This is a genomic window from uncultured Porphyromonas sp. (genome assembly GCF_902489635.1).
GTDB lineage: Bacteria > Bacteroidota > Bacteroidia > Bacteroidales > Porphyromonadaceae > Porphyromonas.
The window spans coordinates 1-46,123 of the sequence record NZ_CABUAN010000014.1; the positions used below are offsets into that span (position 1 = coordinate 1).

Consider the following 46,123-nt stretch of genomic DNA (forward strand, 5'->3'; position numbering starts at 1 on the left):
TTCATCCTTTCTGCAAAGTCTGGACAATCTTGCAGGCAAGATTGTGAGACTGTTGACTTTTGCAACAGTCTCATGTCAGGAGATGCCCTCCCTAGGAGCCGCATTTCCCCCAAAAGTGCTGTTCCAAACTGATGGGAAGTTTTCGTTCCACCCCGCTTGGGAGATTTTCGTCCCTCCCTTGGGATTTGTTCGTCCCGACAGTTTGCACACCCTATTCATGGCGCATAGCTTGCGACTTTTGTCTACCTTTGTAAGCGATGAGATCACTTTACCACATCGTCTTACTGCTCTGCCTCCTACTACAGGGTAGCGTGCTGGCTCTACACAGTCAGACGACCGACACGACGGCTGTCGCGACGCCCCGCCGCGTGGCGCTCACAGGTTACGTCTTAGATCGTGACCGTGAGCCGATCGAGTTTGCCTCGGTACGTGTCGAGGGGACGGCTATCGGCACCTGGAGTGACTTGACGGGTGCTTACCGCTTGGAACTGACCCCGACGACCGACAGCGTGGTGGTCACCTACAGTTCTATCGGTTATCAGACGGTGCGCCAAGTGTACCCGCAGGGTATCTCACGAGACATGCACTTTAACCCGATGCTGGGTGAGAGTGCTACCGCTTTGGCTACCGTGACAGTGCGGGGCGAGGCGCGTCCGCCCAGTATGGAGCGGATCACGACACAGACGCTCGCCATGGAGGCTTCGCCGACACGTAGCATCGAGTCGATGGTGGCGACCTATGCGGGGGTCACGCAGCACAACGAGCTGAGCACGCAGTACAATGTACGTGGGGGTAGCTTCGATGAGAACCTCGTCTACGTCAACGGTATCGAGGTGTACCGTCCGCTATTGGTGCGCTCAGCCGAACAAGAGGGCTTGAGCTTTGTCAATACCGATCTGGTGGAGCGGGTTTATTTTTCGGCGGGAGCCTTCGATGCGCACTATGGCGACCGGCTTTCTTCGGTCCTAGACATACAATATAAACGTCCCACGAAGCTGGAGGGAGCTGTCACCCTTGGCTTGATGAATAATAGTCTCTACGTGGGGGGCAAGCATGGGCGTTTTACCCATGTCACAGGCATCCGCACGCGTACCACGCAGCAGCTGCTCTCTAAGATGGAGACCCGCGGGGAGTACAACCCTTTCTATGCGGATGCGCAGACCTATCTGACCTACACCTTTAATGATCGCTGGCGCATCGAGGGCATCGGCTACTACTCCTGGACACAGTACCGCTTTCGTCCGCAGCAGCGTGAGACGACTGTTGGCTCCCTGCAAAATGCGAAGCACTTTACCGTCTACTTCGACGGACAGGAGCGGGATCGCTTCTCCACCCTCTTTGGAGCCTTGACGCTACACTGGCGTCCCAGCAGTCGAGGCGCGCACAGGCTAGATCTGAGCCTCTACAACAGCCACGAGCGGGAGAGCTACGACATTACGGGCGCTTACTATCTGCAGAAGGAGGCTGACCCGACGACTGGAGGCGAGGAGCAGGAACTCCTCGCCACGGGTGTCAACCATGAGCATGCCCGCAACCTACTCCGCTACTCGGTCGCGGCACTCGCTTATAGTGGCAATCAGCGTCTGAACGATACGCATCGCCTTATGTGGGGTGCGGAGCTACGAGGCGAGCAGATAGCGGACTACATCTCTGAGTGGGTCAAGCTCGACTCGGCTGGCTATAACCTGCCGCGCGACCCCGATCTGATCAAGATGCAGAGCAATCTCTACTCCAACGTCTCGCTACGCTCGGCACGTGCCTCGCTCTACCTGCAAGATGAGATGCAGTGGCAAACGCCCTCGGGAAGCTATCACCTGACGGCTGGCGTGCGGGGAAGCTTCTGGTCGTTCAATAAGAAGGCGGACTTCTCGCCTCGTCTAGTTGCTTCGTGGCGACCGAAGGAGCTGTCCGACCTCTTGGTGAGAGCAGCTGGAGGACTTTACTACCAGAGCCCCTTTTACAAGGAGATACGTATCATCGAGGCTGACGCTATGGGCAATCAGTCGGTACTGCTCAATGATCAGGTGCGTTCGCAAGGATCCGCACAAGCCTTGGTCGGTGTGGACTACAACTTCCTCGTGGGGGGACGCAAGTTTCGCCTCACCGCCGAGGGCTACTACAAGCATCTCTTTCGCATCAATCCCTACTATGTGGACAATGTCAAGCAGCGTTACCTAGGTCAGAACCTGGGCACCGGCTACATCGTGGGGCTAGATGTCAAGCTCTTTGGAGAGTTTGTTCCCGACGTCGACTCGTGGCTTACCGCCTCGCTGATGCGTGGCCGGCAGACCATCGAGGGGTATGGTGAGATGCCACTACCACACGTGCCAGACTACAACTTGTCACTCTTCTTCCAGGACTACTTCCCCGGCTACAAGCGAATCACGCTCAGCTTGCGCGGCGTGCTAACGGGAGGACTTCCACAGCTCAATGCTGCCGAAGGCTTTGGACGCCCCCTTTTCCGTGGCACGGCTTACAAGCGAGTCGACATCGGTATGCAGTACACGCTGTGGGATCGTGCTGAGGCAAAGCCTGGTGCGTGGCGCTGGCTACAAGCACTTAGCAAGGTCTCGATCGGGGTGAATGTCTTCAACCTCTTTGACATGACCAACATCGGCTCTTACTACTGGCTCTCGGACGCTTACCGCAACCAGTACGCCGTGCCCAACTACCTGACGGGACGCCAGTACGACGCCTCGCTCATCGTCCGCTTCTGATTCGCTGAGGAATAACGTAACGAGTAGCCCGTTGTAGGGACGCACGGTCGTGCGTCCGTTGTATCAAAGCAAAACAAGTATTGACACCGTAACCTTTAACGAGGACGGACGCACGACCGTGCGTCCCTACAACGGGTTACTCGTCTCGTATATTTCCCGCTTGGACTTGGTGGCACTTTGACATAATGTCGCAAGGAATAGTTTTGTGGCACAGTGTTTGATACCTATGTGATGTAAGCGTCTGACCTACGGACGAACCGGGTCAGCCGACTAGAGACATTAACAAATAAGAAATCAACAAACAACACAATACTATGGGTAAGATAATTGGTATAGACTTAGGAACTACAAATTCATGTGTAGCAGTCATGGAGGGTGGCGAGAGTAAGGTCATCCCCAACAGCGAGGGACGTATGACAACTCCCTCAGTAGTAGCATTCGTAGAGGGCGGTGAGCGCAAGGTGGGTGACCCCGCTAAGCGTCAGGCTATCACGAACCCGACGAATACGATCTACTCGATCAAGCGCTTCATGGGTGAGACCTATGAGCAGATAGAGAAGGAGGCTGAGCGCGTCCCCTTTAAGGTGGTCAAGGGTGATAACGACACCCCACGTGTAGACATCGACGGACGTCTCTACACGCCACAGGAGATCTCGGCGATGATCCTTCAGAAGATGAAGAAGACGGCTGAGGACTACCTCGGCACAGAGGTCACCGATGCGGTGATCACGGTGCCCGCATACTTCAACGACTCACAGCGTCAGGCTACTAAGGAGGCTGGCGAGATCGCTGGACTCAAGGTGCGTCGTATCGTCAACGAGCCTACGGCTGCTTCGCTAGCTTACGGCCTTGACAAGAAGGGCTCCGATATGAAGATCGCAGTCTTCGACCTCGGTGGTGGTACGTTTGATATCTCTATCCTAGAGCTAGGTGATGGGGTCTTTGAGGTGAAGTCCACAAATGGTGATACGCACCTAGGTGGTGATGACTTTGACCATGTGATCATCGACTGGCTCGCTGAGGAGTTTATGAAGGACGAGGGTATCGATCCCCGCAAGGACAATATGGCACTCCAGCGTCTCAAGGATGCTGCTGAGCGTGCTAAGATAGAGCTCTCAAGCTCGACCTCGACGGAGATCAACCTACCTTACCTGATCCCTGTAGATGGTATCGCTAAGCACCTCGTTCGTACGCTGACACGTGCTAAGTTTGAGCAGCTAGCAGACAAGCTGATCCACGCTTGTGTAGCTCCTTGTGAGCAGGCACTCAAGGATGCAGGTCTCACGGCGAGCGACATCAATGAGGTGATCCTCGTAGGTGGCTCGACACGTATCCCCGCTATCCAGGAGATCGTCAAGAAGACCTTTAACCAGGAACCCTCTAAGGGTGTGAACCCCGACGAGGTCGTCGCTTGCGGTGCAGCTATCCAGGGTGCTGTCCTAACGGGCGAGGTAAAGGATGTCCTACTCCTCGATGTGACTCCTCTGTCACTCGGTCTGGAGACGATGGGCGGTGTAATGACTCGTCTGATCGACGCGAATACGACGATCCCAACGAAGAAGAGTCAGATCTTTACCACAGCTGTGGACAACCAACCTTCAGTAGAGATCCACGTCCTACAAGGTGAGCGTTCGCTTGCTAAGGATAATAAGAGTATCGGTCGCTTTAACCTAGATGGTATCGCACCGGCACCTCGCCAGACACCGCAGATTGAGGTCACCTTTGACATTGATGCGAATGGTATCCTCAACGTCACGGCGGTCGACAAGGCTACGGGCAAGCAGCAGAACATCCGCATCGAGGCTTCGAGCGGTCTGAGCGATGACGAGATCAAGCGTATGAAGCAGGAGGCTGAGGCAAATGCTAAGGCTGACGAGGAGGCTAAGGCTCGTATCGACAAGCTCAACCAGGCAGACAGCATGATCTTCTCTACGGAGAAGCAGCTCAAGGAACTGGGCGACAAGATCCCTGCTGACAAGAAGGCTCCGATCGAGGCAGCTCTGGAAGATCTGCGCAAGGCGCACAAGGCGGAGGATATCCCCGCTATCGACAAGGCTATGGAGGAGCTGAACACGGCCTTCCACGCAGCTACCGAGCAGATGTACAATCAGGCTAACGCTCAGCAGCAGGCTGGTCCTCAGCCAGGTGCTAACGCACAGCCTAATGACAACTCCTCTGCAAAGGGCAACGACTCTGGCGATGTAGCTGACGCAGACTTTGAGGAGATCAAGTAATCTCCGATCCCTTACTAAACAAGCGGGTGGGTCAACGATGGTTGGCTCACCCGCTTGTTTTGTTAGAGATTAGAAGTTAGAGGTGGGTAGCTAGTGGCACTAGTGCTTCTAGTAGGCCTAGTACTCCTAGAGTCTAATCTCTAATTACATATCTTTACAGGGAAATTCGTCCGATTCCCTCCTTTCTCGAATATCCACGTGGAAATACTCAAATCTCCACGTGGATATTTTTCTTTTTCCACGTGGGCGTGATTCATTTCCTCCGAAGTTTCATTTCATTCCTCCGAAGTTTCATTTCATTCCTCCGAAGAATTTTTTCTTTCCCACGTGGAGATTTCGAAATATCCACGTGGAAATCAGTTTTCCCTGGCACAGCACCGTGTCGATATGTAGTCGGCTCTAAATTATTGTAACAAGCCAGCGTCTAATTTGCCCATACAGGGCTGACGCATCATAATCGCTCTGTCAGGAGCTACTCATTAGCGACAAAAGGTCCGTGCGCTCATTCTATATAATGCGTCAACCATGGATTGGCTGTTGGCTGTTAGCTATTGGCTGTTAGCTATCGGAACCATCGGAGCTATCAGAGTGATCGGATCTCTAATCTCTAACTTCTAATCCCTAATTTCTAATCTCTAATTTCGTACCTTTGGGGCGACAGATCTTCACAGCAAAAGAGCTTCTAAGCGATGACAAGACATGATGACTTAGCAGAGTACTTCAAGCAAAAGGGAGTACGGACCACGGCAAACCGCATCTTGGTGCTGCGCGCCTTGATGGCAGCGACGCAGCCGATGAGTCTCAACGAACTGGAGACGACGCTCTACCCGATGGATAAGTCGAGCATATCACGGGTGCTGACGCTCTTTCTGGCTCATGACATCGTCCACGCCTTTGAGGACGGGCGAGGGGTGTGCAACTATGAGCTCTGCGCCAGCGACGGCGTCTGCCTCGGCGAGGATGAGCACATACACTTCTACTGCGAGCGGTGCCAGCACTCCTACTGCATGGAGACGCTAGAGGTGCCTCCACTGCGCCTGCCCAAGGGGTACAGTGCCCATGCCATCTCCTTCGTCATCAAGGGCATCTGCCCTCACTGTCAGAACAAGAGGTCGTAAGACAAGCACCGACGTGTGACAATGCTCAAATGAGCCTGTTGCATAAAGGCGAATCGCTGTGTTGCTTTCGGAATTCAGCTTCGGTCACATACGGATGTATGCTCCCTTCAGACCTCACCCTCAGCGCCTTGCGCTTCATCCTTTCTGCAAAGTCAGGACAATCTTGCGAGCAAGATTGTGAGACTGTTGACTTTGCAACAGTCTCCAAATAGTAATTAGTAGCTCCCTACCCAGGGCTACACGTAAGATTTGCGGGATGTAGAGATTTTCGAGAAGAGGAGGAGATGTGCTGGAGTTTTTGTATTTTTGGAGAGTCATCATTTACTACAAACGAAATACAGCTATGAGTACACAGAACCGCATCATACCTCCCAGCGAACTGATCGTCAATGACGATGGCTCGATTTTTCACCTTCATCTGAAGCCTGAGCAACTGGCTGACAAGATAGTCCTCTGTGGCGATCCAGCGCGTGTGGATATGATCGCCTCGCACTTTGACTCGCAGGAGTGCTCGGTGAGCAATCGTGAGTTTCACTCCATCACGGGTACCTATCGTGGCAAGCGGATCACCGTGCAGAGCCACGGCATCGGCTGTGACAACATTGAGATCGTCATCAACGAGCTAGACGCACTCGCCAATATCGACTTAGCGACTCGTCAAGTACGTCCTAACCACCGCAAGCTGACGATGGTACGTGTGGGAACCAGTGGCGGTCTACAACCCGAGACGCCAATAGGCACTTATGTCGCAGCACACAAGGCGATCGGCTTCGAGGGGTCGCTCTTTTTCTACGCTAATACGGAGTCGATACGTGACCTACCCTTTGAGGCTGCACTCAAGGAGCAGCTGCAGTGGCCTATCAAGGGGCTCGACCCCTACGTGGTCAACTGTAGCGAGTCGCTCTACCAGCAGATCGTCGGCAACTATGGGGACATCGTGCCTGGCTGTACGATCGCTGCCAACGGATTTTACGCGCCTCAGGGACGACAGCTACGTCTGCCACTTGCTGACCCAACGCTAAATCAGAAGATCGAGGCCTTTGAGTATGAGGGGCAGCGCATCACCAACTTTGAGATGGAGTCGGCAGCTCTCAGCGGTATCGGTAGCCTCCTCGGGCACGACACGCTGACCGTCTGCTACATCATCGCAGGGCGTCAGAACCTGAATATGAACACCAACTACAAGCAAGGCATCGACGGACTCATCGAGCTAGTCTTAGAGCGTATCTAACAACAAGTAGAAGTAGCGTTTAACTGAAGGTTAATCTGCCCATTCGCTTGTCGTATGACTATTTTTTCGTACCTTTAGAGTGTCAAGGTTATTTCTCCTGCTTTTGCCCTTAATAGTCGTAGGAGTAAGGGAATACATCGAGACACGCTCTAGATCGTCAATGCGATTTAGAAACTGCATAAGCAAGAACAAATTATATTCACAAAATAAATAACAGAACAGATATGAACAACACAGGACGTATAGCATTAGGCATTGCTCTCGGTGCTGCTATCGGTGCAGCCATCACTTACCTCTCAGATCGCGACAAGCGTGATCGTCTCTATGACGACCTCAGCACGACGGCCGATCGCACACGCGACTCGCTCGTAGAGGGGTACTATGAGGCAAAGGACAAGTTCGAGACCTATCGCGATAAGCTACAAAAGCGTGGCGCAAAGTTTGCCGAGGAGGTCGAGGAGCAGTTCGACGAGACTGTAGACAAGGCTAAGGAGACAGCCAGCAAAGCTAAAGAGACTGTCGAGGAGGCTAAGAAGGCTGTCAAGTAAGCTCTCAAGCTGAGACAATCTCCATTGAGTAATACAGACTCAATATAACTAAAAGGGTAGCACGCTCATCTGCACAAAGAGACCGCTCTGGTCACTTACGACAGATGAGTACGCTACCCTTTTGTTTTCTATCCTCTGACCTCTAACATCTAACTTCTATCCCCCTATGGAAGACTTCAAGATATCTCGTTTTATCTATCACACCAAGGAGTACCTCAAGGCGTATGCTCGCCGAGCAGTCTACTCGAGTACCGATGCGGGTATGAAGCTCGCCGGTAATCTCCTCACGATACTTCTAGTATTATTGCTAATGCCTTTCTTGATGATCCTCCTACTCTTCGCAGGAGTAGCGGGCATCAACACATGGCTAGAGCTGGGCTGGGGGTGGAGCTTCCTCATAGGTGCTGGAGTCTTACTACTGCTAGTAGTCATCACGCTGTTACTGCGCAAAGTCATCGTGCGTGCCATCAGTATCAGCATCTATCGCAAGGTACACGACTCGCTGAATAAGCTCGATGATAAGCTACGCCCACAGCCGATGACATCCGATGGAGAAGACGCTAGCTACACCACTAAGGAGGCCGAAGAAACGATCACCCCTATCGATGAAGCACCCAACACAAGAACCCGCTAACCTGACCATCTAATATGAAGAAAAGAGTATCCTATAAAGACTTCCAGAGACGTCAGAAACTTGCCGAGGCCGATCTAGTGATCGCTGAGCGCACCTGGCAGAGAGAGCTGGGGTATATCAAAGGGCTGGGTATCAAAAAAACACTTATCAATGAGGTAAAAGAGCAGATCGCGCCTCCAGGCTCTCTACTCGGTCGCCTGCTCACACCATCCACACGTAAGCAGCGGCGCAAGGGAAACTCCCTACTCTCTAAGCTGACGGGAGGCTCTAAGCAATCGACCTACAGCTCTCTGACACAGAGCGATCAAGAAGGAGCAGCGACTCACGGAGTGACACGGCGCATCTTCGGCACCGCGATGTCTCTAGCCAAGCCCATCCTATGGACCGTAGGGCTTGGCATGGCCAAGGGATTTCTCCGCAGGAAGTTTAAGCCTCTTCGCTTCATCCTCCGCTAAGAAGCTCTCTAAACATCGTTATCCCCTTCATCTGACTTCCAGCTTCGCTCCTGTCAGCCTTAGACGTTTCTTTCTTAGAGACGCTAGTGCCACAAGAGGTCTCGATCGCTTATTTCATTATCTTTGCGGGGCGTAGCGAGAGGCGCGACATCCCAATGGGTGTGTGTTGCCGTCCCGCCGTAGGTTAAGTTTTTCTTCGCGTGGCACTATTTCTGAAGCTTTATGCACCTCAAAAGTAGATATCTTCTTATTCTATTGCTGGCACTCGCTTGTCGTCCGCTCGTAGCGCAGGAGCGAGCCGAGCTAGAGCAGCTTTACCAGCCTATCCTCGAGCGCCCGCTAGGCGTAGCTCCCGCCATCAGCGACAGCGCATGGGAGCAACTCATACAGAAAGCACTAGACGCCCCCGAGACCACCGTCACCCTACAAACCAAAGCACAGGAGTCTCTGGAGATGCGGATCGACAAGGCACATCTCCGTTGCACGATCTCTGTAGCGGGTCTACTCACCTACGAGCTACTACGCGCTCCCTGGCGCACGCAGGGCGAGCGACCCATACTACAGATCACGACCCTCGAGCAGCCTTATCGTGTGAGTCAGCTCACGGCCTTTCTGCCCAAGCAAGAGAAGCAGTGGGAGCTAGACGCTACCATCCCATACACAGACTGGCTCATACATTCCGAGGAAAAAGAACCCGTGCCCTCTAAAGCTCTTTCGTCATCACTAACCGAGATGCCCGTCGTGCTAACCTTTACCACGGAACAAGGCAGACGAAAGGTCCGGATCAGTGCCACTCCCTCTCTAGAGGGCTGGACCACAAAGGAGGAGACCAAGCGCATCGAGCAACTTATCAGCACATCGCCCCAATCCTATCAATTGACACGACGGGGCATCTTGAAAAGAATCAAGTAAGACCACCCCATGGCTAAACTAGATAATAAGCATATCAAGTATATCATCGCTGGAGCTGCCCTCGTGGTGCTCCTCGTCATCGTTGGTGCATGGATATATATAAGGAGTGAGCGACAGCAGATGCAGAGCGAGCAGAGCGAGCTGGTCGACATGGAGAAGCAGCGCATGCAGCAAGAGCTGGATGAGCTAGCAGCGCAGTATCAGCTTCAGTACGAGAAGCTCGCCTCAGCGTCGGGCGAGACAAGTCTCTCCTTTGACAATGACGAGCTACTCGCTCAGCTGGAGAGCGAGCAGGAGCGTGTCAAGCAGCTAAGCCAAGAGCTAGCCACCGTCAAGGCATCCAACGCCAAGCGCATCAGTGAGCTAACGGGCGAGATCAATACGCTCCGTGCCTTACTTCGCAGCTACATCGTACAGATCGACTCACTCAATGCGACCAATGAGCGACTCGTAGCCGAGAATCAACAAGTCAAGGAAGACTACTCACGCATCAGCAGCGAAGCCTCACGACTCTCGCAAGAGAAGGCCGCACTATCCGACCAAGTCGCCATAGCAGCCCGCCTAGACATTTCTGGGCTCACAGTCTCTCCGCTCAACAGCCGAGGCAAACGCACCTCACGCATTGACAAAGTGGAGACGCTGGCGGTATCTTTTACGATCAAAAAGAATGTCACCGCTCCCGTCGGCAACAAAGCGATCTACGTACGCATCCTCAACCCCAACGATATGCCGATGAGCGGCTCTGGCGAAGCCTTTAGCTTCGAGGGGCAGACCCTCCAGGCGACAGCCTCCAAGAGCATCGAGTACACAGGCGAGGATACCCCCGTCACCATCTACTATCAGATTACGCAGGCACTCCTCTCAGGGAGCTACCGTGCAGACGTTTTTGCCGATGGACATCGCATCGGACACACTACCTTTACCCTATGATGAAAGCTCTATCGACACCCCTACGAGGATTACTCGCACTCGTCCTCAGTTGCATACTCACTGGCTCGCTTCTTGCTCAGACGGAGCCACTCACGCTGTCACTACACGACTGCTTCCGCTACCACCGAGAGAGCCCCGTACCATCGGCACAGCTAGAAGCACAGCGACAAGCAGCCCACGCCACACGGCTCAAAGCTCAGAGCAACTTCTTCCCGCAAGTCTCTCTCTCAGGCGGATGGCTCTACACACCAGCCAAGCTTAAGCCCTTCTCCGTCGACCTCTCCTCCTGGCTTCCACCCATGCAGATGCCCAACCTACCAGGAGTGCCTTCTCTAAGCGAAGCTCAGTCTTGGCTCGATGACAAGATGAGCCTCGAGCTAGGACACATCTTCTACGGCTCTCTCTCGCTACGTCAGCCCATCTTCGCCGGTGGACGCATCTACAACGGGGTACGCCTAGCCCAAATCGGCGAGCAAGCAGCCGAGTACCAGTGGACTATCCAGCAGCGTGGCGAGGAGGAGCAGATCGCCAAAACCTATTGGCAGGCAGTACAGCTACAGGAGCAGCTCAAGGCGATTACGCAGTTCAACGACATGCTAGACAAAACGCTCGCGGACGTCTCAGCCATGAAGGAGCAAGGAGTCGTAGCTGATCGTGAGGTGGTCTCCGTACGAGTCAACCGCAACAACGCCAAGCTCCAGGAGGGCAAGCTACGAGAAGGCTTGCAGGCACTGCTCATCCTACTCAAGCATCAGTGCCGTATTCCAGCGGAGCAAGCCATAGAGCTTACTCCCGACTTCACGCTCACCAGCCAGCAACCGATCGATCCATGCCAACCCAAGCTATATAGCACGGTCAATCCGATGGAGCGTGTCGAGCTCAAAGCAGCCAACCTCGCTGTCGAGGCGGAGCAGCGACGCGCTAAGATGGCTCTCGGCGAGATGCTCCCCGAGGTAGGCTTCACGGCACAGCTACTCACCATGTCGCCCAATCCTATGGATGGCTTTAAGAAGCAGTTTGGCTCCACTTGGATGGTTGGCGTAGCCGTTCAGATCCCCATCACCGGCATCTACCAAGGTTGGCAGAGTCGCTCGGCAGCACTTGCTAGCCAGCAGGTACGTCAGCTAGAGCTACAAGACGCTGAGCGTGCCATCCAGATGCAAAACGAGCAAGCCTCACGGCAGCTCACCGAGGCACTCGCACGCTACGCCGAGACGGAGCAGATCCGCACCGACGCACAGCTCAACCTCGACCTCTCGACCGAGGGACACAAGGAGGGCGTCGTCACACTCGAGACGCTCTCGCTAGCACAGCGCAACTGGCTCGAGTCGGAGATGCAGTACATCGAGACTTTCGTCGCCGTGCGCCTAGCGCAGGTCGCTGTCAATGTCGCCACCGGACAGTCCCTCGACCTTTAGCCCTCCACATAGTAACCGAGCAACCGCAGAGTCCTATGATATTGACGACAGAGCAAGCGCGAGCATTGGAAGAGATGAAGAGCTTTGTCGCCACTCCTCAAGAAAACATCTTCATCTTAAAGGGCTATGCAGGTACTGGTAAGACCACCCTACTGAGCGTCTTGCTAGACTACTTAGATAGTCAGCGTATCTCATACGACTTGATGGCTCCTACAGGAAGAGCTGCCAAGGTGATGCGAGATAAGCTCAAGCGGGGTGCATCCACCATTCACTCTCGGATCTATGACTTTGAGGCAGTAGAGGTCAAGGATAAAGAAAAGGATACATCTCGACGGCTCTACTACGCTGTCGGTGAGGCTAGGTATGGCAGTGTCATCATTGTCGACGAGGGATCGATGGTCCCCATAAAGAAGCAGCTGGATGAGATCTACGTCATGGGGAGTGGCTCCCTACTAGAGGACATATTGACCTATGCGGGTGTACGAAGTCATCGGGCTAAGATTATCTTTGTCGGTGATCCAGCACAGTTGCCCCCAGTAGGCGAAAACGAGCCGATAGCACTGCAGCGAGAGACCTTCGGGAGTAGAGGGCTACGCGTCAAGGAGTCGTGGCTCCGTGGGGTGGTGCGGCAAGCCAGTGGCTCTCTCATCTTAGCAAACGCTACTCAGATGCGACGCTTCATCGAGGAGGGGCATGGAGTAGTCATGCCCGAGTATGATGACCACTCATTCCAGCGCGTAGAGGCTTTAGACCTGTTGTCATGCTACTTTCGGCTCTTTCCTAAGAACAATCTGAACAATGGTCCGATCATCGTCTACAGCAATCGAAGCTGTCTCGAGCTCAATCAAGCCATCCGAAAGAGGTACTTCCCCAACCACCCTAACGTCACAGCGGGCGATAAGCTACTCGTCGTAAAGAACAACCAGCTCCACAATCTAGTCAACGGAGACTTTGTCAAGGTCGTTTGTGCCTCTCCTACGACAGAGTCCTATACCATTTCCCTTAAAGAAGGGAATGTCACCCTAACCTTTAGAGATTTACAGATTAAGACCGATGAAGGGGTCTATCAGGTCAAGATCCTCGACGACCTGCTCTCCTCGCCCCAAGCAAGTATCACCTCATCAGAGGGCAAAGCTCTCTTTGAAAAAGCTCGACGAGATGCTTACTTTCACCTGAGAAAGGCTAAAGAGGCTAAAGATTCTAAAGAGCCTAAAGCTCCTATTTTCGAAGAAGAGTATCAGCGATTCATGCGTACAGACAAGTACTTCAACGCGCTGCACTGCAAGTATGGATACGCCGTGACCTGCCACAAGTCTCAGGGTGGAGAGTGGGACACCGTCTTGGTCGACTACGAGGGTCGCAACCAAATCTCTGTCGATGCCATGCGCTGGGCCTATACAGCCACCACTAGAGCAAGTCAGCATTGCATTGTGACCAATCCGCCCCAGATTAGTGAATCGGCATGCTACAAAGGTGTGCAGGCAACCAATGCCCTCTCCAAGCCACCTACATTGCCCCTCGTCTCCACCAGCCAGAAGAGCGGAGGTGATGACGATGTAGATCTCGACATCCTGCTGCAGGGACGCACGACTGCACCAATGCCAGAAGTTCAGCGGATGTTTGCTACCCTCTCACGTGCCCTAGCTCACATAGGTTATGAGATCATCTCGACAAAAGCCATGCAATACCAAGAGCGATACACGATTCGCTCGAAGGAGGGAGGCGGTCCCGTTGAGATATCGGGCTTTTACAACAAGCATGGCGCCTTCAGGCAAGGCTTTAAGATCACAGCTGGTGTAGTATCACCCGAGCAGCGTGCGATCCTCGACCCACTACTAGCCTCTCCAGAGTACTCTGCTGCACCTACCCCGCAGCAAGAGCAAGTAGTCTACACCCCCTCCAGCACTGCTTACGAGTTAGCTTATGGTGTCGTCTCGCGGGCATCGGAGCGGAGTGGCGTCTCTATCAGAGCTATCCAGGAGTACCCAGCACAGTACTACGTCCGGTACTACCTAGCCACGGCAGAGTCGCCAGACGCCTATTTGGATTGCTTTTGCAATGCTAAGGGCTATCTCACGAAGATCATACCTTATCTATATGAGTCCGATGGCTCTGGCCGATTTGATCTATTTCTTAGCGAGATAAAGGAAACCTTATGAATGCTCAAACAATCACCGCCCTACGCAAAGAGGGTAAAGTTGACGAGGCGTATCAGCTAAGCAAGGAAATGCTTTCGGCGGGAACTACCGACTCGGCTGTCATCTCCGCCTTCTCGTGGGTTTTGTGGCAAAAGATGAAGCAGCTCTCACAGGATAGCTCGGCTCTCCCCGACTTCATAGGCTACCTCACAGAGCTCGCCATGCTCAATCTAGAGAATACGGAGTTCAACTTCACGCTCTTCGACACCCTGCGTACGAACATCGCTAAGCTCGCCACCGAACTTTGCAGGGACAAGGAGAAGTCGCCAGCCATCTTAAGCCACGAGCTAGACAGTCTCTTCCAGGTCTTCAGTCTTATGCCCATGAGGCACTTCAATGAGTACCGGAGCTTCTTCATCAAGAGCTTTGCAGACAAGCGTTGGTCCTCTATACTTGACTTTGCCACATGGATCGGCTGGGACAACCTTGATGACACAGAGTACCAGTCCACAAGGTACAATGGGTATCTCATCCCCTCAGCAGCCGAGAGCCTGACGAATGCCATCTGCCTACAGCTACTGAACAAAGAGTCGCCCGCCCACAGCCATCTACCTGAGTACCTACCACTGCTCGAGACACTGGCCGAGGAGCGAGGGCGGGACTTTCAGTTCATCCGCTACTACGTCGTACAGATGATGCTAGGCGTAGGCGGTTATAGCGTCGACCAGATGATCCACTTCTACACCCCCTTTATCAAGGCAAAGGGGAGCAATGCGTGGGTCTGGGAGCTACTAGCCGACATTTATGCCTCTGCAAACGATGTGCCCCTGACGCTTGCGAGTCTCTGCAAAGGAGCCTTGCAGCGAGGAGACGAAAAGTTCAAAGTCTCCATCCACACCAAGATGGCAAGCATCTTTGCACACGACCGATACAAGCGATACCGAGAGGCTAGCCAAGAGGTCCATCTCATCTTATCCGTCTATCGTGCGAATGGCTGGAATAAGCCTCCCCGCGAGATCGTACAGATGTCGCAACAACCATGGTACCAAGAGCCACAAGGCTCCCAGGGCAATCGTGCACTCTACAAGCAGTATGCAGACTACCTAGATGAGCAGTTCAGAGGCCCCAAAAAGGTCTTCGTCATCACCGACTACAATCCCACTAAGAAGATCTGCGTCTTCACCGCTACCGATCGAGAGCGCGGGCACTTTATCTCCTCGCAGCAGCTCAAGGTCGGAGGTGTGTACCAGGGCTTCTATGAGTCCCCTAAGAAGCCAGGAGGATTCGTCCGTATGGAGGCCCTGGAAGCCCTAGAGGGCACAGCGTATCCCCAGCTCGTGCGGCGCATCTCAGGGACACTCCACTTACATCCCAAGGGCTTTGGCTTTATCAACAATGACTTCGTCTCCCCAGCCCTAGTCCGTCAGGAGCAGCTGGTAGATGGTCAGACTTATGACGCCCTCAGCGTACTCTCTTATGAGCGCAAGAAGGATACCTTCAAGTTTGCCATAGTGCGCATACTGAGAGACTGACCTAGACGAGCCACATACACCATAGAGAGCCCGAAGGAGCGCGACCATAGCGATTGATACGGTCGCGCTCCTTCTCTTTTACCCTCCCCTACGGATCTCTTGAATGCAACCGAGCACTACAACGAACTATTGCTATCTGGTAAAAGCTTTTTGAGGGGAGACGAGTAGATCGCCCTATAGAAATGAGCTAACTATCAGTGCCACTTGGGTGAAACTAGAGTTTCATAGGTGAGAAACTAAAGTTTCATAGGTGGGAAACTGGAGTTTCATACCTGTGGCACTAGAGTTTCATGGGTGAGAAACTAGAGTTTCATACGGAGGAAACTTTATTGGACTTTAAGAGGGGGCGATTTTCCCACGTGGCTTTTTGTAGACAGGGCGTTTTTGCTTCGAAGGACTTCACAAGTTTGTGAGATTTGCGATGTGCAGTCTTCTGAAGCTATTGCATTAGAGGAAATTATTGTCTATATTTGCGTTGTTGTTCTACACCTATAAAGTAGTGCCCTTAGACAGAGCTTTATAGCCTTGAAAAAGAACGATAAAGATGAATCTATGAACACTAAACAATAATAACGCTATGGGTTTGAAAACTACTACTTGGCAATCATTAATCAAGGCTCGACGAATGCTCATCGGGAGCTTACTGACAGCACTTGCGCTCATCCCATCTATGGGGGCTCTCAAGGCTCAGGAGCAGATCATGCTCGTCGCAGCCGCTGAGCAAAACCAGTGGAAGATCACGGTAGAGGCCGACACCGAAGTGTGGGCCGACTGGAATGGCAACGGACAGAAGGACGACAACGAACTCCTCACCTCCGGACAGCTAGCTGAGCAGACGACCGCTACGGCCACGCTCACTATTTATGGGGCGGTCAAGAAGCTCACTGCTCCGAACAACAACATTCAGAGGATAGACCTCGCACAGGCCACTTCGCTCACCGAAATTGACTTGTCGCACAACAACCTCGAGGAGATTGATGCGTCTGAGTGTGAGAGCCTCTCCGTGGTCAACATGAGCTACAATAAGTGCGAGTCGCCCGACTTCTCATACAATGAAGCACTCACAAAGCTAGACTGTAGCTACAATGAGGGCATGAGTGGGCTAGATCTACCGGATGGACTCAAGGAGCTCAGATGCAACAACGGAGCCCTCACCTCCCTATCTCTCTCCTCTCTCTCTCAGCTCACACTCCTAGACTGCTCGGCAAACCCGTTTCAGTCTATAGACCTGTCTCAAAACACAGCTCTTCAGTACCTCTACCTACGAGGCCTCGACCAGATACCTCAATTCGCTGGTGGGCTACAGATATCTAACCTGACTAACCTGGTAGAGCTTGACTTCTCGGGATCTACGTTTACCTATGTAGAGCTTCCACCATTGTCTGAGAACTTGAAGATCTTCAACTGTAGCAATACCAAGCTAGACATCTTCAATGTGGCTGGCTGCCCCAATCTTGAGGAGCTCTACGCTAGTGGCTCTCTGATCCTGACGCTAGACATATCTGAAAATAACAACCTCAAGAAGCTCGTCTGCAACAAGACTCAGCTTAAGACGCTAAAAATGCCTAAAGCTCCGCAGCTGGAGTACATCGACATATACAATAACCACTTGCTCCTCGAAGGCATCAAGAAGTTTGCCCAGGAGCTCAATGATCGCACGGGCCTCTCTGAGGGTACCCTCATACTAATCGATAGCTACGAAAAGAGCGAGCTCAACCCCTACGACGACGAGACGCTACACGCTATCATGGACAAGAACTGGGCTCCCTACGACTACAAAGCTGGTGAGAAGGGTGGTCTCAATCCTCTCAGACCATCTGACATGCCGCTCTCTCCATACGTCACAGACCAGCCCAAGATCGTCCTAACGAGTGACGCCACCTCAGGCCAGTGGGATCTGCAGATCGAGATGAGAAACGACGAAGACAAGAAGTCCGTCTGGATCGATCGAAATGAGAATGGGGAGTACGACGAGGGCGAGGAGGTTACAGACTTCAACAAGAGCCTACACTTCCCGCACGAGGCTAAGGTCATCACGGTATATGGTAATGTACAGAACTTCTTCTGCTATGTCAACAGCCTCACAGCTCTCGACATATCCCAGTGCCCAGACCTAGAGATACTAGACGCCTCTGACAATAAGCTCACAACGATAGACCTAAGCAAAAACGGTCAGCTCAGAGCACTCACACTACATGGTAACATGCTTACGGAGGTGGATCTGTCGCACACGCCACACCTCTTCCGATTCTACTGCAACAAGAACAAGCTCACCCAGCTAGACCTCTCCAAGACTCCTGATCTGGTACAGCTCAGATGCGGTAGAAACGAGCTGACCCAGCTAGACGTCTCGATGCTTACGCAGCTCAAATACTTCGACTGCACGGGCAATAAGCTCACAACGCTCGACCTAACGCACTCAGAGGACTTGACGAACCTCCTTTGCGCAGACAACCAGCTCACATCTCTAGACCTAAAGGCATGCGCCGACCTTGAGGAGCTCACCTGCTACAACAACAAGATCGCCTCTGCTATCGACTTCACCAACTGCAAAGTCATTAGAGAGGTAAGCCTCTTTGGTAATCAGATCCAGAGCAAGGAGATGCTACAGACCGTCAGCTCACTGCCGCAGAATGAGCAGGCTGAGAAGAAGGCGTTTTATGGTATCGACACGACCCTAGAGCCTAAGGACGGCAACGTAGTCACCAAGAAGGCTGTAGCAACGCTTGCCGAGAAGGGCTGGATCTGCTACGACTTCCAGAATGGTGCCAATGGTGGTAAGAACGAGTACATAGGCTCTGACGATGTAGCTATTGACTCGCCAGTAGCTCACGCTGAGCAGATCATTTACCTCAGCAACTCTCAGGAGCTACTGATCCCGACATGCTACACAAGCGTAGCTATATATGATGCCACGGGTACACTCATCCGCTCTCTAGAGGGTGCTAGCCGCGTAGACCTCTCTGAGCTACCTGCTGGACTATATGTCGTGACGGGCGTTGCTGCCGACAGCACGAGCGCAAGCACCGCTATGACGCTTGTCAAGGAATAACACAACGCTGCCTACGACTAATACAATGAATATAGTACGCAACTTCTGGGCATTAGCCCTACTACTCTCTGTGGCTCTCCTGCCACAGAGAGCCTTCTCGCAAGACGTGCAGGGACTCCCTAAGATGGAGCTACAGGTCATACCTCAGAACGCTCTATCGATGATCATCACCGTAGGCGACAAGGAGGCAACTATATATGTCGACGAGCATCAAGGATCTCTCGTCCCGCACAAGGTGCCCGCTGGCGAGGACTATACGCTCATCATCTCCTCTGGGACTAATGAGGCGACGATCTATGGCGAGCTCGTCTCGGCCAAGATAATGGACCAAAAGATTTTCCAGATAGCAGTCGACGGCATGAAGTCTCTAGAGGAGCTATCGGCTTTTTCATGTGGACTTAACGACCTATCTCTCAAGGGGTGCGACCGCCTCAGGGCTCTCTACCTGATGCAAAACAATCTCTCCGAGCTCTCTCTGGCCGAGACGCCAGCGCTCCAAGAGCTCAACGTCGGGTACAACGTACTCCGTGAGCTAGACTGCTCGCATTGCCCCAACCTGCTCAAGCTCATCTGTAGCAAGAATGATCTCACCAAGGTCAATATCTCTGGATGCACTAAGCTCAACGAGATAAACGTACAGATGAATAAGAAGCTCACCACACTCGACCTCTCCTCTTGCAAAGCACTGATGGGGCTAACCTGCGCTAGCACAGGGATCACAGATATTGACGTCTCTGGATGTGAGAATCTCACCTTCATAGATACCGCCTTCTCTCCCGTCCAGAGACTTAAGGCGCGTGGTTGTAAGAACCTCCAGACGCTCAGCTGCTATCAAAACGATCTCTACAACATAGATCTCAAGGGATGCGAGCGTCTGGACAAGCTGACGCTACAGCACAACCCTAACCTGGGTCTCCTAGACATCAGCACACTCTCAAGTCTCGTCACGCTACTCTGCTCTGACTGCGGACTAAAAGAGATCAAGATCGGTGACCTGCCTAGCCTCGAGGAGTTCTACGGCTTTGACAATAAGCTCGTCGCGCTCGACTTCTCTGGAGCTCCCAACCTCCGTGAGCTACAGTGCGACAACAATCAGCTTCAGTCTCTACAGCTAGCCTCCTCTATGCCCATGCTAGAGCTGATCTCGGCTGTCAAGAACAAGCTATCGGCCTGCGCTATCGACAGCATCTGCGTAGCTCTCCCCGAGAAGGAGCAGGGCGGACAGCTCCGCATTGCAGCCAATCCAGGTGCTGAGACGAGTAAGACTTACTTCGCTGCTGACAAGGGCTGGACGATAGACATCCTCGGCGATGGCACTGGATGTAGCATCAATGTCGGCGTAGAGCCTGTAGGTAGCACCGAGAGCCTCTGCCTTGTTGACGAGACAGGCATCACCCTGCTCTCTGAGAGCACACAGGCTGACGTAGCTCTGTACACCATGGAGGGCGAGACACTCTATCGCTTCGCAGCTCAGGAGTCACGTCCCACACACCTCACACTACCCTCTGGGCGTTATCTGCTTAGAGTCGGCGAGATGACTCGTCTCGTCATCATACCCTAATCACCCAGTAAGTATATCAACAATGAAGACAATTACATACAAGGCACTACTCCTATGCCTGATCCTACCCCTCATAGCCACAACCAGCTATGGGCAAGAGGAGTTTGACCCCAACCGCTACCTAGAGCTCACCACGACGCTCAACGCAGGGGAGAAGGTAGAGATCGCAATCAGTAAAGATGCTTGGATCGATCTCAACGCCAATGGTCAGCAAGACGAAGGCGAAGTGGTCAGATTAAAGTCCGTAGACGGTCAGCCTGATCAAGGCATACAGAAGTTTACCGTAACCCTATCGGCACAGACCTTTAGGATCTATGGCAACTTTAACGAGATCATACTACGTAAGTGGAAACTCTCCAAGATCGACGTTAGTCGTATGACACAGCTCACCTACCTAGGCGTACCCTATAGTAAGCTGGAGGAGATCGATCTGTCGGCACTGACCAAGCTCAAGAGCTTCGAGGGGCGCAATAACCGGTTTACTGAGTTAGACCTATCGCATCAGCCCGATCTAGAGCTGATAGAGGTCATCTCCAACGATCTGACTCGTCTAGACATCACCAAGAAGCCGCGTCTCTACTTCGTCGGTGTCGCACACAATGCAATACGAGACGAGGCGATGGACCTCCTTGTCAATGCGCTGCCTATGCGCAGCGAGGGCGAGTTCAACGAAGGCGAGCTATATGTCTACACGCTCAACGAGCCTACCGAAAAGAACTATATGACCGACCGACAGGCTGCCATAGCTGACGGTAAGTATTGGAACGTGCAGGCTTGGGACAAGTCTCGTGGTGACTGGGTCAAGTACCTAGGCGAGCCCACAGCAATCACAGAGGTAGCTACCGCTCAGACGGAGCTTAGAGCTCTCTACTCTGGCTCGGCTCTCGTCCTCGTAGGTACTACCCTCGATCAGCCTATACAGATCTACGACTTTTCGGGAGCCCTCCTAGCCTCCTTCGCAGGGAGTCAGGAGACCACCACATACCCCATTGCACTACCTACAGGCAGCTACATCATCACCCACTGCGGAGCGACAGCCACACTGCAAGTACTATAAGTTTATCTCTAACAACAATCAAGCATATACTAAGCTATGAACAAACTAGCTACACGATTCATCCCCCTCATCCTGCTCTTGCTACTACCACTCAGCACCCATCTGCGTGCTCAAGTGACGCCAGCTCCTACCGACGGACCTCGTCTTACCATGACGACCAAATACCCCGCTGGCTCCCAGATAGGTATAGCCTTTGTGCCTCACGATGAGACCGTCTGGGTAGATGTCAATGGCAACGGCATCTGCGACAGAGGCGAGGGCAGAGCCAAAGGCAACGTTGGTAAGACAAACGTCATGATTGTCACGCTTGTCAAGCCGAGCATCACTATCTATGGGCCCGTAGATGCGATCCGCTTTGGAAGCCTAGCCCTCATAGAGGTCGAAGTCACCAAGATGCCTAAGCTAAAAGAGATCCAGTGCTTCGACAATCAGATAGACCATCTAGACCTCTCTGGTAGCACAGGACTACAAACGCTCTTCTGCTTTCAAAATCAGATCTCCTCGCTAGATCTCTCTGCATGTAAGGAGATAAACGACATACGTTGCTTCTACAATCAAATCGGAGAGGAACAGATGAATGCGCTGATGAAGAGCCTCCCCGATCGTACTGAAAAGAAGAAAGGACTCATCATAGCACTCGACACGACCAATCCGGAGGATAAAAACGTCTGCTCTGTAGATGCCGTCAAGGTCGCTCTAGATAAAAACTGGGAGGTCAACGACTTCCACGGGGACAGGCAGACCTGGACAGGAGTGCCTTACAAAGGCTCTCCCTCAGCAATCCAAGAGTTGCTCCCAGACACCCCCATCGTCTACTACGACGGGGCTACTCATGCGCTAGTCTTGGCCGGCAACGCTGGTGCGCCTTACGCTCTATACTCAGAGACCGGCTTGCTGCTGACCTCAGGGGTACTAGACGCTAGCGGTCAGTACCAGATAGCGATGAGTACCTATCCCGATGGGGCTTATATACTCAGTCTCGGAGGCGAGAGCTTTAAGATCTACCACATCTAGGTCAGAGTGTAATCTACGTGGGGCGTGTCACCTAGAGGAGACACGCTCCACCATACACTAACACACAGTAATACACCAACTATGTCTCGACATCACATCACATATCTCATCAGCCTCCTCTCGCTACTGGCACTACCCGCTCTCGGGCAGAATCCTTTCAAGCCAGTTGCTACCGATGGCGACCGCATCGTCCTAACCACCGCCATAGAGCGTGCTGACGACATCTCATTCGTCATACGTCCTATAGAGCATGGTGTCTGGGTCGATCAGAATGGCGATGGTCAGTTCCAAAGAGAAGAGATGGCCAGCAATCCTGAAGATGACCTTGATGAGCCAGGACAATTCCTAGTATCCTTTCAGGTCACATCACCTCAGATCACAATCTATGGCAAGATAGACCAACTCATCATCCAAGACCGCAAAATAACCAACGTAGACCTAACACACGCCACAGCACTCAAGACTCTAGAGGCGTACCGCAATGAGATATCCTCGATCATGATACCGGCAGGTCTACCACTAGAAGATCTCTGGCTGGCTGATAACAATCTGCAGGAGATAGACTTCTCCAATTGTAGCAAGTTGTGGTTCATCGAGCTCTACAACAATCAGATCTCAGAGCAGGCTATGACCAAGGCCTTTAACACCTTGCACCACGCAGCACCCGTTGCTGATCCCGAGCTAGACATCCCCGAGCCGACCATTCAGGTGATCGACACGCATAGCGACCATGAGGGCAACGTATGCAACGTCGACGCCGTAGCTCATGCCAGAGAACTCGGCTGGGCTGTCTACGATCTAGCAGGAGACACACAAAATTGGATCGGAAAGCCTTACGATGGTTCGCCCGTGGGCATCACGCCTATCTCGTCGCACATGCCGACCTGCAGCCGTATGCCTGGAGCGATCAGACTAGACTCGCTAGAGCCTCACAGCACCATCACACTCTACGATATGGAGGGACGCACGCTACAAGAGTTCTCTACGTCCACCAGCACAGTTACGATCCTTCTGGTAGCCGAGCAGTCTGCTACGCCCTACCTCCTCACGATCCAGTCGCCTGAAGGGCAGCGCGTGAGCGTCAAGCTCTAACCCGCATAGCGAGCCTCGAGTCGCAAAGGCTGCACCATTAAGTAGCACTTATAGATGATAGCCACGTAGGGAACTCAATTCCTACGTGGCTATTTTTCATTCTCCACGTGGACGAGAAACAATTCTTCGGACTTATCATTTCATTCCTCCGAAGTTTCATTTCATTCTTCCGAAGTTTTATTTCACCCCCACGTGGGGATCATTTCGTCCCTCCCTTGGGATCTTTTCGTCCCTCCGTGGGGATCTTTTCGTCCCTCCCTTGGGATTTTTTCGTCCCAACGCGGGTGGGAGATTTTCGTCCCATCAGTATGGGACGGGCCTTCCGGACTATTTATCATATTATGCACGTATCCCAATCGACTCGTGCAACCCGCTGTATGGACGCTGAGCAAGACGACTCCTATTGGGACGAACGTCTCGCTTTGACACAACGGATGCAGGGGCTTCGTAGCGTGATGAATCTTTGCGACAGTCTTCTTTTTCCTTACCTTTGTGACACTTAACTATGACGACAGTAGAGAGATATCACGATATAAGTATGGGACACCGTGTCGTGGGACACGAGTCGAAGTGTCGCCACCTACACGGACACAACTACCGAATACACTTCACTTGCTCCGCAGCACAGCTCGATGAGCTGGGGCGGGTGATAGACTTTGGCGTAATCAAGGAGCTACTCTGCATGTGGCTGGAGGAGCATTGGGATCACAAGATGATGATCTACGATGAGGACCCGCTACTTCCCTCACTACGGGAGCTGGTGCCAGAGGATCTGGTCGTGGTGCCCTTTAATCCGACGGCCGAAGCCATGGCGCAATACCTCGTCGAGACGGTTGCTCCCGCACAATTGGCCAGCACGGGCGTGACGCTCGTCAGTTGCCGTGTCGAGGAGACGGCACGATGCAGCGCTACCTACTCACTACCTATATAGTATGCAGCCGCTACCGGTCAACGAGATCTTCTACAGCCTCCAGGGCGAGGGAGGACAGATGGGACGCGCGATGCTCTTCGTGCGACTCTCGGGGTGCAATCTCTCCTGCGACTACTGCGATACAGACTTTGCGGGGCATCAGCTCATGACCCCTCAGGAGATCTTAGCGCAGCTGGAGAGCTACCCCTGCCGTGACATCCTCTGGACTGGTGGCGAACCGACCTTAGCACTGCGGGAGGAGCATATAGCTTTCTTTCACGAGCATGGCTATCGTCAGTCTATCGAGACAAATGGCACACGCCCCGTGCCTCGGGGACTGGACTACGTCACCTGTTCGCCCAAGCCAGAAGCAATAAGTGGCCTGCAGGAGCGTTTTGTAGATAACTACCCTGACGGCATCGATGAGGTGCGCTGGCCCCTACAACTAAGTGCTCCCCTACCGCCACCCATTGAGCAGCTGGCCGAGGCACGTCGTTACTATGTCAGCCCCGTAGAGGAGACGGGCGTAGAGATGTCGGCCGTTGTGGCGCGCTGTATGGACTTTGTCTTAGCCCACCCCGAGTGGCGGCTCAACGTACAGCTACACAAGTTGCTAGGGTTTCGCTAAGTAAACGGTTTAACCATGAAAGTCTCGTCGTCACATATTCGCTGGTTGCTCGTGCTACTCCCGTGCGCTATGGCGCTCTGTAGCTTGATGAGCTGCAAGAGTGTGACGCTGAGCAAGGCGGAGCTGTACGACCATACGGGACGCTATGCCCTCGCAGCCGATAGCTACTACACGCTCTACCGCAAGACCTCTCGCAAGAAGCCGGAGCGACGGGCTTACCTAGCTTTCAAAGCTGCGGAAAATTACCGACGACTGGGCAACACACCCCGCGCGCTCAACTGCTACAACCTAGCGCTCTCGGGCGACTACCCCGACTCGATCCTTCACCTACGCATTGCTCAGGAACTACAACAGCTAGCGCGCTGGCGGGAGGCGGGCAAAGCTTACGAACAGTTTCTAGAGTACTACCCACACGATTACTTCGGACGCATAGGCCTGGAGAGCGTGCGTCAAGCCGATTCGCTCCTCGCCCACCCCACGGGACACACGGTTGAGACGGATCGACTCTTGATTTCTCCCTATGCCGAGTTTGCCCCTTGCTATGCACCAGATGGCACGATACTCTACTTCACCAGTAGCCGTGTGCCTCTCCGTGATATGCTGCAGGAGAGCGAGGTGACGGGGCTGGGGACGAACAATCTCTATATGATCAAGCAAGACGCCTCGGGCAAGTGGTCTCGCCCCGACAGCGTGCCGGGCAGTGTCAATACGCCCGAAGATGAAGGTACCCCCTCCATCACGGCAGACGGCAACACGCTCTACTACTCCTATGCTGAGCAAAGCTCCACCTACGACCGCACCGTGCAGATCTACAAAGCGTCTAAGTCTAGCCAAGGGGGCTGGGGCAAAGGCGAGCGCGTACCCATCTGGGAGGACTCGCTACGTATGGCGGCGCACCCCGCCATTGACGCTTCGGGACGATACCTTTACTTCGTGAGCGAGGGAGCTGGCCTGGGTGGCAAAGACCTTTACCGCATATCCCTCAGCGAGCATGGCTGGGGTAAGCCAGAGAACCTCGGCAACGAGATCAATACGCCTGGCGACGAACTCTTTCCCACGATGGTGGGCGACAGTACCCTGTACTTCTCCTCCAATGGACGTGTGGGGCTGGGCGGACTAGACCTATACAAAGCGCAGATGGACTCGCTCGGCGGGTGGCAGGTGACGCATCTGGGCGCTCCGATGAACTCCACCGCCGATGACTACGCTCTCACCTTCGCTCCGAAGCCGCAGTCGGGCTTGGCAGAGGAGGGTTACCTCTCCTCGACTCGTGGCGACCAGCGTGGACGACCACATCTCTACCGTTTCTCATTGCCCGCCACCATCATCCGCATCGACGGCTTCGTGATGGACCGTGAGGGGTACGGCATCCCGCAGGCGACGGTACGCATTGCCGATGAGCAAGGTTTGCTCGCCACGCCCATTGTCTCGACACGTGACGACGGCTCTTTCGTCCTTGAGATCGCGGGGTCCAACCGCTACGTGCTACACGCCTCGCACCCGGACTACCTCAACCAATACATGCCGCTCGTGACCGACAGTGCCACCGAGAGCACCGACTACTTGGTTGACTTTTACCTAGCTTCGCGCCTGCACTCGGAGCAGATCCACGACATCTACTACGACTTTGACCGAGCTTCGCTACGCCCCGAGGGAAAGAAGAGCCTCGACTACCTAGTCACGCTCCTAGAGCAAAACCCCGACGTGCGCCTAGAGCTGAGCAGTAACACCGATCGCAAGGGTTCGCAGGCATACAATCAGAAGCTCTCGCAGCGTCGTGCGCAGAGTGTCGTCGACTATCTTATCGCCAAGGGCATTGCGGCTGACCGCCTAGAGGCTCGTGGCTACGGCAAGGAGCGCCCTTACGTAGTGACCAAAGGGATGGCGGCGCGCTTCGATTGGCTGCCCGAGGGGCAGGAGCTAACGGCCGAATGGGTCGGCGCGCTGACTGAAGAGCAGCAAGTCGTCTGCGACCAGCTCAACCGTCGCACTGAGTTTACCGTCATACAATAATATATAGAGTGACCTAAGCAATGATACATTACCAAGCAGATCCAGACCTAGCGGGCGTCTATCTCATCGAGCCAGACTGCTACGGCGATGCGCGGGGCTACTTTGCCGAGACTTACCGCACGGCAGATTTTGCAGCGACCGTCTCGCCTAGACCATGGGTGCAGGAAAACGAATCCTCCTCCGTCCGTGGCGTCTTGCGGGGTCTGCACCTTCAGCGGGGCGAAGCTAGCCAAGCGAAGCTGGTGCGCTGCGTAGTGGGCGAGATCATGGATCTGATCGTTGACCTACGACGAGATAGTGCCACTTACGGGCAGTGGCGCAGCTATCATCTCTCGGAGACAAACCATCGGCAGCTCTACATCCCGAGAGAGTTTGCGCACGGCTTCCTCGTACTCTCGGAGCAAGCGAAGTTTCTCTATAAGGTGGACAACGGCTACGCCCCCGAGAGCGAGCTCTGCATACGCTATGACGACCCGCAGCTGGCGATCCCCTGGGAGTCGTGGGGCATCGCACCCGAAGAGCTGATCCTTTCGAACAAAGACCTACGGGGCATCTCCCTAGCCGACTACACCGCATCACGCTTTTGACACCTTACGCTATGACTTCATACCGACATACCTACGCTGTGACTGGAGCTGCTGGCTTCATCGGCACTAACCTCGCTTACTACCTGAGCGAAGCCCTCGCCCCTGACGAGCGAATCGTACTGATCGACAAACTAACCTACGCTGGCAACTACCGCTCCATCGAACCGCTCATCAACAACGAACGGGTCATCTTCGTGCAGGCAGACATCTGCGATGCCGAAGCGATGGATGACCTCTTCACCCGCTATGCGCCGCACTTCCTGATCAACCTTGCTGCCGAGAGCCACGTCGATCGAAGCATCGAGGACCCCGCCATCTTCGTACGCACCAATATCCTCGGCGTGCAGACCTTGCTAGATACTATTCGCAACCATTGGTCTACCACCAGTGGACGAGGCTCTTATCCCGTATGGCAGGAAGGGCGTATGATGCTCCAGGTCTCCACGGATGAGGTGTACGGTTCGCTTGGCAAGGAAGGCTTTTTCGTAGAGAGCACACCGCTCGACCCGCGCAGCCCTTACAGTGCTGCGAAAGCTTCGGCAGATCTCCTCTGCCAAGCGGCCGTTCACACGCACCATGCCCCAGTCGTTTGGACTAGATGCTCGAACAACTATGGTCCCTACCAGTTTCCCGAGAAGCTCATCCCGCTCGTCATCCGCCAATGTCTCCTTGGCAAGGAGATACCGATCTACGGCACGGGCGAGAATGTGCGTGACTGGCTCTACGTCACCGACCATTGTCGTGCACTCCACCTCGTGGTGACCCAGGGGAAAGCTGGTACAGCGTACAATATCGGTGGCCACAATGAGCATACCAATCTAGAGATAGTCCGCATCATCATCAACCAGCTACACGATCGTCTGAGCAAAGAGCCAGCGCGTGCCGAGCGCATCTCTGAGATCTTAGGCACTCAGGTTCAGCCCGAGCTAATCAACGAGCAGCTGATCACCTTCGTTCGCGATCGTCTCGGTCACGACGCTCGCTACGGCATCGACCCTACCTTCATTCATAAGGAGCTAGGGTGGCTACCCTCGATCCCCTTTGCCGAGGGCATCGGCTACACGATCGACTGGTACCTCGACCACTTCGACTGGGTCAAGGGTATCACCGATGAGGACTACCAGCACTACTACCAGCAGATGTACAGCGGACGATGAAGGTCTACGGCATAGACGACGAGTCGCGGCTCTTTTACAAAGGCGAAGCACTCCTTCGCCCGGGCTACCCCTTCTTCGTTCCACACCTCGAAGCAGAGTGGTGCGCTATCCCTTCGCTCGCCATCAAGATAGGGCGGACGGGCAAGTGCGTGGCATCTCCCTTTGCCGAGCGATATATCGAGTCGTGCGCTGCTGGCTGGGACATCACCAGCCGCTCGCTACTTGCTGAGCTACGCGAGGCGAGCGCGCCATGGGAGCGTGCTAAGGTGTACGACGGCAGTGCCGTAGCCCTCGACTGGCAACCCCTTGACACAACGCTCGCAGAGCACTTCACGCTAACCCTCTCCGAGCAGAGCTGGACGCTCGCCCGAGAGGTGGTCCGCCAAGCACTTTCGCTCCTCTCCGAGTGCCTCACCATTCACACGGGCGACGTACTCCTACTCAACGCTATCCCCATAACAGCGGCTCCCGCCATTGCTCCCGAGCAACAGCTCTCCCTCACGCTACAAGCAGGCGAAAAGCTTCGCTCCACTACCCTACTACGCATCAAATAAAGCATCAATATCGAATCGTCTTAAAACCCCTTCACTATGGCTATTGTATCTCCCTCCCTCCTCAGTGCTGACTTCCTGCATCTCGCCGACGAGATCACGATGATCAACGAGAGTCAGTGCGACTGGCTCCACATTGACGTGATGGATGGTGTATTTGTCCCGAATCTCTCCTTTGGCTTTCCCATCATTGAGGCGATACGCCCCATCTGTCAGAAGCCTCTCGACGTGCATCTGATGATCGTCGAGCCGTGGAAGTTCATCGACCAGTTTGCCAAGCTCGGCATCCATATTATGAACGTACATTACGAGGTGTGCCCTCACCTGCACCGCACGCTACGGGCTATCCGTGAGGCGGGTATGCGTCCAGCCGTCACACTCAATCCGCACACCCCCGTGGAGCTTCTCACCGACATCCTCTGCGAAGCCGACATGGTGCTCCTCATGAGTGTCAACCCCGGCTACGGCGGGCAAAAGTTTATCGAGCACTCTATCCGCAAGGTCGAGCGTCTGCGCAAAATGATCCAAGAGCAGGGTCTCTCCACCCTCATACAGGTCGATGGCGGGGTCAACCTCGAGACGGGTCGCCAGCTCGTCGAGGCGGGTGCCGACTCGCTCGTAGCTGGCAGTGCCGTCTTTAAGGCACCCAGCCCCAAGGATATGATCGCACAGCTACACGCCTTGTAAGCCACCTTGCACTACCTCGTCCGAGGGCTACACGCCACAATCATGCGCCCAGCATTGGTGACACTTCTGTCGCTAGTGCTGGGCATTCATCTAGGTAGTCTCGGGCTACTGGCAGCGCAGTGGTACTTCCTCGGCATCGCCGTGGCGACACTCCTCCTCGTCCTCTCTAGACTTTGGCGCAAAGCACTCCTCGCTGGCTCCGCTTGGTACCTACTCCTTCTCTGCTCAGGAGCTTGTCTAGCCACCATACCACGAGAGCGGGTAGCGCAGCTTCCACAGCCCTGCAAAGAAGCGACTTACCTCGTCACCATCTCCCGTCCGCCCACTGCGCGTGAGCAGGGCTGCCGTGCCGAGGCTATCATCGAGCAGGCGACAGACCCAAGTGGAGCTCTCCTAGCTCACTGGACTGGCCAGCGCATCATGCTGTACCTATATAATGACTCGCTGCAGCTCACGCCTCGCACCAGTTACCTCGTCCGTGGACGGCTCACACCACTAGAGCAAGTCTCCTCGTCAAGCTATCAGCACTACCTCCTCTCACGAAAGGTCTCGGGCGTGCTATCCACCTCCACAGCTGAGCCTTGCAATGAGCCAACGACCACCTACTGGTCACGATGGGATCAACTACGCTACCTCGCCTATACCCTCCAGCAGCGCATCGGAGGCACGCTAGACGAGATCGACCGGCTTACCCCGCTACAGCGAGAGACGCTCCGTGCTATCTGCCTAGGCGATCGCTCCGAAGGTACCATCGCAGAGGGACAGTTTCGCTCCGTAGGCGTCGCACATCTGCTGTCGGTCAGTGGCTTTCACGTTGGGGTCGTCTTACTACTCATCTACTGGCTGATACGCTATCCGCTACGGCTCATACGCAACGTCCACACCGCTTACCTTCTGCGCTGGAGCCTCACTCTCATAACGGTATGGATCTACGCTTTTATCTGCGGACTCTCCATCCCGACACTCCGCGCCTCGCTTATGTTCTCCATCTTTGCTGTAGCACGTCTCCTAGGGCGCTCCACCGATCGGCTGAACGTCTGGGCGCAGGCGGCTGCCCTCCTGCTTATTATCTCACCCTACGCACTCTTTGACGTAGGCATGCAGCTCAGCTTCGGAGCGGTGCTAGCCATCTTTGTCACTTGGGGCGCACTCAACCAACGCATCACGCCGAGTAGCTCCCGTATCGTCAGCTACCTTTACTACCTCATCGTCACGACCCTCGCCGTACAACTCTTCGTCTGGCCTATCCTCGCACGCAGCTTCGGCACCACAGCCATCTGGCTACTCCTCGCCAACCTCCTCCTGTCGCCTCTAGCCACGCTGCTCATCATCACGGGGCTAGTCACCATGGGACTGCTCGCCCTCGGGCTCCCCACGACGCTCCTACCGCTGCTTCTCATCGGTGTGAGCGATCTCACCAGCGGTGCGATGACACTCCTCGAGCAGCACTTCACCGCTCAGCTCACCATCACCATGCCGCTCTGGCTCTGCATCGCTTACTACCTCCTCCTCTACGCCTGGGTGCAGTACCTCCTAGCCCGTCCCCGCCCCATACGCGTCTAGCTACGCCCCCCTATTGCCTATTTGCATGAATAACACTACATTTGCTGTAGAGGTTGTTCACTTAACTAACACACTATGCACAACAAAATCACTAATCTCAGACAGATACTGTGCATGACCCTACTAGCCATCGGCGCAGTACTCGCAAGCGTCTCCTGCAGACAGGAAGTGCGCAAAGACCCAAGCGTGGCTCTTATTGGGACAGCCTGGGAAATGCTAGACACGCTCTATAATTCGAACGATACGTTAGTCGTATTGTCTACGTCACTCCACTTCGAGAGTGCCACCGCAGGACACTATCTCCTGAAGATGGCAGATGATCCCGAAAGCATCACCTACCCGCTCCTATATAAGTATCTAGCAGCACAAGATTGCTACCAGATCTATTCCAACCTTCCTCCCGATGCCGGCATGATTATAGACACTTGCTGGGCTAAAGTGGACTGGGAGCACAACCTTCTCTGGTGCTACGGAGACAAAGATCTGAAGGATCAGGATCCAGACTTCTGCCGCCGTATCAAGTGACGCGTCAAGCCAAAGTTCTGACCTGACGCTCTAGCAAGCCGCTTTACATATCTTTACGGGAAAATTCGTCCGATTCCCTCCTTTCTCGAATATCCACGTGGAAAATCTCAAATCTCCACGTGGATATTTTTTATTTTCCACGTGGGCGTCATTCATTTCCTCCGAAGTTTCATTTGATTCCTCCGAGGAATTTTTTATTCCCCACGTGGAAAATAAAAATTCTCCACCTGGATATTTCAAAATATCCACGTGGAAATCACTTTTCCCCGACACAGATCCGTATCGATATGTAGTCGAATCTAAATTATTGTAACACGCCGAGGTTGAATTTCCCCAGCCTGAGATAACGCATCATAATCGCTCTGTCAGGAGCTACACATCAGCGACAAACGAGAAGTCGAGAGGTAGATGAGCTCATTGTATATAATACGTCAGCCTGGATTCTTAGATTCAATAGTCGCAATAAGAAAATAAAGAGGTATCTTTGCCAAACGGATTGTACAGTCACGCTTCGGTGACCGACCTTCACAGCGAAATACAGATAATACAACTATATAGATATGACGGCTAATAAGCAAATGAGAACCGAGGGCGACCTGCTAGGCGATCGCCAACTACCCGCAGACGCACTCTATGGGGTGCAGACGCTACGCGGTATGGAAAACTTTCAGATAAGCAACTTCAAGCTGAGCCAGTACCCTTACTTCATCAAGGGACTTGCCTACACCAAGTGGGGCGCAGCTATCGCAAACCACAGCGAGGGCATCCTCACCGATGAGCAGTACGAGGCTATCGTCTTCGCCTGCAAGGAGCTGATCGCAGGCAAGCATCACGATGCTTTTGCAGTGGATATGATCCAGGGTGGTGCCGGCACGACAACCAATATGGCAGCCAACGAGGTGATCTGCAACATTGCCCTGAAGAAGATGGGACACAAGCCTGGCGAGTACAAGTACCTCGCTCCCAATGATGGAGTCAACGCTTCGCAGTCTACCAACGATGCTTACCCCACAGCTATCCACCTAGGACTATACCCCAAGGGGCTGGAGGTGTACAAGCATGTCGAGCAGCTCGCAGCAGCACTTCGTGCCAAGGCTGAGGAGATGAAGCATGTCCTCAAGATCGGTCGTACGCAGCTACAAGACGCTGTGCCTATGACGCTGGGGCAGACTTTCCACGGCTTTGCCTCTATCCTAGAGGATGAGCTACCAAGACTCAAGAGTGCCAGCGAGGAGTTCCTGACGGTCAATATGGGTGCTACCGCCATCGGTACTGGTATCGCCTCAGAGCCTGGCTATGCAGAGGCTTGTGTTAAGGCTTTGGCACAGATCACGGGCTGGCCAGTCAAGCTGAGCGCTGACCTCGTCGGTGCTACGAGCGATACCTCTGTAATGATCGGCTACTCATCCGCACTACGCCGCATCGCTGTCAAGATCAATAAGATCTGCAACGACATCCGTCTCCTCTCCTCTGGTCCTAGAGCTGGTATCGGCGAGTTCAACGTACCAGCTATGCAGCCAGGCTCCTCAATAATGCCCGGTAAGGTGAACCCCGTTATCCCCGAGGTGATGAGCCAGGTATGCTACAAGGTGATGGGCAACGATACGACTGTCCTGATGGCTGGCGATGCTGCTCAGATGGAGCTCAACGCTATGGAGCCCGTCATGGCTCAGTGCTGCTTCGAGAGCTCAGACCTGATGATGCGTGGTATCACGACCCTCATCGAGCGTTGTATCACTGGCATCACACCCAACGAGGAGCGCTGCCGCCAGCAGATCGAGGCATCGATCACGATCGTCACGGCACTCAACCCGATCATTGGTTACAAGAATTCAACCAAGATTGCCAAGGAGGCACTTGAGACGGGCAAGGGTATCTACGAGCTAGTCCTAGAGCATGACATCCTAGACAAGAAGGATCTCGATGAGGTGATGGATCCCAAGCACATGACCCAGCCCTCGAAGCTAGATCACATCAAGCCTAAGAAGCAACTGTAAGCTTCTTATACTATAAAGGAAATAGAAACTACAAACCTTTTAGACCAATTTATTATGAAGAGATTAGCTTTAATCAGCTTTGCGCTCGTCAGCATGCTGGCGTTTGCTGCTTGCTCTAGTCCTACGAAAAAGGCAGAGCGAGTCACCATGGACTTTGTCAATGCTCTCAACGCTAGCGACTACGACAAGGCTCGTAGCTACACGGCATCGGAGCAGGCTGAGGCTTATGTGGGGCTTGTTGAGTACTTTGACTCCGAAAAGTCTGACGACTCTGAAGAGGCAAAGGCAGCGAGAGCTAAGATCACGAGCCGTATCACCCGCACGGAGCAGCAACAGGACACGGTCATCTGCTATGTAGAGACCATCGAGCCTTCAGACAATCCAGACACTATCAATCAGAAGGTGCTCCTCACCAAGGTGGACAACGAGTGGAAGGTCGTCGAAGTACCTATGAAGTAACCGAGGTTTAGACCAAGTAAAGACTATACAGTCCTCCAATCTTAATCAGCGTATGAAAAGAGCCATCTTTTTAAGCCTAGCATTCGCTAGTCTATGGGCATTTATCTCTTGTAGCACTCCTACTCAACAAGCAGAGCAAGTAACTCGAAAGTTCTTTGATGCTATACTTGACCAACGCTTTGACGATGCAAAAAAGTACGCAGGAGATAGTAGAGTAGAAGCTTATGTAGACGCTATAGCTCAAGCCTCTCAGAATGAAGAAGAGATCAGCAAAGGGTTTGACTTGTCCAAAGTAGTATACAACATCACTCAGGCCAAAGAGATGGACAATGCGATTATCTGTTATGTGGAAATCTCGGAACCATACACAAACAAAAGCTCCGAAATGTCTCTACAGAAAGTTGTACTCAAGCAAGTGGATAACAACTGGAGGATTGTTAACTTTATCATGGACTAACCTGGACGGTAGCCACTCAGGCACGCGCACTCTAGACTTAATCTCTAGATGAAGTCTATCTATCACAAGCCCCAAGAGCTAGCGAGGTCTCTCCTTTTACTGCTCTTGGGGCTTATATTATGTGGAGCTGTCGCTTGCTCCGCACACCACGAGCGAGAGACCATCGCTATCGATACAACATCTCTGCGGCCTGGTAGTCTCATACTGCGTCGTGGCGAGGGGATGCTCTCGACCTTCTTTAGCAAGATAGCCTCCGAGGGGCAGCTCTACAGTCACTGCGGGATCATCGACTACGACTCCACGGGTCAACGCTGGGTCGTATGGCACGCCTATCAGGATAGTTCGCTCGGTGCTGACGGTATCTTCCGTCAGTCGCTAGACAGCTTCGTGATGGAGTCGGAAGCGGTGGCTATCTATCCAGCTCTCGCACTAGACAGCTTAGGCTTGCAGAAGATGAGAGCCTACATAGCACTACATCGCCCTGGGGGGCAGTACCCCAAGAGGTTTGACTCGCGCTTTGACCTAAGAGATACGACCACGCTCTACTGCACCGAGTTTGTCGCACTCGCTTACTGCGCCACCAAAATTCCCGCCTATCAAGTGCAGCCGACAGGGCACAACGTCGCAATACCCTACACCTATTATACTCTTGATGATTTGATCAAAACTGTCAACGCCTTGCACATTCAAAAATAATGCGTATATTTGCATCAGTTAATAATCACTTACACTAAAGAGATACTATGAAAAAACTATTTGCAATTGTTGTCGCTATGCTAGCATTAGGCCTTGTCTCTTGCAACAAGCAGAAGAAGAACCGCGACTACGACTCTACAAGAGACGACATCGAGTCTCTTCGAAATCTACTAGATGACGAAGACAATGATGAGAGCGAAAGCTATGATAATAGCTCTGATGAGTCTGAAGGCCTCAAGGAGATTGAGAAGGAGTACTCTCAAGCACTTAAGGAGCTAGAAGATCTCTACAAAGAGGATGAGATAGAGTCTAGCGAGTACAAGAAGCTCAAGAAGGAGCTGAAGCAGCAGAAAGATGCAGCTATAAAGATCTATAAGAACTCTATGAATGCGGCTAAAGGTATGACTGACGAGTCTCTAGACGACGCTCTAAAGGAGTATCAGAAAGCTCTAGAAGAGTCTCAGAAACTCATGGAGGATGCTGAGAATGATTTTTCTTATCAAGCTAAGGATCTCGACAGCAACACTCTGACTAAGGTCGGAGAACTATATTACGCAAGTCAGGTGGCCTCGAGGCTACCTGACTTGTGACTTTTACGAATTGAGGAATGTACGAAACTCCCCCCCCCTTGCAAATTCAAAAATAATGCGTACCTTTGCATCAGTTACTAATCACTTATACTAAAGCTAATATGAAGAAAGTATTTGTACTCGTAGCTGCTGTTGCAGCTCTAAGCCTTGTTTCTTGCAACAAGGAGAACAAAAGTCAGGATGCTCAGCAAGCTGAGCAGAATGTTGAGAACGCTCAGGAGAATCTTGACGCAGCTGCTCAGGATCTACAGAACGCAACTCAGGATGCAGCTCAGGTCGCTGTAGATGAGACTCAGCAGGCAGCTGAGGCTGCAAAAGCAGCCGTAGAGAATGCTACTGACCAGGCTCAGCAGGCAGCTGCTCAGGCTAAGGAGGAGATCAAGAAGTAAACACCAACTTCTCTAGATCATCTCAATCTGAGATAACCTAAGCAACCAAACTTAACGAAGGTCACCTAGTCCTCTCTATGAGGGTTAGGTGACCTTTGCTGTTGGATACTAGCTGTTAGCTGTTAGCTGTTGGCTGTTGGCTAGAGCTACTAGGGACACTAGAAAACTAGGCTCTAGCCTCTAACTTCTTTTTCGTACTTTTGGAGCGTGAAGACAAGACACTCCTGGCAATGGTGGCTAAAGAACTTCTTGCCACTCCTCATAGGGCTAGCGATACTGTTGTACCTCTATCGCCATCTAGAGCTCGCAGACACGCTACGCTTATTGCAGCATGGCGTGCGCTACGAGTATCTTCTCTTGTCTCTACCTATGGGACTCCTGGGCAACGCCACGCGAGGCTATCGCTGGCACCTCCAGATGCGACCGCTATACACGCCCTCTGCACGACCCATCAATCCGATCTTGATCACCATCGGGAGCTATGCGGTCAACTTTGTCATACCTCGTGCCGGCGAGGTGTGGCGCTGTACCGAGATGAAGCAGCGAGAGGACTATACGCTCTCGGCAACGGTCGGCACGCTCCTAGTAGATCGTCTCTCAGACATGATCGTTGTGCTAGCTCTCTTCGTGGCTATGATGCTGTTTCAGCCAGGGACTATATCGCAGATCTTAGCTGCTCAGGGCTTATCGCTCGGCGATAACTTAGGCGACCTCTTCTCGTCAGACTACACTACAGCGTGGCTGATGGCGGGCGTCTCACTCCTCGTCATCGTGCTGGTCCTCTATCGCTTCAGAAAGAGTAGATTCATGCAGCGTGTACGAGAGAAGCTCCGCTCCGTACTGCAAGCCGCTTCGACACTGAGAGGCTGGCGCGCCTGGACTCAGTTTATCGTACTCACGATCCTCTTGTGGCTCTTTTACTACTACTTCTTCTATCTCACATTTGGAGCCTTTACCTTCACGGCTGAGCTAGGGCATCGGGTTGCTTTTGCATCCTTTGTCCTCTCCACACTGATGATCGCTATCCCCACACCTGCGGGTGTCGGTCCGTGGCACTACGCAGTGATTATATCGCTGACAGCCTTTGGTGTGAGCGAGGCCGAGGCAGGACTCTTTGCTTTGATTGTACATGCTGTACAGACACTCTGGACCATTATTACGGGGATTATTGCTATATTTGCCTTACCAATAGTCAATAGGCACTACAAACGTGCCTCCTCACTGGAAGACACTTCAAAAAATAAAGAGAATAAGCTATGATGAACAAAGCTGACTACCAAAAGCTCGCCCCCTCCACACTATGGGGCTATTTCTATGATCTCACACAGATACCCCGCCCCACCGGCCACTGTCAGGCTGTGCGGGAGTATGTCGTTGCCGAGGGTAAGCGACTAGGACTAGAGACCCATGTAGATGAGGTGGGCAACGTGTTGATCCGTAAGCCAGCCACACCAGGACTAGAGGATCGTCCCGTAGCTACCCTACAGGGGCACCTAGATATGGTACCTCAGAAGAACTCGGACAAGGTGCACAACTTCGAGACCGATCCTATCCAAACGATGCAAGAGGGCGACTGGATCACGGCCGATGGCACGACGCTTGGTGCGGACAACGGTATGGGCGTTGCCTTCTCTCTTGCAGTCCTCGCTGATGATACGCTCAAGCATGGTCCCATCGAGGCTCTCTTTACCATTGATGAGGAGGTCGGCATGGACGGTGCCAATGGTCTTAAGCCAGGCTTTAGCAAGGGTGACATACTCCTTAATATAGACTCCGAGGTAGAGGGCGACCTCTTCGTCGGTTGTGCTGGTGGTATCGATGTCAACGTCTCTCTAGAGTACCAAGACAACCACGAGCCTGATGAGGACGAGATAGGCGTACGCCTTACGATCAAGGGACTCAAGGGCGGACACAGCGGTGTGGACATACACCTCGGTCGTGCCAATGCCAACAAGCTCATGGCGCGTCTCCTCAAGGAGGCTGTCTCGCAGTGCGGTGCTCTAGTCGCTGAGATCGATGGCGGTAACATGCGCAATGCGATACCTCGTGAGGCGGTCGCTCTGCTCTCTGTCAAGGAGGACGACACTGAGGCGCTCTGGGAGCTGGTATCCGACTACGAGGAGATCTTTAATAAGGAGTTTGCAGGGATAGAGAACCACATCACCGTCTCTCTAGAGCGTTGTGACCGTCCTAAGACGATTCTCCCCGACGAGATACAAGACGCGCTGATCCATGCGCTGAATGCTTGTCAGAATGGTGTCATCTCTATGCTCTCTGAGTTCCCCGACACGGTAGAGGCTTCGTCGAACCTAGCTCAGGTACAGGCTGGCGAGGGACATATCTCTGTCCGCTTCCTCGTCCGCTCCTCTAGTGACTCGCGCAAGATGTGGGTCGCCTCTAGCATCGAGAGCTGCTTCCTACTGATGGATGCTCGCGTAGAGTTTGACGCTTCCTATACAGGTTGGCAGCCCAATGCTGAGTCTCACATTATGCAAGTAATGTGTCAGGCCGCCAAGGAGATCTACGGCAAGGATCCCGCTGTCAAGGTGATGCACGCCGGTCTCGAGTGCGGTATCATACAGGGTGTCATGCCCGATATGGACATGATCTCCTTCGGACCTGAGATCCAGCACCCACACTCACCCGATGAGCGCGTGAGCATCTCCTCCGTGGAGCGTAGCTACCGCATGCTCGTCCGTGCTTTGGAACTAATCTAATCGATAATAACAGATGAAAAAAGCTTTTGTATTCCCAGGTCAGGGCGCACAGTTCGTCGGTATGGGTCAAGAGATCTATACGAAGAGCGAAGCGGTACGCCAGCTCTTTGCCGAGGCAAACGAAGTGCTAGGCTTTGACCTAACCAAGACCATGTTTGAGGGTACTGAAGAAGACCTCAAGCAGACGAAGGTAACACAGCCCGCTGTCTTCCTCCACTCTGTGGCTATGACGGTGGCGCTCGGAGATGCCTTTGCTCCAGACATGGTTGCGGGTCACTCGCTGGGCGAGTTCTCGGCACTGGTTGCGAGTCGCGCCTTGCCTTTTGCCGATGCACTGCGACTTGTCTCGGAGCGTGCACTCGCTATGCAGGCAGCTTGCGAGGCACACCCCTCGACGATGGCAGCAATCATCGGACTGCCTGACGACAAGATCGAGGAGATCTGCCGTGGCATCTCGGGTCAGGTGGTGGTCCCTGCGAACTATAACTGCTCGGGTCAGGTAGTCATCTCTGGCACGATGGAGGGTATCGCTGAGGCTTGCGAGCAGCTCAAGGCTGCGGGTGCTAAGCGTGCGCTACCGCTCAAGGTGGGCGGTGCCTTCCACTCACCGCTCATGCAGCCCGCCAAGGAGCGTCTGCAGCGTGCTATCGAGGCAACGACCTTTGCCACACCGATCTGCCCGATCTATCAGAATGTAGATGCTCGTCCTCATACCGATGTGGAGGAGATCAAGGCCAATCTGATCGCTCAGCTCACGGCTCCCGTACGCTGGACGAAGAGTGTCGAGGCGATGGTTGCCGATGGGGCTACGCACTTCGTAGAGCTAGGGCCAGGCAAAGTCTTAGCAGGTCTTATCGGTCGCATCGCAAGCGATGTGACCTGTGAGAGCTTGGCAACGATCTAATGAATCTTTGCAAGAACTAAGGAGAGGACAAGTTCGGCTAGTCATCTAGTTGAGCTTGTCCTCTAGTTTTTATTCAGACATCTAAGTAGATAGTATTATGAGCGATAAGGAGTTACTAATACCCTACACGCGGCTACCCCGCTCGGAGTGGCCAGAGGTTTACGGACGTCTCGAGGAGGCTGCCGTAGAGGCTACCCGCCGGTCGTATGCCCCGTATAGTCACTTTCACGTAGGAGCTGCGGCACAGCTGGAGGACGGCGAGATCGTGCTGGGGTGCAATCAGGAGAATGCCTCCTTCTCGCCCACGCTCTGTGCTGAGCGAACGGCGCTCTACGCCATCGGGGCGCACCACCCAGGAGCTGTCGTGGAGCGGATGATGATCGTCGCTGAGACAGAGGGCAAGCGTGTCGAGGCGATCTCCCCCTGCGGCGTGTGCCGACAGGTGATGATGGAGACGGTAAAGCGACAGGGCAAACCCTTTGAGGTAATTCTCTGCGGACCTGACGAAGCTATCGTTATTAGCGACTGTCGGCTTCTCTTGCCCTTTGCCTTTGATGGCTCAGACATTCCCTCGTAGTGCTAAGCGCATCCACCTTTTGTAGAGACCTATTTACCATTAGTATATGGCTTATCGCATCATTACGATCAGTAGACAGTATGGCTGCGGAGCTCGCACCATAGGGCGTCAGCTCTCGGAGCAGCTCGGCTTGACCTATTACGACAAGGAACTCATCCGCATGATCGCCGAGGAGAGCGGCTACGCGGCCGACTATGTCGAGGAGCAGAGTGAGTACGCCTCGACGTCGGGGCTGGACTTCATGCCGATGTCTCACGGAGCACTTTTCTCCGTTCCTATGACGGGACTCGTCGAGACCCCCTCGGTGACCCGCTATCTCAACGACTTCATCCTCAAGCTAGCCGAGGAGCACCCCTGCGTCATCATCGGGCGCAGTGCCGACTACATCCTGCGAGACCGAGACGATGTGCTCAACGTATTCCTCTATGCCGATGTCGAGGCGCGTGTCAAGACGCTCCTAAAGCGAGGCGACGAAGAGACAGAGGACGCAGCGCGCAAGCGCATTGAGCAGTCCGACCGAGCCCGCCGCAAGAACTATAAGCAGATGACCAATCGGGAGTGGGGCGAGTCGACCAACTACCACCTCTGTCTCAATACGGGAGCCTTCGGAGCGGCCTGCTGTACCGACATCATCGCACACGCCTACCAGCTCCCCTGCGGTGGCGTGACTATTGGCAAAAAGTAAACCCACTATGCGACTGACGGACAATTGGTTCAACGGCTTGGCCGAAAGCGAAGCTGGCCAGACGGTTCACCTGCATGTGCGTGATGAGCTGGAGGAGTTTCGTGCTACGGGCAAGTACCGCTTTGTGATCGAGATCGCTTACCCCTTTGACGGCGAGGGCATAGAGCCATCGGATACGGACACAGCGCAGATAGAGGCGGTGGACGAACTGCTCCAGACCGCCATGGAGCGGGACAAGATGGCGATCCTTACAGCCTCTATCCTAGAGCCAGGGCGCAAAGTGTGGCTCTACGTAAGTCGCACGTACGACCCCTTCTTCGATCGCCTCGAGGAGGTGCTGGCAGAGCTGCCCCTCTTGCCACTACAGTTTGAGGTAGTCCAGGACTCCGACTGGAGCTACTACCAGGAGCTACTGGACAAGCTACAGCCGTAGCCCAACAAACCACCCATATCCACAAATGCAAAAGGAGACTGTTGCAAAAGTCAACAGTCTCAAAAGGAGAGCCCCACGCTAGGTGAAGCTCTCCTTTTCTTTTGTCTCGTCGGCTTGCTAGGTTACTTCGTATGGCTCAGCAAGGACCAGATAGCGTCGTCCTCAGGGTACGGCGCGATGACCTCTATTTGCTCATGAGTGACAGGGTGCTCAAAGCTCAAGATACGCGCATGGAGCGAGATGCCGCCGTCTTTGTTGCTCCGTGGAGCACCATACTTGAGGTCCCCCTTGATCGGGTAACCCATGTGGCTCAGCTGCGTACGTATCTGATGATGCCGTCCCGTGTGTAGCGTCACGGCCAGCAGACTATAGCGGTCGCCCACGGCGAGACGCTCGTAGGTGAGCCAAGCGCGCTTAGCCTCAGCGTGAGGCTCCGTCACGACGTAGCTCTTGTTTTGCTTGCGATTGCGATAGAGCAGATCCTTCGCCTCGCCCGCTTTCTGGGGAAAAGCTCCACAGACTACAGCGTGGTAGACCTTATGGATCTCTCGTCGCTGAAACATAGCATTGAGCCGTGCCAGAGCCTTCGAAGTCTTGGCAAAAAGCACCGCTCCCGACGTCGGTCTATCGATACGATGCGTGACCCCAACGAACGCTCGCCCAGGCTTGTCGTACTTATCGATGAGATAGCGCTCGACAAGCTCCGAGAGCGGTGTATCGCCCGTGCTGTCACCCTGTACGAGCATCCCCGCCGGCTTATTGACGATGAGGAGATGATTGTCCTCGTAGAGGATCTGTAGGTCAGGCATCGGTCTGCTTACTAAAGCATTACATATTCATACCGCCGCAGCAGGAGAGCACCTGTCCTGTCATGTAGGAGGAGAGGTCGCTCGCGAGGAAGAGTGCCACATTGGCCACATCCTCAGGCTTACCACCACGACGTAGCGGGATCTGCTTAGCCCACTCCTTGCGCACCTCCTCGCTGAGGACAGCCGTCATATCGCTCTCGATGAAGCCGGGTGCGATGCTGTTGGCACGGATACCACGTGAGCCGAGCTCCTTGGCAACGCTCTTAGCCAGTGCGATCATACCAGCCTTAGAGGCCGAGTAGTTCACCTGACCCGCATTGCCCGATACACCGACGACGCTCGCCATATTGATGATGCTACCCTGACGCTGCTTCATCATGACGGGAGCTACGGCGTGGGTCATATTGAAGGCGGACTTTAAGTTGACATTGATCACCGCATCCCACTGCTGCTCCGTCATACGTAGGAGCAGACCGTCACGGGTGATGCCAGCATTATTGACTAGGACGTCCAGCTTGCCAAAGTCAGCAACGATCTGATCAATGAGCTGATGCGCTGCCTCAAAGTCTGCCGCATTGCTCTCGTAGGTGCGTATCGTGACCCCGCACTCCTTGGCTAGCTGAGCGTAGTAATCCTTTGCTTCGTCGGCAACCTTGAGGTCACTGATAGCTACATGGCATCCAGCCTCTGCATACTTCGTGGCGATCGCCTTGCCGATACCACGTGCTGCTCCGGTGATCAGAGCCACTTTGTCCTGAAGTAGTTTCATAGATTCTATTGAGTTATAGGTTTTGTATTTGCATGATTGGTCAGTCCCTGTCTGAGTAGTTGCTTCATCGCTGCGATGATACGTAGGTAGTCCTCCTTACCGTACTCATGGTGGTAGCGATTGATGTAAGGAGCCTCCAGGCTCTTGAAGCTCTTGAGGAGCAGGTAGGCTGTCGAGTTGATATCTGGGACCACCAGCTCTCCTCGATCGTGTCCCTCCTGTAGGATCCGCTTGAGCATATCGTACTCGCTCTGGTCATACTTGAGACGAAGGCGCTCGATGTTGAAAGTGTCGCTAAAGAAGCTCGCATTATGCTCGCCCTGTCTCTGCACCGTCTTCTGTATCAGCTGCAGATGATTGTCCAGCAGCACCATCAGTTTAGTGATCGCATCGGCAGGACGAGACAGCACCTCGCTCAGCGACTGGCTCATCAGACTGATCTCCCGCTCTATGACCGCCATGAGCAGCGCCTGCTTGTCCTTATAATAAGTGTAAACCGTGCGCCGACTGCACCCCACAGCCTCTGCAATAGCGACCATAGTCGTCTCCTCGACTCCTTGCTGCACAAAGAGCGTGTGAGCCATTTGGACGATGCGCTGGCGCGTGTGTTGTGTAGAGGTCATAGGTGCGTGAACGATAATAAAAGCGTGAGATATTCGTTACAAAGATACAGCTTTGCGCCGAATGTACCCTTTGGGATCGAGCGCACGCCATTCTAATTCTCACCCACATGTCATCCTCCAGGAGATTACTCGGCTCCCTGCCTACCAATATACTACTTGTCGTGCTGGCGCTCGTCGTGGCACTCCTCCCGCTCATCCTCTCGGAGCCACTCGTGAGACGCATGGCCGACGAGGAGCGACTCAAGATGCAGACCTGGGCCGAGGCGACCGAGTGCATAGCTAGCCAAAGTGACGAGCAGCTCAATGCCCTAGCCCTCCAAATCCTAGAGTCAAACACCACCATACCGCTCATCCTCACAGATAGCCTCGGGAATATCTTGGGATACAAAAACATTGACTCCGTGGCGGTCGCTCGTGACTCGACCTATCTGGCGAAGCGGCTCACAGCTTTTCGCTCTGGCTACGCACCCATCGAGATAGACCTAGGCACCGCTGGGCGCCAATACCTTTACTACAGCGACAGCAGTAATCTGAGGCGCTTGCTACGCTTCCCCTATCTGCAGACAGGGATCTTCATCCTCTACATCATCATCCTCGTCCTCACCATTCGTAGCCTACTGCACTGGGAGCAGGACCGTATATGGGTCGGTCTCAGCAAGGAGACCGCCCACCAGCTCGGCACGCCCATCTCCTCGCTCATGGCGTGGACCGAACTGCTCAAGAGCTACGACCTACCCCCCGAAATCATCGAGAGCATCGGCCAAGATGTCAATCGTCTCGAGCTGATCGCCCACCGCTTTCAAAAAGTCGGCAGCCTACCCGAACTCACCCCCATAGAGCTCAACGGACTGGTCGCCACCTCCGTGCAGTACCTTTCACGACGCATCTCCAGACAGGTAGAGATCGTCTTTGAGCCAGCGCCCGAGGAGCTCTACTGCCTCATCACGCCCGACCTCATGAGCTGGGTCGTGGAGAACATCGTCAAGAACGGCGTCGACGCCATGGACGGCAAGGGCACGATCACCATCACCACTGAGGCTCACGGCAAGAACGCCTACCTAGAGATCACCGACACGGGCCGTGGTATGACACGTGCCACGCAGCGGATGATCTTCAAGCCAGGCTTCACCACCAAGGAGCGTGGCTGGGGGCTCGGCTTATCGCTCGCACGTCGCATCATACGTCACTACTTCCGCGGGCGCATCTACGTCAAGCGCTCCGAGCTACAAGTCGGTACCACCTTCCGCATCACCCTCCCCCTGCAGCCGCTCCCCTAGCTAGCCAGCCCGCCGTCCGCTCTCAGCCAAAATCGGAAACGGAATACGGCCAAAAGTGGAAACGACGAAAGAAAGCTTTCCAGTTTAAGCTGATAGCGAGCGGGTTAGAGCGAAGGCCTCTGGAGTGTATCAATGACGCTTTCTAGAGAAGCAACGTTGCTGTGCGGAAGGCTAAAGCTTCCCACGTAGGAAATTCCAAATAGCTAGCAGGGAAATTAAAATTCTCCACGTAGGCGCGAAATAAAACTTCGGAAGAATGAAATGAAACTTCGGAAGAATGAAATGATAAGTCCGAAGAATTTTCCTGCGCCTCACTGGATAATCAGAGATCTCCACTGGGGTATTTTCGATTTCCTCCATAGAGAGGTTGATGAGCTTATTATATATAATGTGTCCGCCCTGCCCTCTAATCTCTATCCTCCAATCTCTAACTTCTAACCTCTAATCTCTATTTACATATCTTTACGGGGAAATTCG

42 protein-coding genes are annotated in these 46,123 nt (G+C 53.6%); 39 read left to right on the forward strand and 3 right to left on the reverse strand.

Annotated elements, in window-relative coordinates; genetic code table 11:
* Window positions 1-257 precede the first annotated feature (257 nt).
* The 38 genes from RDM37_RS04080 (at window position 258) to RDM37_RS04265 (ending at window position 42,168) form a co-directional block, all read left to right on the forward strand.
* A complete protein-coding gene (locus RDM37_RS04080) occupies window positions 258-2,717 on the forward strand; it encodes a carboxypeptidase-like regulatory domain-containing protein (RefSeq protein ID WP_308555229.1) in 2,460 nt (819 codons plus the stop codon).
* 314 nt (window positions 2,718-3,031) lie between these two features.
* Window positions 3,032-4,951 carry a molecular chaperone DnaK gene (dnaK, locus tag RDM37_RS04085; protein ID WP_308555231.1) on the forward strand — a complete coding sequence of 640 codons (1,920 nt, stop codon included), beginning with the start codon at window positions 3,032-3,034 and terminating at the stop codon, window positions 4,949-4,951.
* Between the two features lie 689 nt (window positions 4,952-5,640).
* Complete coding sequence (locus RDM37_RS04090) at window positions 5,641-6,069, forward strand: Fur family transcriptional regulator (RefSeq protein WP_298887550.1); 429 nt, start codon at window positions 5,641-5,643, stop codon at window positions 6,067-6,069.
* A 343-nt stretch (window positions 6,070-6,412) separates the two neighbouring features.
* Window positions 6,413-7,300, forward strand: a complete 888-nt coding sequence (locus RDM37_RS04095; RefSeq protein WP_308555234.1) for a nucleoside phosphorylase — start codon at window positions 6,413-6,415, stop codon at window positions 7,298-7,300.
* A gap of 224 nt (window positions 7,301-7,524) precedes the next feature.
* Window positions 7,525-7,848: a YtxH domain-containing protein gene (locus tag RDM37_RS04100; protein WP_299369093.1), complete on the forward strand. Its 324-nt coding sequence runs from the start codon at window positions 7,525-7,527 to the stop codon at window positions 7,846-7,848.
* Between the two features lie 166 nt (window positions 7,849-8,014).
* Window positions 8,015-8,482, forward strand: coding sequence for a hypothetical protein (locus tag RDM37_RS04105; RefSeq protein WP_308555236.1), 468 nt, complete (start codon window positions 8,015-8,017; stop codon window positions 8,480-8,482).
* A gap of 14 nt (window positions 8,483-8,496) precedes the next feature.
* On the forward strand, window positions 8,497-8,937 hold the full coding sequence (locus RDM37_RS04110; RefSeq protein WP_308555238.1) for a hypothetical protein: 441 nt from the start codon (window positions 8,497-8,499) through the stop codon (window positions 8,935-8,937).
* Window positions 8,938-9,159: 222 nt separating this feature from the next.
* Entirely contained in the window at window positions 9,160-9,849 is a 690-nt protein-coding gene (locus RDM37_RS04115; RefSeq protein WP_308555240.1) for a hypothetical protein, read from the forward strand.
* Between the two features lie 9 nt (window positions 9,850-9,858).
* A complete protein-coding gene (locus tag RDM37_RS04120) occupies window positions 9,859-10,779 on the forward strand; it encodes a hypothetical protein (protein ID WP_308555242.1) in 921 nt (306 codons plus the stop codon).
* Complete coding sequence (locus RDM37_RS04125; protein WP_308555244.1) at window positions 10,776-12,197, forward strand: TolC family protein; 1,422 nt, start codon at window positions 10,776-10,778, stop codon at window positions 12,195-12,197. The genes RDM37_RS04120 and RDM37_RS04125 overlap by 4 nt, the downstream gene beginning before the upstream one ends.
* A 35-nt stretch (window positions 12,198-12,232) precedes the next feature.
* Window positions 12,233-14,356, forward strand: coding sequence for an AAA family ATPase (locus RDM37_RS04130; RefSeq protein ID WP_308555246.1), 2,124 nt, complete (start codon window positions 12,233-12,235; stop codon window positions 14,354-14,356).
* Entirely contained in the window at window positions 14,353-15,867 is a 1,515-nt protein-coding gene (locus RDM37_RS04135; protein ID WP_308555248.1) for a hypothetical protein, read from the forward strand. The genes RDM37_RS04130 and RDM37_RS04135 overlap by 4 nt, the downstream gene beginning before the upstream one ends.
* 577 nt (window positions 15,868-16,444) lie before the next feature.
* On the forward strand, window positions 16,445-18,919 hold the full coding sequence (locus RDM37_RS04140) for a hypothetical protein (protein ID WP_308555250.1): 2,475 nt from the start codon (window positions 16,445-16,447) through the stop codon (window positions 18,917-18,919).
* A 25-nt stretch (window positions 18,920-18,944) separates the two neighbouring features.
* Window positions 18,945-20,480 (forward strand): hypothetical protein, encoded by a 1,536-nt coding sequence (locus tag RDM37_RS04145; RefSeq protein WP_308555252.1) that lies wholly within the window; start codon window positions 18,945-18,947, stop codon window positions 20,478-20,480.
* Window positions 20,481-20,502: 22 nt separating this feature from the next.
* On the forward strand, window positions 20,503-21,537 hold the full coding sequence (locus RDM37_RS04150; RefSeq protein ID WP_308555254.1) for a T9SS type A sorting domain-containing protein: 1,035 nt from the start codon (window positions 20,503-20,505) through the stop codon (window positions 21,535-21,537).
* Between the two features lie 36 nt (window positions 21,538-21,573).
* Entirely contained in the window at window positions 21,574-22,551 is a 978-nt protein-coding gene (locus tag RDM37_RS04155) for a hypothetical protein (protein ID WP_308555256.1), read from the forward strand.
* An 81-nt stretch (window positions 22,552-22,632) separates the two neighbouring features.
* Window positions 22,633-23,643, forward strand: a complete 1,011-nt coding sequence (locus RDM37_RS04160; RefSeq protein ID WP_308555258.1) for a hypothetical protein — start codon at window positions 22,633-22,635, stop codon at window positions 23,641-23,643.
* 505 nt (window positions 23,644-24,148) lie between these two features.
* The gene (locus RDM37_RS04165) at window positions 24,149-24,574 is read left to right on the forward strand and encodes a 6-carboxytetrahydropterin synthase (protein ID WP_308555260.1); all 426 of its coding nucleotides are present in this window, start codon (window positions 24,149-24,151) and stop codon (window positions 24,572-24,574) included.
* 1 nt (window position 24,575) lies between these two features.
* Complete coding sequence (locus tag RDM37_RS04170) at window positions 24,576-25,181, forward strand: 7-carboxy-7-deazaguanine synthase QueE (protein WP_308555262.1); 606 nt, start codon at window positions 24,576-24,578, stop codon at window positions 25,179-25,181.
* 15 nt (window positions 25,182-25,196) lie between these two features.
* On the forward strand, window positions 25,197-27,194 hold the full coding sequence (locus tag RDM37_RS04175) for an OmpA family protein (protein WP_308555264.1): 1,998 nt from the start codon (window positions 25,197-25,199) through the stop codon (window positions 27,192-27,194).
* A 20-nt stretch (window positions 27,195-27,214) separates the two neighbouring features.
* Complete coding sequence (rfbC, locus tag RDM37_RS04180; RefSeq protein ID WP_308555265.1) at window positions 27,215-27,781, forward strand: dTDP-4-dehydrorhamnose 3,5-epimerase; 567 nt, start codon at window positions 27,215-27,217, stop codon at window positions 27,779-27,781.
* Window positions 27,782-27,792: 11 nt separating this feature from the next.
* Entirely contained in the window at window positions 27,793-28,938 is a 1,146-nt protein-coding gene (rfbB, locus tag RDM37_RS04185; protein ID WP_308555267.1) for a dTDP-glucose 4,6-dehydratase, read from the forward strand.
* Complete coding sequence (locus RDM37_RS04190; protein ID WP_308555269.1) at window positions 28,935-29,492, forward strand: fumarylacetoacetase; 558 nt, start codon at window positions 28,935-28,937, stop codon at window positions 29,490-29,492. Before rfbB ends, RDM37_RS04190 begins: the two co-directional genes overlap by 4 nt.
* Window positions 29,493-29,528: 36 nt before the next feature.
* Window positions 29,529-30,176 carry a ribulose-phosphate 3-epimerase gene (gene rpe / locus RDM37_RS04195; RefSeq protein WP_302777023.1) on the forward strand — a complete coding sequence of 216 codons (648 nt, stop codon included), beginning with the start codon at window positions 29,529-29,531 and terminating at the stop codon, window positions 30,174-30,176.
* A gap of 42 nt (window positions 30,177-30,218) precedes the next feature.
* Complete coding sequence (locus RDM37_RS04200; RefSeq protein WP_308555272.1) at window positions 30,219-31,739, forward strand: ComEC/Rec2 family competence protein; 1,521 nt, start codon at window positions 30,219-30,221, stop codon at window positions 31,737-31,739.
* A 75-nt stretch (window positions 31,740-31,814) separates the two neighbouring features.
* A complete protein-coding gene (locus RDM37_RS04205; RefSeq protein WP_308555274.1) occupies window positions 31,815-32,264 on the forward strand; it encodes a hypothetical protein in 450 nt (149 codons plus the stop codon).
* 560 nt (window positions 32,265-32,824) lie between these two features.
* Window positions 32,825-34,261 carry an aspartate ammonia-lyase gene (locus tag RDM37_RS04210; protein ID WP_308555276.1) on the forward strand — a complete coding sequence of 479 codons (1,437 nt, stop codon included), beginning with the start codon at window positions 32,825-32,827 and terminating at the stop codon, window positions 34,259-34,261.
* A 54-nt stretch (window positions 34,262-34,315) separates the two neighbouring features.
* On the forward strand, window positions 34,316-34,720 hold the full coding sequence (locus RDM37_RS04215; protein ID WP_308555278.1) for a DUF4878 domain-containing protein: 405 nt from the start codon (window positions 34,316-34,318) through the stop codon (window positions 34,718-34,720).
* A 52-nt stretch (window positions 34,721-34,772) separates the two neighbouring features.
* The gene (locus RDM37_RS04220) at window positions 34,773-35,177 is read left to right on the forward strand and encodes a hypothetical protein (RefSeq protein ID WP_308555280.1); all 405 of its coding nucleotides are present in this window, start codon (window positions 34,773-34,775) and stop codon (window positions 35,175-35,177) included.
* A 48-nt stretch (window positions 35,178-35,225) separates the two neighbouring features.
* Window positions 35,226-35,873 carry a hypothetical protein gene (locus tag RDM37_RS04225; RefSeq protein ID WP_308555282.1) on the forward strand — a complete coding sequence of 216 codons (648 nt, stop codon included), beginning with the start codon at window positions 35,226-35,228 and terminating at the stop codon, window positions 35,871-35,873.
* A 47-nt stretch (window positions 35,874-35,920) separates the two neighbouring features.
* Entirely contained in the window at window positions 35,921-36,463 is a 543-nt protein-coding gene (locus RDM37_RS04230; protein WP_308555284.1) for a hypothetical protein, read from the forward strand.
* Between the two features lie 101 nt (window positions 36,464-36,564).
* Window positions 36,565-36,852: a hypothetical protein gene (locus RDM37_RS04235; RefSeq protein WP_308555286.1), complete on the forward strand. Its 288-nt coding sequence runs from the start codon at window positions 36,565-36,567 to the stop codon at window positions 36,850-36,852.
* A gap of 207 nt (window positions 36,853-37,059) precedes the next feature.
* The gene (locus RDM37_RS04240) at window positions 37,060-38,112 is read left to right on the forward strand and encodes a lysylphosphatidylglycerol synthase transmembrane domain-containing protein (RefSeq protein WP_308555287.1); all 1,053 of its coding nucleotides are present in this window, start codon (window positions 37,060-37,062) and stop codon (window positions 38,110-38,112) included.
* Window positions 38,109-39,569: an aminoacyl-histidine dipeptidase gene (locus RDM37_RS04245; protein ID WP_308555289.1), complete on the forward strand. Its 1,461-nt coding sequence runs from the start codon at window positions 38,109-38,111 to the stop codon at window positions 39,567-39,569. Before RDM37_RS04240 ends, RDM37_RS04245 begins: the two co-directional genes overlap by 4 nt.
* Before the next feature lie 13 nt (window positions 39,570-39,582).
* A complete protein-coding gene (fabD, locus tag RDM37_RS04250) occupies window positions 39,583-40,473 on the forward strand; it encodes an ACP S-malonyltransferase (protein ID WP_308555291.1) in 891 nt (296 codons plus the stop codon).
* A 97-nt stretch (window positions 40,474-40,570) separates the two neighbouring features.
* Window positions 40,571-41,050 (forward strand): cytidine deaminase, encoded by a 480-nt coding sequence (gene cdd / locus RDM37_RS04255; RefSeq protein ID WP_308555293.1) that lies wholly within the window; start codon window positions 40,571-40,573, stop codon window positions 41,048-41,050.
* A 46-nt stretch (window positions 41,051-41,096) separates the two neighbouring features.
* Window positions 41,097-41,735: an AAA family ATPase gene (locus tag RDM37_RS04260; RefSeq protein ID WP_299367408.1), complete on the forward strand. Its 639-nt coding sequence runs from the start codon at window positions 41,097-41,099 to the stop codon at window positions 41,733-41,735.
* Window positions 41,736-41,742: 7 nt separating this feature from the next.
* Window positions 41,743-42,168 carry a DUF695 domain-containing protein gene (locus tag RDM37_RS04265; RefSeq protein ID WP_299367411.1) on the forward strand — a complete coding sequence of 142 codons (426 nt, stop codon included), beginning with the start codon at window positions 41,743-41,745 and terminating at the stop codon, window positions 42,166-42,168.
* 122 nt (window positions 42,169-42,290) lie between these two features.
* Here the strand turns inward: RDM37_RS04265 and RDM37_RS04270 are convergent, their stop codons facing one another.
* Genes RDM37_RS04270 through RDM37_RS04280 form a run of 3 tightly spaced genes read right to left on the reverse strand, consistent with a single transcriptional unit; the run spans window position 42,291 to window position 44,369 of the window.
* Entirely contained in the window at window positions 42,291-42,977 is a 687-nt protein-coding gene (locus tag RDM37_RS04270; RefSeq protein ID WP_308555295.1) for an RluA family pseudouridine synthase, read from the reverse strand.
* 19 nt (window positions 42,978-42,996) lie between these two features.
* Window positions 42,997-43,746, reverse strand: coding sequence for a 3-oxoacyl-[acyl-carrier-protein] reductase (gene fabG, locus RDM37_RS04275; RefSeq protein ID WP_308555297.1), 750 nt, complete (start codon window positions 43,744-43,746; stop codon window positions 42,997-42,999).
* A 5-nt stretch (window positions 43,747-43,751) separates the two neighbouring features.
* Complete coding sequence (locus tag RDM37_RS04280) at window positions 43,752-44,369, reverse strand: TetR/AcrR family transcriptional regulator (RefSeq protein ID WP_308555299.1); 618 nt, start codon at window positions 44,367-44,369, stop codon at window positions 43,752-43,754.
* Between the two features lie 107 nt (window positions 44,370-44,476).
* On the opposite strand from RDM37_RS04280, the gene RDM37_RS04285 reads away from it, so the two are divergent.
* On the forward strand, window positions 44,477-45,646 hold the full coding sequence (locus tag RDM37_RS04285) for a HAMP domain-containing sensor histidine kinase (protein WP_308555302.1): 1,170 nt from the start codon (window positions 44,477-44,479) through the stop codon (window positions 45,644-45,646).
* Window positions 45,647-46,123: the final 477 nt, after the last annotated feature.

Excerpts from the sequence above, each read along its gene's own strand:
- RDM37_RS04210 (WP_308555276.1), top strand. The coding sequence starts at position 32,825 with ATGACGGCTAATAAGCAAATGAGAACCGAGGGCGACCTGCTAGGCGAT.
- fabD (WP_308555291.1), top strand. The coding sequence starts at position 39,583 with ATGAAAAAAGCTTTTGTATTCCCAGGTCAGGGCGCACAGTTCGTCGGT.
- RDM37_RS04215 (WP_308555278.1), top strand. The coding sequence starts at position 34,316 with ATGAAGAGATTAGCTTTAATCAGCTTTGCGCTCGTCAGCATGCTGGCG.
- RDM37_RS04200 (WP_308555272.1), top strand. The coding sequence starts at position 30,219 with ATGCGCCCAGCATTGGTGACACTTCTGTCGCTAGTGCTGGGCATTCAT.
- RDM37_RS04225 (WP_308555282.1), top strand. The coding sequence starts at position 35,226 with ATGAAGTCTATCTATCACAAGCCCCAAGAGCTAGCGAGGTCTCTCCTT.
- rfbC (WP_308555265.1), top strand. The coding sequence starts at position 27,215 with ATGATACATTACCAAGCAGATCCAGACCTAGCGGGCGTCTATCTCATC.
- RDM37_RS04100 (WP_299369093.1), top strand. The coding sequence starts at position 7,525 with ATGAACAACACAGGACGTATAGCATTAGGCATTGCTCTCGGTGCTGCT.
- RDM37_RS04160 (WP_308555258.1), top strand. The coding sequence starts at position 22,633 with ATGTCTCGACATCACATCACATATCTCATCAGCCTCCTCTCGCTACTG.
- RDM37_RS04235 (WP_308555286.1), top strand. The coding sequence starts at position 36,565 with ATGAAGAAAGTATTTGTACTCGTAGCTGCTGTTGCAGCTCTAAGCCTT.
- RDM37_RS04115 (WP_308555240.1), top strand. The coding sequence starts at position 9,160 with ATGCACCTCAAAAGTAGATATCTTCTTATTCTATTGCTGGCACTCGCT.
- RDM37_RS04190 (WP_308555269.1), top strand. The coding sequence starts at position 28,935 with ATGAAGGTCTACGGCATAGACGACGAGTCGCGGCTCTTTTACAAAGGC.
- RDM37_RS04265 (WP_299367411.1), top strand. The coding sequence starts at position 41,743 with ATGCGACTGACGGACAATTGGTTCAACGGCTTGGCCGAAAGCGAAGCT.
- RDM37_RS04080 (WP_308555229.1), top strand. The coding sequence starts at position 258 with ATGAGATCACTTTACCACATCGTCTTACTGCTCTGCCTCCTACTACAG.
- RDM37_RS04165 (WP_308555260.1), top strand. The coding sequence starts at position 24,149 with ATGACGACAGTAGAGAGATATCACGATATAAGTATGGGACACCGTGTC.
- RDM37_RS04145 (WP_308555252.1), top strand. The coding sequence starts at position 18,945 with ATGAATATAGTACGCAACTTCTGGGCATTAGCCCTACTACTCTCTGTG.
- RDM37_RS04095 (WP_308555234.1), top strand. The coding sequence starts at position 6,413 with ATGAGTACACAGAACCGCATCATACCTCCCAGCGAACTGATCGTCAAT.
- RDM37_RS04155 (WP_308555256.1), top strand. The coding sequence starts at position 21,574 with ATGAACAAACTAGCTACACGATTCATCCCCCTCATCCTGCTCTTGCTA.
- RDM37_RS04110 (WP_308555238.1), top strand. The coding sequence starts at position 8,497 with ATGAAGAAAAGAGTATCCTATAAAGACTTCCAGAGACGTCAGAAACTT.
- RDM37_RS04125 (WP_308555244.1), top strand. The coding sequence starts at position 10,776 with ATGATGAAAGCTCTATCGACACCCCTACGAGGATTACTCGCACTCGTC.
- RDM37_RS04270 (WP_308555295.1), bottom strand. The coding sequence starts at position 42,977 with ATGCCTGACCTACAGATCCTCTACGAGGACAATCATCTCCTCATCGTC.
- RDM37_RS04135 (WP_308555248.1), top strand. The coding sequence starts at position 14,353 with ATGAATGCTCAAACAATCACCGCCCTACGCAAAGAGGGTAAAGTTGAC.
- RDM37_RS04170 (WP_308555262.1), top strand. The coding sequence starts at position 24,576 with ATGCAGCCGCTACCGGTCAACGAGATCTTCTACAGCCTCCAGGGCGAG.
- RDM37_RS04120 (WP_308555242.1), top strand. The coding sequence starts at position 9,859 with ATGGCTAAACTAGATAATAAGCATATCAAGTATATCATCGCTGGAGCT.
- RDM37_RS04280 (WP_308555299.1), bottom strand. The coding sequence starts at position 44,369 with ATGACCTCTACACAACACACGCGCCAGCGCATCGTCCAAATGGCTCAC.
- rfbB (WP_308555267.1), top strand. The coding sequence starts at position 27,793 with ATGACTTCATACCGACATACCTACGCTGTGACTGGAGCTGCTGGCTTC.
- RDM37_RS04220 (WP_308555280.1), top strand. The coding sequence starts at position 34,773 with ATGAAAAGAGCCATCTTTTTAAGCCTAGCATTCGCTAGTCTATGGGCA.
- fabG (WP_308555297.1), bottom strand. The coding sequence starts at position 43,746 with ATGAAACTACTTCAGGACAAAGTGGCTCTGATCACCGGAGCAGCACGT.
- RDM37_RS04150 (WP_308555254.1), top strand. The coding sequence starts at position 20,503 with ATGAAGACAATTACATACAAGGCACTACTCCTATGCCTGATCCTACCC.
- rpe (WP_302777023.1), top strand. The coding sequence starts at position 29,529 with ATGGCTATTGTATCTCCCTCCCTCCTCAGTGCTGACTTCCTGCATCTC.
- RDM37_RS04285 (WP_308555302.1), top strand. The coding sequence starts at position 44,477 with ATGTCATCCTCCAGGAGATTACTCGGCTCCCTGCCTACCAATATACTA.
- RDM37_RS04140 (WP_308555250.1), top strand. The coding sequence starts at position 16,445 with ATGGGTTTGAAAACTACTACTTGGCAATCATTAATCAAGGCTCGACGA.
- RDM37_RS04230 (WP_308555284.1), top strand. The coding sequence starts at position 35,921 with ATGAAAAAACTATTTGCAATTGTTGTCGCTATGCTAGCATTAGGCCTT.
- dnaK (WP_308555231.1), top strand. The coding sequence starts at position 3,032 with ATGGGTAAGATAATTGGTATAGACTTAGGAACTACAAATTCATGTGTA.
- RDM37_RS04090 (WP_298887550.1), top strand. The coding sequence starts at position 5,641 with ATGACAAGACATGATGACTTAGCAGAGTACTTCAAGCAAAAGGGAGTA.
- RDM37_RS04130 (WP_308555246.1), top strand. The coding sequence starts at position 12,233 with ATGATATTGACGACAGAGCAAGCGCGAGCATTGGAAGAGATGAAGAGC.
- RDM37_RS04260 (WP_299367408.1), top strand. The coding sequence starts at position 41,097 with ATGGCTTATCGCATCATTACGATCAGTAGACAGTATGGCTGCGGAGCT.
- RDM37_RS04105 (WP_308555236.1), top strand. The coding sequence starts at position 8,015 with ATGGAAGACTTCAAGATATCTCGTTTTATCTATCACACCAAGGAGTAC.
- cdd (WP_308555293.1), top strand. The coding sequence starts at position 40,571 with ATGAGCGATAAGGAGTTACTAATACCCTACACGCGGCTACCCCGCTCG.
- RDM37_RS04175 (WP_308555264.1), top strand. The coding sequence starts at position 25,197 with ATGAAAGTCTCGTCGTCACATATTCGCTGGTTGCTCGTGCTACTCCCG.
- RDM37_RS04205 (WP_308555274.1), top strand. The coding sequence starts at position 31,815 with ATGCACAACAAAATCACTAATCTCAGACAGATACTGTGCATGACCCTA.
- RDM37_RS04245 (WP_308555289.1), top strand. The coding sequence starts at position 38,109 with ATGATGAACAAAGCTGACTACCAAAAGCTCGCCCCCTCCACACTATGG.